The sequence below is a fragment of the Nakamurella aerolata genome, assembly GCF_013002705.1.
Taxonomy (GTDB): Bacteria; Actinomycetota; Actinomycetes; order Mycobacteriales; family Nakamurellaceae; genus Nakamurella; species Nakamurella aerolata.
The window spans coordinates 286,887-343,711 of sequence record NZ_JABEND010000002.1 but is presented as its reverse complement, the minus strand read 5'-3'; the positions used below and the strand labels follow the sequence as shown (position 1 = coordinate 343,711).

The following is a 56,825-nucleotide window of genomic DNA, read 5'->3' as shown; positions in this document are numbered from 1 at the left end:
CGGCTCGCCGGCGTCAGCTTTCTGCTGGTCCGCGACCGCAGCGGCATCGCCCAGGTGGTGGTCGCCGACCCGGCCACCCGCGACGAGCTCGACCGGCTGGCAGAGGAAACCTCCGTCGTGGTCGAAGGAATCGCCACCGCCAACCCCCAGGCACCCGGCGGGGTCGAGGTCACCCAGCCGCGGCTCACCGCACTCACCGACCCGGCCGAAACGCCACCGGTCGAACTGTGGCGACCCGAGCTCTCGGCCGGCCTGCCGGCGCTGCTGGACAACGCCGCTGTGACGCTCCGGCATCCGCGGCGGCGGGCGGTGTGGCAGTTGGCCGCGGCGTCGCTGCGCGGGTTCCGTGACACCCTCGACGCCGCTGGCTTCACCGAGATCCGCACCCCGAAAATCGTCACCGGCTCCACCGAATCCGGCGCCAACGTCTTCGGCGTGGATTACCTGGGGCGCAAGGCCTTTCTGGCGCAGTCGCCGCAGTTCTACAAGCAGATGATGGTCGGGGTGGCCGAGCGGGTCTACGAGGTCGGCCCGGTGTTCCGTGCCGAGCCGCACGACACCGTCCGGCATCTGTCCGAATACACCTCGCTCGACGTCGAACTCGGCTTCGTCGCCGACCACCGCGATGTGCTGCAGGTATTGCGTTCGGTACTGGCCGGGATGACGGATGCCGCCGCGGCCAGCCCGGCCGCGGCCTTGCTGCGGCCGAGAATGCCGGTCGTGCCCGAACAGATCCCGGTACTGCACTTCACCGAGGCGCTGCGATTGGTAGGCGCCGACCCGGACGAGCCCGACCTCGCCCCGGAACACGAACGCCGCCTCGGCGCCTGGGCACACCGCGAGCACGGCTCCGATTTTGTTGCGGTGGAAGGGTTTCCCGCTGCGAAGCGCCCGTTCTACACCCACCCGCAACCGGACGATGCCCGCTACACCAACTCGTTCGACCTGCTGTTCCGCGGGCTCGAGCTGGTGACCGGTGGCCAGCGGCTGCACCGCTACCCCGACTACCTTGCGGCGCTCAAGGCGCGGGGCGAAGACCCCGCGCAGTACCAGGGTTATCTGCAAGCGTTCCGACACGGCATGCCGCCCCACGGGGGCTTTGCCATCGGCCTGGAACGCTGGGTCGCCCGGCTGCTGGAGCTCGACAACATCCGGCTCGCCGCGCTGTTCCCCAGGGACGTGCACCGGCTCACCCCATAGGCCCGGCGCCGTGGTCACCGGCGCCGTCTTCACCGTCGCCGCGGTCACCGGCGCCGAGGTGGGCGTCGGTGCGGTGGGCGTCGGTGCGGTGGCGCGGTCGCCGGTCGGCTGCGACGGTTGGTTGGAAAGACCGTTGGTTGGATAAGTTGTTGGCCATGCCAGACCGCTCCGCGCCCTCCGCCGCGCAGTCAACACAGCAACAGCCGGATGCCGCCGATATCGCCCAGTTCGTCGCGACACCGCGCATCACCTCGGTCGCCGTCGACCCGACCGGCGAACGCCTGGTCGCGGCGGTTCAGCAGCCCGACGCCGACGGCGGCCGGTACTCGAGCGCGCTGTGGGAACTGGACCCGAAGGCCAAGGCCGAACCCCGGCGGCTGACGTTCTCGGCCCGCGGCGAGTCGGCGCCGCGGTTCACCGCCGACGGCCGGCTGCTGTTCAGCTCGGCACGCCCGGATCCCGCCGATCCCAAGGGTTCCGAGCAGGTTCCGGCGCTGTGGGAACTTCCGGAGTTCGGCGAGGCGAGCATCGTGGCCGAGGCTCCCGGTGGGGTGAACCTGGTGGCAACCGCCGCCGACGGCACCATGCTGCTGTCCTCCAGTGTGCTGGCCGGCGGTTCGCTTACCGACGACGAACAGCGCCGCAAGAACCGCAAAGACCGCAAGGTGACGGCGATCTGGCATACCGGGATGCCGATTCGGTACTGGGATCACGAGCTTGACGACGTCTCGCCGCGGCTGCTGCTGCGCCGTGCGGACGCACCGGTCTCCGACCCCGGCGCCGCCGTCGACCTGACGCCGGACGCGGACACCGTCAACCTGCTGAATGCCTCGGCGGACCTCTCGCCGGACGGGCGTTGGGTCGCCACCAGCTGGTCGCAACGCGGCCGCGGCGGTGAACTGAGCACCTCGATCGCGCTGATCGACACCAGGGCCGGACGGGGCGGCCGTGGAGCGCGACGGAAGCTGTTGCTGCGAGCCGGTTCCGGCTTCAACTACTCGGGTCCGCGGTTCGCCCCGGACGGACGTTCGCTGGCGGTGACCCGCTCGACGGTATCGACGCCGACGGACACCAGCTATTCGACCCTGGAGATTCACCCCGTTGCCGTTGGCGACACCGCCGGGGGCGACCCTGCCCGCGGCGGCACCGCCGACGGCGACCCGGTACAGGTGCAGCTCGGCGACCTGCACGCCAGCGAGTACCGCTGGGCCGCCGACGGCAAAACCCTTTACGTCACCGGCGATCTGCACTCGCGCGGGGCCGTCGTCGCCGTCGACCCGCGCACCGGCCGCATCCGCAAGACAGTTGCCGGCGACGCGGTGTACTCGTCGCTGAGCCTGACCGCTGACGGCACCTACCTGTTCGCCCTGCGATCGACGGTCGACAGCCCACCGACTCCGGTGCGCCTCACTCTGCGGCGCGGTCAACCTCCGGTCACGATTCCGACTCCGGGCCGCATCGCCCCGCTGCCCGGCAGCCTTGAGTGGGTGCAGGCCGAGGTTCCCGACGGCTCCGGCGGCCGGGTTCTGGTCGGCGGCTGGCTCTGCACCCCGCGCGGTGCCAGCGCGAAAAAGCCTGCGCCGCTGATGGTCTGGATCCACGGTGGCCCGCACGCGTCATACAACTCGTGGAGTTGGCGCTGGAACCCGTGGATCTTCGTCGCGCGTGGATACGCGGTGCTGATGCCCGACCCGGCCATGTCCACCGGCTACGGCGACGCGACGCTGAACCGGGCCTGGCCACGCCGGCCCGACCTGGTCTGGGCCGAGGTGGAAGGACTTGCCGACCACGTACTGCACCGAAAGACGTTGGACGGCAAGCGGACCGCCCTGCTCGGAGCGTCGTTCGGCGGCTTCATGACGAACTGGATCGCCGGGCACACCAAGCGTTTCAAGGCCATTGTCACGCACGCCGGGCTGTACGCCCTTGACCAGCAGCATCCGACCACCGATGCCGCAGCGTCCAAAGTGCGTGTACATCTGACGCCGGACGAGCTGCCCGAGTGGTACGCCGCCTACTCCCCGCACCACCACGTCGGCAACGCCACCACGCCAATGCTGGTGACGCACGGCAACAAGGACTACCGGGTACCGGTCAGCGAGGCGCTACGGCTGTGGTGGGACCTGGTGTCCCGGTGGCCGGGCAAGCCGGCCGACATGCCACACCGGTTCTTGCAGTTCACCTCGGAGAACCACTGGATCCTGTCCCCCGGCAACGCCTACGTGTGGAACACCGCCGTCGCCGACTTCGTCGATCGGCACGTGCTCGGTCGCAAAACTCCGGACGAGCTGCCGGAGCAGCCCGCCGACTGATCGCGAACGCGGTCAACCACCGGCCCGCAGCGCCGCCAGTCCCTGCGGGTAGCTGGTGGTGACGAATTCTCCGAAACGGTCCTTGAACTTGTCGGAGACGAAGATGTTGTCGACCGCGTACCGCGGCAACAGTTCCCAGATCTCCCGAACCTGTTCGCTGAACAGGCGCGCGATGCCGAAGTCCGCTTTGCTGACCACCCGGTACCGGATCGGCCGCTGCCACAGTCCGGCAGCCACCTCGATCAGCTGGGCGTAGGTGCGCCGGTCGTCGTCGCAGGGTAGGTGCCAGGTCTGCCCGTAGGCGTCGGGAGTGTTGCCGACCAGCGCCATCGCCCGGCTGGCATCGGGCGTCCAGATCAGCGTGCGCAGGGTGCGATCGCTGATCGGCACCCGCGGCTTGGCGTCGGCCGCGATCGGGTCGAGGACCAGCGAGTTGGTCACCCCCTGCGTCTTGTCGGGGCCGTAGAACTCCGGTGCCCGGCAGATCACCGCCTCCACCTGCCCGGAAGCCATCGCATCCAACAACATCGTGGCGATCAGGGCCCGGGTGACGGCCTTCGGCCCGACCGGTTCGAACGGCGTCTGTTCGGTCTGCGGCGCACTGGTCTTCGGGTACATGTAGGTGTTGTCGAAGAACACCAGCTTGGTTCCGTACTTGGCGCAGGCGTCGATGGTGTTCTGCATCATCACCGGCAGTTGCTCCGCCCACAGCGCGGCTTTCGGCGGCAAACCCACGGTCAGATAAGCGATCTCGCTACCGGCGACGGCATCCGCGGTCTGCTGGGCACTCATCAGGTCGGCGGCAACCAGTTGGTCGCTGTCGTGCAACCTGACCGGTTTCCGGCTGACCAGCCGCAGGTCGGTGGTGTAACTGGCGTGCAACTCCTTGGCCAGCTCCGTCCCGATCTGACCGCTGGCACCGAGAATCGCCTGCACGCCCAACCACCCTTTCCTACGACGCCACCCAGCCTAAGGACGAATGTAAGCGACGTCAACATTGCCCGCGGTCAGTCCGGGCCGAGCAGCCGCTCCGCACGCTCGGTGCGGCGGGCTCGAACGGGTCGATGTCGTAAATCCGGGTCCAGTGCAGTTCTCGATGGCATTTACCCGGTCGAACTGCGAACCAGCCACCGATCGGCGACATCTCCTCGCGCGCACTCAGCGATTTCGCCGACCGTGGCAACCAATCGGAGCGGCCATGCGTCTGTACCTACGAGCGGCCACCACAGCGGCCGGAACGGCGCGGCGGCACCGCTCAACGCAGCAAGCAGCACCAACAAGCAACGCGGCAAGAGCAGCACCAGCACGGGCCCGGGGGCACTGGCCCAAGCACGATCGTCCTTGCGCCGCGGCGGTTTCCATCAAGGTTCCGCTCGGGCTCGCACAACGGGAGGGAATACCCATGCGTTATCCAAAGCTCGTCAGCACCGTCGTCGCGGTGGCGGCGGCCGCCGGTATCGGCGCCGGCTCCATCGGGATCGCCGTTGCTGCTTCCGGTCCGGAAGCGCCTGCGGCACAAACGGTCTCCAGCACTGTGCCAGCAGCGAGCGGCAGTGACACCGCCCTGTTCGCGATGGCCGGGGGCCCGGCAGCGACGGCGCTGCGCGAGGGTTCGTCCGGGCCGGCCGTCAAGAAACTGCAGCAGCAGCTGCTCGATCTCGGGTACTGGAACACCGGGGCCGACGGCCAGTACGGGCAGACCACGGCGCAGGCGGTGATGGCCTACCAGAGCGCCGCCGGCATCGACGTCGACGGCGTCGCCGGCCCGCAGACCCAGGCCGCGCTGGCCAAGAAGGTGCGACCGGCCGTCCGGACCACCAGTGGCAACGCCGTCGAGATCGATCTGGGCAAGCAGCTGATCAAGATCGTGGAGAACGGCAAGCTGCGCTACACCTTCCACACCTCGACCGGCAGTGGGCAGCCGTACGGCCAGGACGGCAACACCTACACCGCCACCACGCCCACCGGCACGTTCACCATCGAGCGCGGCATCGACGGCATGCGGGTGTCCAAGCTCGGCGAGCTGTGGCGGCCGCGGTACTTCTACGCCGGCTACGCCATTCACGGCTCCAACTCGATCCCGAACTACCCGGCCAGCCACGGCTGCGCCCGGCTGTCCAATGCGGCGATCGACTTCATCTGGTCGGCGGATCTGGCGCCGATCGGCCGCACCGTGCTGGTCTACTGACCGCATCCACCGCACAACCGCAGCCCCCGACCCGACGCCAACCGCGCCGGGTCCGGGGCCCTGCGGTCTCTGGGGCACTGCGGTGTCCGGAACGTCGGCGTGACCCACCGGCGAAACGGCCTGCCGCGCGAGCGAGCTTGGCTCAGCCGCGCCAGCGTCCGGTGGTCAGGAACTCGTCGACGATGGCGGTGGCCGGCGCCAGGTCCCAGCCCTGCTGGGCCACCCAGTCGTCGTCGTAATAGGTGCGGCCGTACCGCTCGCCGGCGTCGCACAGCAGCGCAACGATCGAGCCCTCGGTGCCCTGCGCGCTCATCTCGGCGGCCAACGTGAACGCGGCCCACAGATTGGTGCCGGTGGACGGGCCAACCCGCTTGCCGAGCACCGCTTCCACCGCGCGCATGGCGGCGACCGAGCTGGCGTCCGGAATGCGGATCATCCGGTCGATCACCTGCCCGACGAAGCTCGGCTCCACCCGCGGCCGGCCGATGCCCTCGATCTTCGAACCACCGCCGCGCACGCTCGGCTCGGCTGCCCGCCACGCCGGGAAGAACGCCGAGTTCTCCGGGTCTGGGACGCAGAGCCGGGTCGGGAAGCCGCGATAGCGCACATACCGGCCGATGGTGGCCGAGGTGCCGCCGGTGCCCGCCGCGATGACGATCCATTCCGGAACCGGATGCCGCTCCAGTTCCATCTGCGCGAAGATCGACTCGGCGATGTTGTTGTTGCCGCGCCAGTCGGTGGCCCGCTCGGCGTGGGTGAACTGATCCATGTAGTGCCCGCCGCACTCGGCGGCCAACCGTCTTGACTCGTCGTAGATGGCGGCGGCGTCGTCCACCAGGTGGCAACGACCGCCCTGCGCCTGGATCAGCGCGATCTTCTGCGGCGAGGTCCATGCCGGCATCACCGCGACGAACGGCAGGCCGATCAGCCTGGCGAAATACGCCTCGGACACCGCCGTCGAACCGGACGACGCCTCGATCACCGTCGTGCCCTCGGTCAGCCAGCCGTTGCAGAGGGCATACAAGAACAGCGACCGAGCCAGCCGGTGCTTGAGCGAGCCGGTGATGTGCGTCGACTCGTCCTTGAGGTACAGCTCCACACCCACCGCCTCCGGCAGCGGGAAGCGCAGCAGATGGGTGTCGGCGCTGCGCTGGGCGTCGGCCTCGATGCGCTGGACGGCCCGCGCGGTCCAGGCCCGCGCGGCCGGATCCGAGCGGTCGAGGCTGCGGCCGCCGCAGCCGGCGGGCTCGCGACCGTCGCCGGCCGCCGAGGGGTGAAGGACGGCATCGGTGCTGGTCATCGCGGGGTCCCGCGGTCGCGCTCGTCATCGTGGCGCTCGTCATTGTCGCGCTCGTCGCCGGGCTCACCGGCGGGGGGTGTCGCGCGCGGCACGCCCTGGGTGCCTTCCAGCGCCTGCTGCAACTCGGCGCGGGTGCGGCGCCGCTCGCCGGATCGCTGCTCCAGCGCCTCGGTGGCGGCCAGCCGTTGCCGACTGAAGATCAGCCAGCTCAACGGCAGCCCGGTGATGATGGCCAGCATCGCCGCCACCAGCACCGGCATCTCCAGTCCGACCAGCGCAGCGACGCCCCAGATCACCGTCGCCAACACCACCAGCAGGCCGAGCCGCAGCGCCACGTACCCGACGATCGTCGCGATGCCGGCTCCGGCTCGAGCCGGTCCGGCCGGCTCTGCTGCCGATTGCCCAGATGCCGAAGAACTCACCAGTTCAGGGTATCCGCCCGGATCAATCGGTCGGCGCGGCCGCCGGCTCGGACCCGGTGCCGGACTCGGGGCCGGCGGCAGGCTCGACGGCGGGCCCGGCGGCGGGCTCGATGCTGGGCCCGGGGCTGGTCGCGCCATCGGTGCTCTTCGCACCGTCGGCGCCATCGGCGCGGTGGTCGCCGGCGGCACCGTTGGCACTGTCGCCGATGTGGTCGAGCGCCGGCTCGGCAATCGACAGCTGGTGCGGGCGCATCTCGAACCTGGTGTCGAGCACCACCGTCGTGCGGGTCCGCGCGACGCCCTCGATACCGCGCAACCGGCCGAGGCACAGGTGCAACGCGTCAACGCTGGCGACCCTGACCTTGACGATGAACGCCTCGTCGCCGGCGACCGCGTAGCAGCTCTCCACCTCAGGCATCCGGTCGAGTGCATCGGCGATATCGGCGTCGTTGCCGTACTCGCCGGGTTCGATGCCGACCAGCGCGGTCACGCCGAGGCCGATCTCGCTCGGGCTGACCACCGCTCGGTATCCGACGATGACCCCCGCCGCTTCCAGTTTGGCCACCCGCTCGTGCACCGCCGACGACGACAGGCCGACCGTGCGCGCCAACTCGGCATAGCTTGCCCTGCCGTCGGCCCGCAGCCTGTCGATCAACCGCCGATCCACCGCGTCCACGACAGTCAACCTACTGCAGCCGGCCCGCCCGGCCCCGACGGCTGATCGGACAACTACGGCAGGAACTGGTCTCGGCGTCAGCACCGGGCCGGTCGGTGCGGCCGGTTCGGCAGGCACCGAACGGGCCCGGTCAGATATTCGCCTGCGCCATGTTTGAGAACACGACGAACCGGGCACTGTAGCTGGACAGCCGAATCGATTCACTCTCCCGGCAAGGAGCCGATATGCAGCCGATCAACCCGACAAACGGCAGCGCAGTTCCCACCGGTCCAGGCCGCCCGGTCAGCGCGAACCACGCTGGCCCGCAGCATCAGGGCCAACACTCCGGCGTGCTCACCAGCCCGCCGCCGTCCGGCAACGACCAGCCGGAGAAGCTGCTCACCCCAGGTGAGGTGGCATTGATGTTCCGGGTCGACCCCAAGACGGTGACCCGCTGGGCGTCGGCGGGCCGGATCGGCTCGATCCGCACCCCCGGCGGCCACCGCCGGTTCCGCGAGTCCGAGGTGACGGCGCTGCTCGCTCAGCTCACCGTCGAGGCCGCGCCCGAGCGCTGAGCAGTCCCTGCAGTCAAAACAGCAGTCCACAGCACACAAACACAAGACCGGCCCCGCACGCTGCGGGGCCGGTCTTGTGTGTTCAGGTCTGTGGTGTTCAGATCGTGTACTGCCGACGTGCCGTTGCCGTCAGGCGGAGGCGCCGGCGCCACCGGATCCGTTGATGTCTTCGCCACCGCGGATCTTGCGGTCGATCTCGCGGAGGAACTCGGGATCGTCGTCCGGCGCGACGGTACGGGGCTTGGGTCGCGGCGGCGTCGGAGGCTGCGGGTTGCGGGCTTCCGAGCCGGACGACTCGCCGGGGCGGGCCCCGTCAAGGCCCCGCCAGGCCAGAGCGATCACGACAACCGTCACGGCCAGCGCGATGAGCAGATACATCTCAACCTCCCTTGGCCGATCGGTGCCCGGTCTCCGGTGCAACTATCGGCACGGCACCTAGCTTTCAGAGTACGCACTTCTGCGGGCATCTGGTGAATCGTCGTGGTATTGCACGGTGCCGGGGGTCAGCTGGCGTAGCTGTGCAGGCCGGTCACCACGTAGTTGATGAAGAACAGGTTGAAGATGATCGCGGCGAAACCGACGATGTTGACCCATGCGGCCCGGACGCCACGCCAGCCGCTGGTGTGCCTGGCATGCAGGTATCCCGCGTAGAACACCCAGCTGATGAACGCCACCGTCTCCTTCGGGTCCCAGCTCCAGTAGCGCCCCCAGGCCACCTCGGCCCACAGCGCGCCGGCGATGATCGCGAAGGTGTACAGCGGGAAGGCGACGATCGCGGTGCGGTAGGCGATCTTGTCCAGCAGCTGCAGCGACGGCAGCTTGCCAGGCAGCGAGTTGGCCAGGTCGACATCGTCGGGATGCTCGGTGACCTTGCGGTCGTAGCGATGCCGCAGCAGGTACATCACCGACGCGGCGCCGGAGACCAGCAGCACCGAGCCGGAGATCGACACGGTGGTGACGTGGATCCATTTCCAGTACGAGTTCAGCGACGCGACCACCGGACCGGCCTTCTGCCACAACACCGTCCCAGCCAGGAAGGCCAGCAGCGTCACCGGCGTCAGCACGAACAGGCCGAGACCGCGGGCCTTGGTCTTGGCGGCCAGCACCACCCAGCACAACACCGCGACGAAGCAGAATGCCGCCGAGAACTCGTAGACGTTGGCCAGCGGCAACCGGCCGGCCGCGATGCCGCGGGTGACGATGCTGATCAGGTTCGCCACCAGACCGACGACGGTGACCACCATCGCGGCCCGCCCGAACCGCTCGCTCCAGCTCGGAGGCTGCGCGGGCCCTTGGGTCTGGGCCGCGGTGGGCGGCTGCTGGCCGGACGTCACTGTGACGTCGGCGCTGCCCGAGGGGGTGGAGCCGGCGGTGGCTGCGGTGCCGGCGATACCGGCGGTGTTCGCGGCGCCGGCGCCGCTGCCCACCAGCAGACCGGACTTGGCGGCGACCCTGCGGGCCGCGCTGACCGCCTCCAGCTCGGTGGGGGCACGGCGCTTGGCCGCGAGCTCGATACCGAGGCACACCAGCGCCACCAGATAGGCGGCCATGGTGGCCTGGAACGCGAGGTCGCTCACCTGCGCAATCGATGAGTTCGGATTCATTGCTCCGCCCTGTCTTTGCCTTGATCTCTGCCGGTGACGCTGCAGTTTCCGGTGACGCTGGTCCGCTGCCGACTACTCATCGGATTCCCGCTCCGGCTGGGCCGGATCGCCCAGACCGGCCCGCTGTCGCCGGCGCCGCTCGGTGCCGGGCACGGCCGGTGCTGCAGCGGACTCCGCCTGTTGTGAGTGCTCGGGGCTGGTGGCGGTTGAGGCAGCGGCTTCGGTAGCGGGATCGGGGACGGCCGGTCCGGCCAGCCGGGCGACGGTGTCGAACTCCGCGCCGTAGCCGGCCTGGTCGGTGCGTGCCAGCCCACCCACGCTGACGAGACTACGACCGGCGCCCCCGGCACCGGCGTCCGGCCCGTTGTCGGCACCGATCGGGGTGATCCGGAACCAGACCCGGCGGCGCTTGATGATCAGCGAGATCATCAGGCCGCCCAGCAGCAGCACTGCGAAGACCAGGGCCCAGAACTGGCCGGGGTCGTAACTGGTCTGCAGCGCCGCCCAGTTGCGGTAGCCGGTGAATTCGATGGTGGTGCCGTCGTCGAGGGTGGTCCGCTGCCCCACCATCAGGTTGACCTCTTTGATCTCCTTCAGCTTGCCGGCGTCCACCTGGCCCTGGTCGATCGCGTAAACCGACTGCGGCACACCGCTGTTCACGCCGAGGTCACCCCGGTAGATCTTCACCGCGAGGCCGGGTGCGGTGGCCTGCGGGAAGACGCTGGTCATGATGCCGCCCTGGACAACGGCGGTGGGCGCGAACAACCCGGCGATGGCCAGCTGCTTGGTGCTGTTCTGGTCGGCCGGGACGCCGGGCGGGTCCGGGATCTTGACGGCTCCGGTGGACAACAGCGACGCGTCGTTGGAGATGAAGTTGGAGGTGACGTCGCGGGTCTGCCCGTTCGGCCAGGTGACCTTCAGCTCGGGGGCGTATCCGTGGCCCATCAGGTACAGCCGCTGGCCGTTGAGCCGCAGTGGCTCGTTGACCTCGATGGTGGTGCGCTGCCAGGCGTCTCCTGGTTGCTGGGGGTTGGCCTGGTACTGCACGTCTGCCTGGAATCCGGTGGCCATGCCCTCGGGGGAGAACTGCGCGGTGAGCTTGTCGAGCTGCACGCAGAACGGCGTCAGATCGGTGCCGTCAACGGTGATGCCGGCACGGAAGGTGTCGTACGAGGCAACACTGGAGCAGTACGACTCGCCGGTGCCGATCAGCCGGCTGCCCGAGTAACCGAACAGCGCGCCGGTGGCGACGGCGCCGAGCAGCCCGATCAGCGAGAAGTGGAACACCAGGTTGCCGAACTCGCGCAGGTAGCCCTTCTCGGCCGAGACGGTGTAGCCGCCGGCCGTCGCCGGTTCCGCACTGCGCAGCACCCGCCAATGCCGTTGCCGCAGCTGCTGTTCCACCCTGTCGGCGGTGGCCTCCGGGTCGGTGTCGACCCGGTACTCGGTGGACAGCGGCATCCTGGCAAGGTTCCGCGGGGTGCGCACCGGTTTGGCCCGCAGCTGCCGCGCGAAGTCCACCGACCGCGGCAGCACACAACCGATCAGCGAGATGAACAGCAGCAGGTAGATCGCCGAGTACCAGGGCGAGGCGAACACGTCGAAGAAGCCGAGCTTGTTCAGCAACGGTCCCCAGGTGGTGTGCTCGTCCAGGTACGCCTGGGTCTTCTCGCGACCGTTGTCCCACTGCGGCAGCAACGCCCCGGGAAGCGAAGCCAGCGCCAACAGGAACAGCAGAATCAGCGCGGTGCGCATGCTGGTGAGGCCGCGCCACACGTTGCGCAGGAACTGCAGGGTGGCCCTGACCTTCCCCGGCTTGGCCGGGGGTCGCGGGGTGGCACCGGTGGTGCGGCCGGGGGCGTCGGTGATGGTCATCTAGAGCACCGTTTCCGTGCTGGCGAACCGGTTCTGCAACCAGCGGATGAAGCTCTCCCAGGTTCCGGAGACCATCAGCAGGCCGATGACGATCAGCGCCACCGCCCCGATGATCTGGATGGTGCGGGAGTGCCGCCGCAGGAAGCCGACGGCGGCGGTGGCCCAGCCGAACCCGAAGGCCAGCAACAGGAATGGCACACCGAGACCGAGGCAGTAGAGCAGGGTGAGCAGCAGCCCCCGCCAGAGCGCGCCGTTCCATTCCATCGAGATGGCCAGCGACTGCACCCCGAGGTAGGTGGGGCCGATGCACACCACCCAGCCCAGCGCGAAGAATCCGCCGAGTAGCAGCGCGCCGAGGTAACGGCCGGTCGGGCGGGAGTGGATGCGCGCCTCCCGCTGCAACGGCCGGACCCAGCCCAACATCGCCATGCCCATGATGACGGTGATCACCCCGCCGATGCGCAGCAGCAGAGACTGGTTGTCCAGCACCAGGTTTCGCAGCCCAAGGATCAGCACCGAGATGGCCATGAAGACCACCGTGAAGCCGGCGACGAACAACGCCGCGCCACGGACAGCGGCAGACCTTGTGGTCTTGGTTGCGGTGTCGGTCCTGGTGCCGGTGCCGCTGGGCCGCGAACCGCCCGCGGTCTGCTCGGAGCCGACCAATCCCACCAGGTACGAAAGGTAACCGGGCACCAGCGGCAACACGCACGGCGAGGCGAACGACACCGCGCCGGCGGCCAGCGCCAGGGCGCCGGCAATCAGCAGCGGACCGTCGACGACGGTTTGGGTGATGCCGCCGGCGGCGAGCATCGACGTCGCACTCACCTGGTCGGCACCGCCTGACTCGGCGCCGGGTTGGCAGGCACCGCCTCACCGGCGGGCGGCTGCTCGGCGGCGATCTTCTTGAGCGTTTCCACCAGCGGAGCCGGATTGTCGAAGGCGCCCAGCTTGACGTACGCCACCCGGTGCTGCCGGTCCAGCACGATGGTGGACGGGATGGCGGTGGCGGGGAACCCGCGGATGGACAGCAGCGTGCGGGCCTGCTGGTCGAAGATCGAGGGATACGGGACGCCGAAGGACTTCTCGAAGTCGGCGGCGGCCTGCTTGCTGGCCTCCCGCACGTTGATCCCGATGAACTGCACCCCGTCGTTGGCGGTGAGCTTTGCGGCCGTCGCCAGATCGTCGGCCTCACCGCGGCACGGGCTGCACCAGGCTCCCCAGAAGTTCAGCACCACCACCTTGCCGGGGTAGTCGGCCACCGAGATGCGCTTGTCGGAATCGACGGCGGGGCCGGCGATCTCACCCAGCGGCTTGCGCTCGCCCTGCGGATAGCTGAACTCGCTCTTGCCACCGGGCGAGACCAGCGCGAAGGTGCCGTCGGCCGAGACCGAGTTGCCGGAACAGCCGGCCAGCAGCAACCCGAGCACCGCCAGCAGCGCTGCGGCGATCCGTGGCGTCCTGGCGGCTTTGCGGTGGCTCATGCGCCGGTCCCCCGTCCCTGTGCCGACAACCTGGCCATCGGCTCCTGATAGCCGATGCTGCCGAGCACTCCGTCGGTGAAGGTGAAGCTGGTCAGCGAAGCCAGCGCGCACTCCCGGCGCGCGGGGTTGTGCCAGAGCCGTTGCCCGGCAAGGAATCTGCGCAACGTCCAGATCGGCAATTGGTGGCTGACCAGGACGGCGGTGCCGCCCACCGCAGCTGCGCTGCCGTTGGAGGTGCCGGCTCCGGCGGGCCCGGCGTCGGTGCTGGAGCTGCCCACGTCGCCGGCCGCGGCGTTGGTGACTGCGGCACTCGGGTCTGCGGCGTTGCTGCCTGCGGGGTCGGCATTGCTCAGCGCGGTGACGGTGTCGACGGCCTCGTAGAGCGCGGCCAGCATCCGCCTGGCGATGTCAAGGTACGGCTCGCCCCAGCTGGGCAGGGTGGGCTTGACCAGTCGCGGCCAGTTGGCCGGCTTGCGAAGTTGCGCAGGGGTGAACCGGCTGCCCTCGAAGACGTTGTCGGCTTCGATCAGCCGCTCGTCCAACACCAGCGGCAGCCCGGTGGCCTGTGCGATCGGCTCGGCGGTCTGCACCGCCCGCTGCAGGGGTGAGGCCACCAGATAGCGGATCGGCGGCGTGGTGACCGCCTGTGCCGAACCGGCGTCGGTGAGCGCGGCGGCGACACCGGCGGCCATCCGGCGCCCGAGGTCGGACAGCGGGTAGCCGGGCAGCCGGCCGTACAGAATCCCGCGCGGGTTGTTCACCTCGCCGTGCCGCAGCAGCAGCACCGCGACCGGCGCCGTGGCCGGCTGCCGCGCGCCGGAGCGCTGACCGGTGCCGTCCGGACGGGCGGCACGATCGCTGCCGCGCTGCACGGCGGCGGGCGGGTCCAGCGATGTCACGGCGACAGTGTGGCAGCCGAAGATGTGGACCCCGCCGCCCAGCCATCGGCACCCGGGGTTTGCCGGGACGTTGGTCCCGGGCGGGTGGCCCGGCGCAACCGGGAACGACGCACCGCGTCGGCCACGGCGGCAGTCAGCGACAGCCCGCCGACCAGCAGCGCCCCGGCGGCGCCCACCAAGAATCCGGTCGAGTACCTGACGATCTCGATCTGCTTGCCGTCCGGCAGATAGGGGCCCCACAGCGAGGTGCTCATGGACTGGAAATACAGCCAGACCGCCACCGCGCAAGCCAGCACCGCGCCGGCCGCGGCCAGCCACATCCGCACCGCCAGCACCGACGCGACGCCGGTACTGGCCAGCCGGACTCGGCCGCGCCGGCGCGCGCCGTGCTGGCGCAGGTCGTTCTGACCCGGGTCGTTCAGACTCGGGCCGAACTGAGTCGGGCCGGGCTGAGCGCCCGGCTGCGGCGGCGTCGCCGGTTCGGGCCGGGCCGGCGATGTCATCGAGTGCCGAACCGGCAGCCGCTGGTGCTCATGCCAACCATCATCGCCCCATCAGGAGGCGGCGCGGCGCCTGGCCATCGCCCTGGCGAAGAACACCCCGCCCTTGCCCAGGTAGGTCAGCAGCACCGCGACCACCAGCGCAACGGTGGCCAGCAGCGTCAGCAGGTTCGAGACGCCGAGGAACATCGTGGCGAGCATGGTGACCGCGACCACGCCGACCAGCAGTCGGCGGGCCCAGGCCGCGCCCTGGCGCAGGAACCAGCCGGCCGCCATCGCCGCGATGCCGAGGATGATGAACGCCACCGAGATGATGGTGGTGCGGCTCTTGGCGTTGTCCCGCATGTCCTGGGTGACGGTCGCGCTGGTGTATTTGTTGCAGTTCGCCGCGCGATCCTTGACATCCTGCGCCGCGTTCTCGGCGGGCTTGGCCTCACCGTTGATGCCGCTGCCGCCGGTCTGGCCGAACTCCTGCCGGCACTTGGCGGTGTCCTGCTGGTAGGAGGCAACCGCCTTGTCCAGGTCGCTGTTCAGGTTCGCCACCGACATCACGCCCATGTACGTGAACAGCAGCCCGGCCAGGATGCTGAGCACCGTCGAGACGATGATCCCGCGCGGCGCCACCAGCGGCTTGCTGGGATCGTCGTCCTCAATGACGGGCGGGGTCAGCGCGGCGGAGAGATTGTTGAGAAATCCGCCGCGGCGGGGCCGCTCGGCCGGTGTCGTCATGGCAGGCAACCTATCTGGCTACAGGGGCCCGGCGCCGTACCGCGGTGGCGGAGCGGCCCCGTCGGGCACTGGTCGGGTCAAGCTGGTCGGGTCGAACTGATCGGCGCCGGGCAGCGCCTCGGTCGGGTCGGCGCCATCGGTGCCGGATCCCGGGGTGCGCGCACCGGCGCATGCACAGTGCCCTGAGGGCACCGCCCCCGGGCACAACGCGCCGGGCGCGACCGTGGTTCCGGCGCGCTCCGGTGGGCCAGTCCGAATGCGCAGGGTCAGCGCCGCCGCGGGGACTTCCGCGGCGGCGGCAGCGCACCTTCATCCCGCAGCTGCTGGGCGTGCGCGGCCAGCGCCTCCACCAGCACCGGAATCTGCGGGGTCTCCGGCTGTACGTCCACCCGCAGCCCGAACTCGCGGGCGGTCTCTGCGGTCTTCGGGCCGAGGCACGCGACGATGGTGCGGGCGTGCGGCTTGCCGGCAATGCCGACCAGGTTCCGCACCGTCGAGCTGGTGGTGAAGCACACCGCCTCGAACCCACCGGTTTTGATGGCCTCCCTGATGTCCGCCGCCGGCGGCGCGGCCCTGACGGTGCGGTAGGCGGTGACGTCGTCGATCTCCCAGCCGCGGTCGCGCAGGCCGGCAGCCAGGGTCTCGGTGGCGATGTCGGCGCGCGGCACCAGGATCCGGTTGACCGGATCGAGCAGGTCGTCGTACTCGCCGAACTCGTCAAGCAGCGCGACCGAGCCGGTGGGCGCGCCCGGCTCGCCGGGGGCTGCCACCAGATCGGGGGCGATGCCAAGGGCCCGCACCGCGGCGGCGGTGCCGGCGTCGACGCAGGCGATGCGGACGCCGGAGAACGCCCTGGCATCGAGGCCGAATGCCTCGAACTTCTCCCACACCGCCCGCACCGAGTTCTCGCTGGTGAACACCAGCCACTGGTAACGGCCGTCGACAAGGCCCTTGACCGCCCGCTCCATCTGCGCCGGGGTGCGGGGCGGCTCGACGGCGATGGTCGGGACCCGCTGGGTGGTGGCGCCGTGCTCGGACAGCAGCTCGACCATCTCGTCCGCGGTGTCCTTGGTGTGCGGGATGAGCACCCGCCAGCCGTACAGCGACCGGGATTCCCACCAGGAGAGTTTGCCGCGCTGGCTGGTCTGGCCACCGATGGTGACCACCAGCGTCCCCGGCAGGTCGTGGGCGACGTTGTCCAGGGTGGCAAGGGTGGCGTCGACGGTGCGCTGACTCGGCAGGGTCGCACCCGACGTCACCGAGATCGGGGTGCCGGCGTCCAAGCCACCCTCGGCCAGCGCCGCGGCGGCATCGGCCAGGTGCCCGGCGGCGGCCTGCAGCACCAGCGTTCCGGGAGCCGCGGCCACCGTGCGCCAATCCTTGATCGCCCGCACGTCGGCGACGGTGTGCACGGCACCGACCGGAACCCCGGCATAGCTGGCCGCGGTGGTGGCGGCGGCCAGGCCGGGCACCACCTCGAACGGGACGACGGTGCGGGCCACCGCCTGGATCTCCTTGACGACGGCGTCGGCGGTGAGGACGTCACCGGCCACCAGCCGGACCACCAGCGCACCGCCGCGGGCAGCGGCGCCGAGCGCCTTGGCCACCTCGCTGGGCTCGCCGACCGCTGGTTGCCGGTCGGCGTGCGCTGCCAACTCGGCAACGCTGGCCGGCACGTCGGGATCGCTGACCACCAGATCGGCAGCCAGCAGCACCTGGTGGGCCCGGACGGTCAGCAGGTTCCTGTCGCCAGGACCTGACCCGACGAAAACGATCCGGCCGGCCACCTTGCGCGCCCTGGTCATCAACCGCTCCTTCTTTGCTGTTGCTGTGGTGTCGGTTCCGCCGGATCGGCAGGGGTCAGCAGGTGCGCCTGGTGGAAGGCGAGCATCTGCATCTCCAGGCCGACGTCGATCTGACGTACGTGCACGTCTGCCGGCACGTCCAGCCGTCCCGAGGTGAAGCTGAGCACCGACTTGATCCCAGCCGAGATCAATAGGTCGGCAATTGATTGGGCATCGCCGTCGGGCGCGGCGATCATCCCGATGGTGACCCGCTCGGCGGCGATAACCGTTGCCGCGTCACGGGTATGGTGCACCTGCAGTGGGCCGGCAGCGGTCGGCAGCGCCGCACCGATCACGGTCGGATCGACGTCGAACAGGGCGACCAGCGCGAAGCCCCTTCCAGCAAAACCGGCGTACCCGGCGAGCGCCCTGCCGAGGTTGCCGAGGCCGAACAGCGCCACCCTGTGGTCGAGTTCGGCGCCGAGCGCCCTTGAGATCTCCGCGCTGAGCACCGCGGTGTCGTACCCGACCCCGCGGATGCCGTAACTCCCCAGCCGGGACAGGTCGCGGCGCAGCGTCGCGGCGTCGACACCGGCGGCGGTGGCCAGATCTTGCGAGTTGACGGTCGCGCCGAAATCGCTGAGGGCGCGCAGATAATGCGGCAGCCGGGCCGCGGTGGCGGCCGGCACCGCGGCGGGCGGTTGCGCGGGGGACGACGGATCCGCGGCCAGCGACATGCTGACCGGCGACACGGGATCAGTACGCCCGGCCGGATCGGCCGGGGCCTGGCCCGCATGCGTGGACAATTCTGCTGCCGCCTGTTGTCGAAGGTGGCGACCCGGGATCGGAGCGACCCCGGCGCCGAGGGGGCGGCCAGCGTGTGCTAGGTCGCCGCTGCGGGACACACTATCCACACCGACTGCCGCAAACAAAACCGAGAATGGGACGGTCGTCTCACTCCGCAGGACGCCGCAGGTCGCCGCGGACGGCAGCGCCCCGCTACCGGGGACGAACGTCCCGCTCAATCCCGGTCGTCCGGTTTCCAGACCGCGGAGTCCCCGGCGATCACCTCACCGGATCAGCCGGCGCGATCGGCCGACTCAGCCGATGTGCAGCGCGGCCCGCAGCTCGTCGGCGTCCACCGTGAAGTGGCTGATCTCACGCCCGTCGACCAACAGCACCGGCACCAGATCGCCGTACTCGGCGCGCAGTTCCGGGTCGGCGTCGACATCGGTCTGCTGCCAGCTGGCGCCCTGCTCCAGCGCCACCTGCTGCACCACCTCGATTGCTTGTTCGCACAAGTGGCAGTCCTGGCGGACCAGCAGGGTGATGGGCGCGGCGGTCTCGGCAATGTCGGACGGCACATCGGTGCCGGACTCTGGGCCGGCAGCTGCGGCGGCATGTGCGGCGGAGTCTGAAGCGGAGCGGAAAGGGTCGGTCACCGGCCGATTGTGTCAGCCCAGCGGTGCCGGATCGACCGGGCACCGGTCAGCACCGAATCGACCAGGCACCGGTCAGCACCGAATCGACCGGGCACCGGTCAGCACCGAATCGACCGGGCACCGGTCAGCACCGAATCGACCGGGCACCGGTCAGCACCGAATCGACCGGGCACCGGTCAGTGCGCCGCCAGTTGCTTGGTCAGCGCCCGGCTGATCACCAATCGCTGGATCTGGTTCGCGCCCTCGACGATCTGCAGCACCTTGGCCTCGCGCATGTACCGCTCCACCGGATAGTCCTGCACATAGCCGGCGCCGCCGAGCACCTGCACCATGTCCGTCGTCACCTTCATCGCCATGTCGGTGGCAACCAGCTTGGCCATCGCCGCCTCGGTCGAGTACGAAAGGCCGCGGTCCTTGCGGGACGCCGCGTGCAGGTACAGCTGCCGGGCCGCGGCAATGTTCGCCGCCGCGTCGGCCAGCAGAAAACCGACGCCCTGAAAGTCGACAATGTGCCGGCCGAACGCCTCCCGCTCGGCCGCGTAGGCCAGCGCCGTGTCCAGCGCGGCCTGCGCGACCCCGACAGCGCAGGCCGCCATGCCGAGCCGTCCGCCATCCAACGCGGAGAAGGCAACCTTGAGCCCGTCACCGCGCTCCCCCAGCAAGTTCTCTTCGGGCACCGCCACCGAGGTGAAGTGCAGCTGGCTGGTCACCGAACTGCGCAGGCCCATCTTCCGCTCCGGAGTGCCGGCCTCGATGCCGGGCAGACCGGCCGGCACATGGAAGGCACCGATGTGCCGGCGCGCTCCGGTCGGGCGCACGGTGGCGTCGGACGTGGCGGAACCGCCCTCGGTCCGCGCCATCACCAGATAGAAGTCGGCCACCGGACCGTGAGTGATCCAGGCCTTGTCGCCGGAGATCTGGTAGCCGCCGGCGGTGGGCCTTGCAGTGGTGCGCATGGCGCCGACGTCGGACCCGGCGTGCGCCTCGGACAGGCAGAAGGCACCGAGCTGGTCGCCACCGATCAGATCCGGCAGCCACTTCTCGCGCTGCGCATCGGTGCCGAAGTTGGCGACGCCGTGGCAGGCCAACACGTGCACGCTGGTGCCCAGCCCGATGGCCAGCCAGCCGCGGGCCAGCTCCTCGACCACCTGCAGATAGACGGTGTTGGGCTGTCCGCCCCCGCCGTACTGCTCCGGGTACGGCAGGCCGAGCAGGCCGGCCCGGCCGAGCAGACTGAACACATCCCGCGGGAAATCGCCTGTCTCCTCGGCCTTGTCGACCCGTGGCAGCAATTCTTTGCGGACCAGGTCGTCGGTGAGGGCAAGCAGATCGCGGGCCTCGTCGGTGGGTAGCTCGCGCTCGACGGGAGCGCGGTAGCCGGTGCTGATCATCACGATTCCTCGGTGCGACGGTTCGGAGCACGGCCGCCGGGCGACGTCGGCCACGCAGGCGGTGCGCCCCGACGCCCTCACCACCGGCCGCAATCACGGCTATTGCGGAACAGTAGGGACAAACAACGCACTCGTGATGGTAGGGCGTCCAACCATCGGATCTCCACCGGCGCTCCGGCCGGCAGTGCGGCCGGCCGTTGCGCCGAGGTCGTTGCGCCGAGGCCGTTGCGCCGAGGCCGTTGCGCCGAGGCCGTTGCGCCGAGGTCGTTGCGCCGATGCCGGCGGAGCCCGGCGGAAGCCTGCATCGACGATCCCCGGTGGGAAGATGACGCCATGGACCAGCAGGCAGCGGCACCGGGAACCTCGCACCCGGCCCGGCTGCGAGTGGCTGTGGCCACCCCGCTGCCCGAAGAGCTCGCCGACCGGATCACCACAGCCGAACCGCGCGTCGAGCTGCTGTATCGACCGGAACTGCTGTCGCCGCAACGCTTTCCCGCCGACTTCGGCGGCGATCCGGCGTTTCGCCGCACGCCGGAGCAACAACGCCAGTTCGAGCGGCTATTGGATTCCGCCGAAGCGCTGTACGGCATCCCCGACGTGTCGCCGGATGCGCTGCGCCGCACCGCTACCGCCAACCCGAGCTTGCGCTGGGTCCACACCATGGCGGCCGGCGGCGGCGCCGCGATCAAGGCCGCACAGCTGCCAGCAGAACTGTTGCAGCGCATCGTTTTCACCACCTCTGCCGGGGTGCACGGCGCCTCGCTCGCCGAGTTCGCGGTTCTCGGCCTGCTCGCCGGGGCGAAGGGACTGCCCCGCCTGCAGGCCGATCAGCGTGCGCATCGCTGGCCCGAGCGCTACCTGATGCGCCAGCTCAGCGACCTCACCGTGCTGGTGGCCGGGCTCGGCGGCATCGGCACCGCTGTGGTCGAGCGGCTGCGGCCGTTCGGCTGCCGGATCGTTGGGACCTCGCGCAGCGGACACGGTCTTGACGGCGTCGATCGGGTGGTCGCTCCGGACGAACTGGCCGATGTGGTCGGCGAGGTCGATGCGGTGGTCAGCACCCTGCCCGGTACCGATGCCACCCGGAACCTGATCAGCGCCAACGTTTTCGCCGCCATGAAGGCCGGCACCATCCTGGTCAACGTAGGGCGCGGCAGCGTCGTGGACGAAGCAGCCCTGCTCGCCGCCCTCGACGACGGCACCGTCGGCTTCGCCGCCCTCGACGTGTTCGCCACCGAGCCGCTACCAGTAGGCAACCCGCTGTGGGAGCACCCGCGGGTGCTGGTCAGCCCGCACACCGCCGCGCTCACCGCGACGGAGGAACAACGCATCGCAGCGGTGTTCGCCCGCAATGCCAGCGCGCTGCTGGACGGGCAGCCGCTGCGCAACCGGGTGAACACCGTCGACTTCTATTAGCGGGTTCTATTAGCGGATTTCTATTAGCGGATTTCTATTAGCGGGCCGCTGCCAGCCCGTGGCTCGCCGGTCCGGCACCACCACCGGGCCGGGGCAGCGGCGTCCCAGCTGTTGCGCGACACCGGCACCCGTGGTTGATCACGACAGCAATCCGCGCCGCAGGGCGCGCAATACCGCGTTCGTCCGGTCGGACGAATCCAGTTTCACCAGGATCTGCGAGACGTGGTTCTTCACCGTTCCCTCGGCAAGAAAGAGGGTCTGCGCGATCTGCCGGTTGGTCAGGCCGGCCGCCATCAATCGCAGCACGTCCCGCTCCCTCGAGGTCAGTGGCTCCGGTAGCGGACGCACCGGCGCGTCGCGCTCGGGGAACTCGCGCAAGGCACCGACCAGACCCTCGGTCGCCGACGGGTGCAGGTAGAGGCCGCCGGCGGCCAACACCCGAATCGCTTCGGTGACCGTCTCCAGCGAGACGTCCTTGAGCAGATACCCACGTGCGTCGGCCCGCACCGCCGCCAGTACCTGCTCGTCGTCGTCGAAGGTGGTCAGCACCAGACACGGCACCGCGATACCCCGTTCGGCCAACCGATCGAGAAACCAAACACCGTCGAACTTCGGCATGCGCAGGTCGAGCAGCACGACGTCCGGCCGGTCCGCCAGCACCATGGCGAGTGCCTCGGCACCGTCGGAGGCTTCGCCGATCACGTCGATGGTTGAACTCAGGCCGAGCAGGCTGGTGATGCCTTCGCGAACCAGGCGCTGATCATCAACGGCGAGGACTGTGACCAGCGCTGTCATGCCGGGACCATCGCCGTGATCCGGAAACCGCCGGCGACGCTGAAATGAACGGAACCGCCGAGACTTTCGAAGCGCTCCCGCATTCCGGTCAGCCCGTTACCGGCCAGGATCGGATCGCGAGCGATGCCGTCGTCGCTGGCGTCGATGACGATCATGGAGCCGCTCTCGGTGCGAACGTCTACCCGCAGAGTTCTGGCCTGGGCATGCCGGATGGCGTTGGTGACGATCTCCTGCACCCCAAGCACCACAGCGGTTCTCACTTCTGGTGAGCGGATCGAGCTCGCATCGACGGTCAGGTCGATCTGCGGCGCTGTCACCCCATTCGTGATGCACAGCAAGGCTTCTTGCACGCTCTCCCCGCGGTCCCGCAGCGCACCAACGGTGGCCCGCACTTCGGTCAACATGGATTTTGCGGTGCGCAGCGCCCGCTTGATGTGCTGAGCGGTGCCGGGATCGGCGGTATGCGCTGCCACCTCCAGCTCAAGCGCCAGCGCGGTGAGTTGATGGCCGAGGACATCGTGCAGATCCCTTGCGATGCGGGTACGTTCGCCCGACCGGGTCGACGCCGCGAGCAGCTCTCGCGTCGCGTGCAGGGAGATGTTCGCGACCTCGAGGGAGGTCCTGAGCTCGATCTGACGCTGGTACAGCCAGACGAACATCACGGCGCTGACCTGAAGCAGCACATAGATCGAGGCGCTCACCACCGAGATCCAGAGATCCCGCGGGAACGTCGCCGCATTCAGCGCAACGCCGCCGGCGATGGCCGCGGTGTTCAGGGCGATCACCGCGATGCTCCACCCGGTGGAGAGCAGGTAGCCGCTGACCAGAGCGGTGTAGATGACGATCGTCGCCATCCAGCCGGCGGACGGGGCCGTGAGGACCAACGCCATTCCGCTGAGCCAACTGCCGACGAACACCCCGTGCGCAGCGCGCTCATCAAGGTGTTCCACCCAGATGGTCACCAGCGCAAGCGACACCACGAAGAACGCCAACAGCCCGACCCATGCCCCGAGCGGAACGATGGTCAGCTGCTGTCCCGACAATCCGCGTCCAACGGTCAGCGCACCGACCGCGACCGAGAGCACGACAGGGATCACGTCGACGAGTCGTTCCACACGCCGCCCTCCCACGACCCAAGAATAGGCAGTACCGGCGGCGCGCGAGAGTGCCAGAAGTCATGGGCCGCCAGCGACGAACCCGATGACCGCGGGTACCTGCGCGGCCTCGATCGGCTGCCTACGGTCGGTCGCATGAGTTCATCCGCACCGCCGGCGATCTCCGCCAGGGCCGTCACCAAGAGCTTCGGTCGATTGTCGGTGCTGCGTGGCATGGACCTCGAGGTACGGCGCGGCGAAGTCGTCGGACTGCTCGGTCCGAACGGCGCCGGGAAGTCCACTTTGGTCGGCGCCATCGCGGGCGTCGTCCCCGGCACCGGCGGGACCATCCTGGTCGAGAACCTCGATCCGAGCCGACAGCGCGACGGCGTCTCGCGGGTCCTCGGCGTGCAGTTGCAGCATCCGGTCTTCCATGAGGCCCTCACCGTCCGCGAGATCCTCAGCATCTACAGCCGCTTCTACCCGCGGCCCTGGCCGGTGGCCGATCTCCTCGCCACCGTCGGGCTCACCGAGCAGGCCGGAACCCGCAGCGGCCGGCTCTCCGGAGGGCAACACCAACGATTGGCGCTGGCGACGGCGCTGATCGGTCGGACTCCGGTGCTGGTGCTCGACGAGTTCACCGCTGGACTCGACCCGTACGCGAGGGAGCGCATGTGGCGGTGCATTGAACACCTACGGGCACAAGGGACCTCGATTCTGATCGTGAGCCATTCGATGGACGAGGTGGAGCGGCTGTGCGATCGCATCGTGGTGATGCGCTCCGGACGGGTGGTGGCCGACGCAAGCGCGCCCGAACTCATCGCCAAGGCACGGACCAACGACGCTCGGGTCGCCACCCTGACCGAGGCGTACCTCTCGTTGACCGGAGCCGGCTCGTCCGACGGCACCGGCGGGGAGCAGCGGTGACCAGCGCGCAAGAAGCCGCCGGCCGGGCCAGCTCGCCGCGCCGTCGCGGCTTCACCGCCCTGCTCCGGGGAGAGGCGCTGGCCACCGCGAGGGACACCGCTGGCCTGCTGATACCTGTCGCGCTGCCGCTGTTGCTCCTGATCTCGAACTCGTTTGCCGACGGGATCCGCGACCCACTGCGTCCCGGCGGGCCCAGAGTCTTCGACGTCTACGTCGTTCCACCAATTCTCTCGATCGTGGTGGCGATCATCGCGCTGGTCAACATGCCGAGCTTCATCGCGACCTATCGGCGCACCGGGGTGCTGAAAACGCTCGCGGTGTCGCCGATCCGCCCGGCGTCGGTGGTGCTGGCACAGATTGTTGTCAGCGCAATTCAGTTGGTCGCCGGCACCGGCCTGATGATCGCCGTCGCCGTCGCCGCCTTCGATCTGCACCGCCCCGTCGAGATCGTGCCGACCGTCGCGGCGTTCGCCGTCGGGGTCACCGCGATGTACGCGCTCGGCATGCTTGTCGCTGTCATCGCACCGTCGCCCAACGCGGCGATCGCCATCGGAATGGTCATCTTTCTGGCGACGGGTGCGATCGGCGGCATGTTCGGCAGCACCGAAAATTATCCAGAAGCGTTGGCAACCATCGGATCCATGCTCCCGTTCGGAGCCATGGTGCGGCTGCTGCAGGCCGGCTGGCTGGGCGAACCGTTGCCGCTGGGGTCGCTGGCCGCGGCGGGCGCGACCATTTCTCGTCTGCGGTGCGCTCAGTACGCTGCTGTTACGCCGACGGCCACGGTAGTAGCCGGGTCGACGGCAACTGCGGACGGAGTGAAACGCCTTGACCGACACTCAGCGGTCTCCCGGACCGTTCGACCTGGCCGGGCGCACCGCGCTCGTCACCGGATCCAGCCGCGGCATCGGCGCCGCGCTGGCGCTGGCGCTCGCCGACGCCGGCGCCACCGTTGTGGTCCACGGCCGCGACGCCGAGCGCGCCGCTGCCGCCGCCGCGCGGATCGCCGACGGCGCCGGCCGGCAGACGTTCACCGAGACCTTCGACGTCACCGACGCCGAGCAGGTGGACGCCGGCATCGGCAGGATTGTCGAAACCGTTGGGCCGCTGGACATTCTGGTCAACAACGCCGGGCTGCAGCGCCGCGCACCCATCACCGAGTTCACCGACGACGACTGGAACGACCTGCTGGCCACCAATGTCACCAGCGCCTTCCTGTTGTCGCGCCGGGTGGCGCGGGACTGGATCGCCGACACCTGGAGACAGCCGCAACGCAAGATCATCAACATCGGGTCGGTGCAGAGCCGGCTGGGCCGGGCCGGCATCGCCCCGTACAGCGCCACCAAGGGCGCGATCGCCATGCTCACCCGCGGGCTCGCCGCCGACCTGGCACCCCACAACATCGGGGTGAATGCGTTGGCGCCGGGCTATTTCGCCACCGAACTGACCAGCGCCCTTGTGGCCGACGCGGAGTTCTCCGCCTGGGTGGCGAAGCGGACCCCGGCCGGGCGCTGGGGCGAGCTGTCCGACCTGGCCGGCCCTGTGGTGTTCCTGGCGGCCCCGGCATCGGACTTCGTCCAGGGCCAGGTGCTGTTCGTCGACGGCGGCATGACGGCGGTGGTCTGAATGTCGCACTCGCGCAACGATTCTGCCGCATCCACCTCCGGCGCCGCCGCACCAGCGGTGCCGGGCAACCGCGGAGTGGTGGTGCGCGCCAAGGACGATCTGCGGCTCGCGGAGTTGCCGGCCGCGACGCCCGGCGCCGGCGAGGCGGTGGTGGCGATCGCCTACGGCGGCATCTGCGGCTCGGACCTGCACTACTGGCGCGACGGCGCCGCCGGGCAGTCCGTGCTGCGGGAGCCGATGGTGCTTGGTCATGAGGTGGTCGGGACGGTGCTGTTCCCGGGCGCCGACGGGTCGGGCCCGCCGGCGGGTACTCCGGTCGCGGTGCACCCGGCGACACCGGCCCCGTCCGGCGAGCTGCGTTGGCCGGCGGACCGACCCAACCTGTCCCCCGGCGGTACCTATCTGGGCAGCGCGGCCCATCTGCCGCACACCCAAGGCGCCTTCGCCCAGCAGGTCGCCCTGCCGACCCGGATGCTGCGGCCGTTGCCGGCATCGCTGCCGCTGCGTACCGCGGCGCTCATCGAGCCCGCCGCGGTGGCCTGGCACGCGGTTGCCAGAGCCGGCGACGTGCGCGGCCGGTCGGTCCTGGTGGTCGGGTCCGGCCCGATCGGGCTGCTCGCCGTCGCGGTGCTACGCCGAGCCGGCGCCAGGGTGACCGCCGTCGACCTCATCGACCGAGCGCTGCAGCTGGCCACCGACCTCGGGGCGGAGCGCACCATCAATGCCCGCGACGAGCAGGCCATCGCCGCCGTCCAGGCCGACGTGAGCATCGAGGCCAGCGGGCATCCCGCCGGGCTGGCCGGCGCCATCGCCGGCACCGCCCGCGGGGGTCGGGTGGTGCTGGTGGGCCTGCTGCCGCCCGGACCGCAACCGGTGCCGATCGCCGCCGCGATCGGCAAAGAACTCGATCTTCTCGGCTCGTTCCGGTTCAACGAGGAGATCGATGAGGTGATCGCCGCGCTCGCCGACGGGTCACTCGTGGTCGACCCGGTCATCACTCATGAGTACGACCTGGCCGATACGCTCGAGGCTTTCGACGTTGCCGCGAATCCGGCAGCATCGTCAAAGGTGTTGCTGCGCTTCGGCTAGCGACTTCTTGACCCCTGTCGACCCTTGGCGGGTCAGCAGGCCCGAGATGAGAATGTCTGCCGCCTGCTGAAGGTCGGCCCGCGGGTGCCCGAAGTTCGATTGCGCGGAGAGGCCGTGCCAGACCGCCTGCAGTGACAAGGCCAGCGCGGCCGGCTCGATGGACACGGGCAGCTGCCCGTCGCGCTGGGCGCGTTCGATGCGAGTGCGCAGCAGCCGCTTGTTATCCGAGTAAAGGTCTTCCAGGTACGCGCGGATGTCGATGGTGTCCGGCTTGTCGGTCAGCGCGGCGCTGCTCACCAGACACCCGGGGTGCCCCGAGCTTGGTTGGGTGAACTCCTCGACGGACCGGCGGAACAACTCGGCCAGCGCGACGGCGAAGTCGGGTTCGGCGAGGGCCTGGCGATAGATGGTTCGGTAGCGCTCGGCGTAGGTGCGAACAGCCAGCTCGAAGAGCCCCGCCTTGCTGCCGAAGGCGGCGTAAATGCTTGAGGTCGACATGCCCAGCGAGCCGCTCAGCGCTCGGGTCGATGTGCCGGCGTAGCCATGCCGCCAGAACAACCGCGCCGCCTCGAGTATCGCCGTGTCGCGATCGAACTTCGGAGGCCGGCCAGGACGCATCGTTGAATTGTAGAGCGAGTGGCCCATAATTGGGTTATGGAGCAAACGATACAGAACAGACTGCTACGGCCCGACGGAAGCTGGGTCTGCCTCGACGGCTACGGCGACACGTCCGGGCCCGGGTTGGTGATCGTGCCGGGTGTGATGAGCGATGCCAGCGGCTGGCGGCAGGTCGCCAGCAGCGTCACGGCGTGGCCGTCGGTGTGGGTGGTGAACCGACGGGGACGCACGCCGTCCGGTCCGCTCGGGCGCGACTACTCGATGGCGACCGAGGTTGGCGATCTGAGTGCCGTGCTGGAGGCGATCGGCGAGCAGCGGTCGGTGTTCGGTTGGAGCTACGGCGGCCTGATCACCCTGCTGCTCGCCCGGAACCGCGCGCTGCGGCAGGTGATCGCCTACGAGCCGGTCGATCCAACATTCGGCAACGCCGCACTACCGTCGCTGCGCGCCGCGGATGCCGCGCAGGATTGGGACGCGGCGGTCAGGATCGTGAACGAGGACGTGTCGGGGTTCTCCGCCGAGTACGTGCGCTCGCTGCGCACGGACGAGCCCGCATGGGCGACGCTGCGCCGACTGAGCGTGCCGCTCTACCGCGAGCTGAGCGCCCTGTCGCGCGCCGACCTCGACGCCGAGCTGGGCTCGCGGGCAACACGCATCGACCTCATCATCGGCAGCCGGAATGTCGACTCCGACCCGTACGGCGCCGCGTTCCGGCAGATCGAGAACCAGCTGGGCCGCCACACCGTCACCCAGCTGCCCGAGCAGGGCCACCTGGCCCATCTCGAAGCACCTGTTGCCCTCGGCCGGCTGCTCGACCAGCTCGCGATCTGATCCGCACCCGGCTCTGCCGGGAGTCGGCTCTACTGGGATTCCGCTCTGCTGGGATTCCGCTCTGCTGGGATTCCGCTCTGCTGGGATTCGGGCTGAGCCGCGGTTGGGGCTCAGTCCAGCTCGCCGAACAGATCGTCCTCGTCGTCGCCGGAGGTACGGCCACGGCGGGTGCCGGCGCCGGGAAGGCGCCGACCCAGCTGTGAGAGGTTGGCAGCACGCTCCGGAGTTGTTGTGCGGCTGAGGTTTTCCACCGTGCCGCCGCCGTCATCATCGCGGCCGCCGGATGCGCCTTCACGGTCGGTGGCCGGTGTACCCGCGGCGGCGTCGGTAGCAGCGGCAGTGGCGGTAGTCGCGCCGGCGGCGGCGGACCGGTCGCCGCGACTCGGCGAACCGGACGGGCCGGCCTTGTCGGTCGAGTCGTCCTTGTGCGCCATGTCGGCAGAGTTGTCCCTGTCGGCAGAGTCGTTGTCGGCAGAGTCGGCCTGCTGCTTGCCGTCGCGAGTGCGGGCGCGTTCGGCCAGCCGCTCGGGCACCAACTCGGCGGCGAACTCGGCCGCTCGCCCGGCCGCTCTGGACGCGGCCCTGGCGACCGCCTGCCCAGCCCGCGCGGAACGGTGGGCGACGCCGGACGGATCGCCCGACATTCCCTTATCCGCAACGGTTTCCGGCGCCTGGTCGGTGTCGGCGCCGTCGCCACGTTCGGAGTCGCTGGAACGGTCGGAGGCGGCCGGCTCGGTTCCGGTGCCGCCACTCCGGGCGGCGCTCTCACCAGCAGCGGCGGCGTCGTTGCCGGCCTGCTCCGGTTGTTTTGACTGCTGCGACTGTTCTGGCTGCTCTGGCTGCTCTGAATGCTCTGCCGCAGCGGCCTCCGCTGCCTGGGCGGCCCGCGATGCCGCGGTGTTCGCGGCCAGCACGGCCAGCAGCTCGTCGCGGTACTGCGCGGCGGCCGCCGGCCGATCCACCCGGCCCAGCTCGGTGCGCGGCACCCGATCGACCAGCACCAGTGCTCGCGGCCGTTTGAACGCCGGCAGCAGCTCGGCCAGTCGCCGCGTCAGTTCTTCGGCGTCGGCCTGGTCGGAGCCGCGGGTGCCGACGACGGCGGCCAGCGCCGTCACGGCGTCCTCCGGCGAAGTGTCTCCGTCGGCGACGACCCGGCCGTCGTGGTCCGCCGCCAGACCCACCACGATGGCCTCGGCGACGCCGGGCTGGGCGATCAGCACCGCCTCGATGTCCCTGGGGTACACGGTGAATCCGGCGATCCGCACCGCGTCCTCGGCGCGATCGGCCAGGTGCAGTTCGCCGACGTCGTCGGTGAATCCGATGTCGGTGGTGACGAACCAACCATCGGGACCCGGCCCGTCGCTGCCGTCGGGCCAGTAACCGGAGAACAGCGTCCGACCCCGAATCGCAATCCGCCCAACGCTTCCGATGCCCTCTGCACCTTCGAAATCCAGCTCAAAGTCCGCAGCATCGCCGGCATCGGCACCACCGGCGCCCGGGCCGGCATAAGCATCGCTACCAGTGTCAGCGGGATCGGTGTCGTCAGCGTCACCGTCATCAGCGTCGGCGTGAGCGTCACCGGCGGCGGCCGGGCTGTCGGCGCTGCCGGCGGGGTTGCCGGCGGGGTTGCCGGCGCTACCGGCCCGGGCGGCGCTGTCGGCCGGGTTGACGACCGCACCGGCCGCGGCGGCGTCAACTCGTTCCTGGTCAGCACCGCCGGATGCCGAATCCGGGGAATCTCCTTGCCGCGGAACAGCTTCGACGGAAGCGCCGGGCCCCCCGTCGGACTCGATGCGCACCTCGACACCGGGCAACGGCAACCCGACCGATCGGGGCCTTGGGCGCGGCGTCATCAGGGTACTGGCGACCACCGAGGCGGATTCGGCGATGCCGTACCCCTCCCAGACGCGTTGCCCGGTGCGCTCCCTGACCGTGCCCCAGTCTTCCGGGCGCAGCGGCGCCGCCCCACTGGTCATCAGCCGCACCGAGGCCAGCTGCCGCTCGGCGTCGGGTAGCGCCATCAAGGCCCTGAAGGTGGCCGGCGAGCCAGGGACCACCGTCGCGCGGTGCCGGCGGATCGCCTGCGGCACAGCGTCTTCCCACCAGTCACCGGTGGTGACGTCCGGCACGACGATGGCGGTGCCGACCGCGACCGCCGGCAACAGCGAGGTGACCAGTCCGGCGACGTGGTGCATGGGCAGTGCCTGCACCACCCGATCAGCCGGGTCCAGCCGCAACTCGGCAGCGCCGGTGGTCTCGGTGATCGCGGCGACCGCCGCCAACACCGCCCGGTGCGACAACATCACCGGACGGCGCCGGCCACCGACCCGGCCCAGCAGGGCCAGATCCTCCGCGGCGCCGGTCGGCGGGACGGCCGCCCGGGATCCGTCCCACCAGCCGCTGACGTCGGCGGCGGCCAGCCGGCGCACCCCGGCGGCGTCGGCGCCCGGCGCGCCGACAGCGACATCCGACCCGGAACCGGGTGCACCGTCGTCCCGCCCGATGATCATGCTCGCGGTGACTTGCTCGGCGGCAGTCAGCGGGTCGGACCGGGCCGGGTCGATCGGCGCTGCCACCGCACCGGCCCGCCAGACCGCAAGCACCGCAACGGCCAGTTCCACCGACGTCGGCAGCGCCAGCACCACCCGATCCCCCGGTCGCAGGCCGGACTCGAGCAGTTCGGCGGCACCGGTGTTCACCGCCTGATCCCACTGGGCCCAACTGAAAGACCCAGCGGCAGTGGCCGTGCCTGCGGTGGCGAGCAACGCGGGCCGATCGCCGAGCCGCTCGGCGGTCGCCGAGATCAGCTCGGCGATGTTGCCGGAGGCGACGTTGCCGGAGGAAGGCGGAACCGGGCGCGACGGCGCAGGCATCATTCCTCCATCCGGACGGGTCGGCTCAGTGGTTGGCTCAACGGTTGGGTCACTGGTCGGCTCGGTGGGGTGTCGCGAGGCTCGGGCAGCCACCGGGCGAACCACTGTTGATTGTGCCCGGCTCCCGGGCTCCCCCGCAGCGGGGCCACGCCGGGCCGCCGTGGCCGGGCAATGGATACCCTGGGTGGCACCGGAACCCGTCACAACGGACGGACCACCAATCCGGCGCGACCGCCGCGGCCGACGTCACCGGCGCACGAAAGGTGACGGCACTGCCGCGAGCGCGGGCAGTCGGGACGAGCGCTGACGGGAGGTGATCGACGTGCGGTTCGGTCGAGCGGGCGGGCGTGAACGGGCGCTGCGCGCTCGGATCGCCGGGCAGGCCTCGGCCGAGGTGGCCGCCGCGGCCGCCCACGCCGACACCGAGCCGCTCGCCCCGGGCACCGACCTGACCGCTGCCGCCTTCTTCGACGTCGACAACACCCTGATGTCGGGTGCGTCGGTGTTCCACTTCTTCCGCGGGCTCGCGGCTCGCAAGCTGTTCACCTCGTCGGACATCGTCAAGTTCGCGATACGACAGCTCAGGTTCCGGCTGGGCGGCGAGAACATGGACGACGTGCACGCCTCCCGGGCCGAGGCGCTGTCGTTCGTCGCCGGCCGCACCGTCGACGAGATCGTGGATTTCGGCGAACAGATCTACGACGAGTCGATGGCCGACAAGATCTATCCGGGCACCCTGCGGCTGGCGCGCCAGCATCTGGACGCCGGGCAGCGGGTCTGGCTGGTGACGGCGACCCCGGTGGAGCTGGCCCAGTTGATCGCCCGCCGGTTGGGACTGACCGGCGCGCTCGGCACCGTGGCCGAGACCGAGAACGGCGTGTACACCGGCCGGCTGGTCGGCGACCTGTTGCACGGGCCGGCCAAGGCGGCAGCGGTGCGGGCACTGGCCGCGACCGAGGGGCTCGACCTGCGCCGCTGCACCGCCTATTCCGACTCGGCCAACGACATCCCGATGCTCAGCGTCGTGGGGACCGCCGTCGCGGTGAACCCCGACTCGGCGCTGCGCGACACCGCCCGCCGCAACGGCTGGCAGTCGATCGACTTCCGCACCGGCCGCAAGGCGGCACAGATCGGTGCCGGCTCACTGTTGGGGATCGGCGCGGTCAGCGGCGCGGTCGCCGGTGGGCTCGCGGTGCGCCGCAAGCTCCGCTGAGCGACTCGGGCCGGTCGCCAAGCGGCTATGAGCGCGGGCTGAGCGGGGTCAGGGAGACAGTTCCCGGAAGAAGGCGCTGGCCGCGCCGGGCCGTCCTGGCGGCCCGAAGACCGAGCAGCCGAGCGCTGCCGCCAGCTCGTCGGCCTGGTCGAGCGCGGCCAAGGCGCGCAACCCGGCGCGCGGGGCGTCGTCACCGTAACTGGCCCGCCAGTACAGGCCGCGGCGGCGCAGCAGCGCAACGGCGGTCCCGTCCCTGCTCAGCTCCGTCCGCCGGCGGCCGCGGTGCCGCAGCCGGTAGCTGCGCCCGGCGATCACGAACGACGCGTCTTTGCGACGACGCAGCCACGCGCCGGGACGGCCATTGGTGACCGGTTGCGGCGGCTCACCGATGATTTCCAGCTGGGCACTCTGCCCCTCCGCCAGCCGACCCCGGCGTTGCACGAGCGAGTCGGCGTCAAAGGTGGTGGTGAACCAGCGCCGGACCTTCGAAACCGCTTCTGGCGCATCGGATCTGCTTTGGGCATCGGCAGCGGGTCCGGCCCGGCGGCGCAACCGGGCACGTGCGGTCCCGGCCGGGTCGTGCACGGTGAGCGTCTCCGCCGTCGAGTCGAAAACGGCCCGCCACGGCGGCAGATCGGTCCACGACGAAAACGCGAGCGCCATTCGGCAGAGCGTAGAACCGCGGCGCTGAGTTGGTGGGCAGTTGCCGAGAAGTCGATTGGGCCGTTGCCAGGCATCCATCGTCATCGACACGCTGTCTCGCGCTGTCGTCGGCGAAGAGAGAACAGCAACCGGGGCACGGTATGCCCCCCGCGTGCCCCACACCGTAGGTGGGCACGGCACCCACCAAGGACCGCGTCAGCATCCGTAGCGTTTCACCGCGGCCTGGCGAGAGATGCCCAGCGCGGCGCCGATGGCCGCCCAGGGCAGCCCTGCGTCACGGGCGGCGGTCACCGCCGCGGACACCTCTCGCTGAGCGGCTTCCCGAGCCTGGGCGGCGGCAGCAATGCGTCGCAGCGGCGCCCCATCGATAGCGGGACCTGTCGACTGGTCCTGATCGGCGTCGATCATTGCCAGCAGCTCGCTGTCACTGCGGATGGTTTCGGTAGTCATGGTTGTCACCCCTCGTCAGAGGAATTTCCGTCGGGCCGTCATGGCATGGAAGATGTCGCTGTCGCGGTTGATGCCGACCTCGATCAGCGACCCGTCGCGGGCCGGACCGACGATCATGTCGAAACCGTCCATCGGCCACACCCGGATCGCGTTGGCGACCGCGTGGCGGATATCGCTGTCGGCGATTCCGTGGCGACGGGCGCTGCCCTTGATCACGTTGTCAACTATGGTTGCCCTCCCGTCATCTTGTCAACTTTGGTTGCTGGGAGAGAGGGCATGGTGCGCGGCAGCAGCACCGCCCGCGGATATCGGTCGGGCCCCTGCCGACCTGGGGCTTTTGGACCGCGTCCCACCGCCCGGGCGTAGTTGGATCGGCCTCGGGCACCATAGAGTCGGAGGTGGCCGCTGTGCGTGCGGTCGCGGCGAAAGGAGCTGAGCGTGTCGGTCGTGCTGGTCACCGGCGCCACCCGGTTCCTCGGGTCCGAGCTTGCCGGTCGGTTGGCCGGCGAGCCCGGCGTCGATCAGGTGATCGCGGTCGACGCCGCGAACCCGGATCCGGCAACCGTCAGCCGGCTCGGCGATGCCAGGTTTGTGCGCGCCGACATCCGAAACCCGTTGATTGCCAAGGTGATCGAGACATCAGGTGCCGACACCGTTGTGCACGCGAGCGCCTCGGCACCTGCCGGGTCGGCGTCGGCGCGGGTGCTGGCCAAAGAGATGAACGTCCTCGGCACCATGCAGTTGCTCGCCGCCTGCCAGGTCGCGCCCACGGTGAAAAACCTGGTGGTGCGGTCAACCGCTGCCGTCTACGGCGGCTCCCCGCGCGACCCTGCGGTGTTCACCGAAGAGACCGAGCCGCACGCGCTGCCGTCGTCGGGACCGGCTCGCGATGCCGCCGACATCGAGGGTTACCTGCGCGGCTTCTCGCGGCGGCGCCCGGACGTACGGGTCGCGGTGGCCAGGTTCGCCGAGATCATCGGCCCGAGCGTGCGGACGCCGTTGACCCGCTATTTCTCGCTGACGCCAACGGTTCCGATGTTGTTCGGGCGGGACGCACGGGTGCAGTTCGTCCACGAGCAGGACGCGGTCGAGGTGATGTACCGGCTCACCGTCGGCGACTGGGCCGGCGTGGTGAACGTCGCCGGGGCCGGCACCATGACGGTCGCCCAGGCCATCCGCCGGGCCGGACGGGTGCCGGTGCCGCTACCGGGTCCGGTAATCGGAACCGTAGGACGGGCGCTCCGCGCGGTCAGCATCGGCGAGCTGCGGCTCGGCGGCTTCTCCCCCGAGCAGGTGCAGCTGCTCGCCAACGGCCGCAGCCTTGACACCAGCAGACTGCGCGACGAGCTGGGCATCCAGCTGCGTTACAGCACCGAAGAGGCGTTCGCCGATTTCGCCGCAACGCTGCCTCCGGTGCCGGGGACCGACCGGGTGCGCGCCGCCGAGCACTGGCTGTTGAACGCCGTCGGCGCCGGCGGCACCGAGCGGAGTGGTCAGCAATGAACAGCCGTCCTTCGACCACCCGACCGGGTGGCAGCAGCGGTGCTGGCAGCAGCGGTGCTGGAAGCAGTGGCGTTGGCAGCAGCGGTGCTGGCAGCAGCGGCGCTGGAAGCAGTGGCGTTGGCGGCAGCAAAGCCGGAAACAGCGGAGCCGAAGCGAAGCGCCGCCGCGCCACGAAGCGCCCGGCTAGGAGCCCGGATCTCCCGGAGGCCTCCGACGCCGCTGCCGACGGCGCTACTCAGCGCGTGGACGACACGGGTGCGGCCGACGGCGCTACTCAGGGCGCGGGCAACGTGAGTGCGGCTGCGGTTGCGGCCGACGGCACCGCTGGTGGCATGGAAGGCGCCGCTCCCGCGGAGTTGACCGGCTGGCAACGCAACGCGGCGAAGGCGCTGGAGTTTCTGCGGCGTCGGCTGACCGGCGACTACCAGATCGACGAGTTCGGGTACGACCCCGACTTCACCGACCAGCTGCTGATGCCGGCGCTGCGGGTGCTGTACGAACGCTGGTTCCGCGTCGAGGTGCTCGGCGGCAGCCGGTTGCCCAGCACCGGCGGCGCGCTGCTGGTCGCCAACCACTCCGGCACCATCCCGCTCGACGCCGCCATGCTGATGGTGGCGACCCGCGATCACCACCCGGCGCACCGCCCGCTGCGGGTGCTGGCCGCCAACCTGATGTTCGACACCCCGGTGCTCGGCCCACTCGGCCGGCGGGCCGGTGCCACCCTCGCCAGCAATCCGGACGCCGAGCGGCTGCTGGAGTCGAGTGAACTTGTCGCGGTATTCCCCGAAGGCTTCAAGGGCATCGGCAAGCCGTTCCGGCAGCGCTACCGGCTGCAGCGGTTCGGCCGCGGCGGCTTCGTGTCGGCGGCGCTGCGCATTGGGGTGCCCATCATCCCGTGCTCCATCGTCGGGGCCGAAGAGACCTACCCGAAAATCGCCGAGATCCCGCAGCTGGCAAGGATTCTCGGGCTGCCGTACTTTCCGGTGACGCCGACCTTCCCGCTACTCGGGCCGCTGGGCGCGATCCCGTTGCCGGCCAAGTGGATCATCGAGTTCGGCGAGCCGATCGACACCAGCGGCTACCCGCCAGACGCCGCCGACGACCCGATGGTGGTGTTCAACCTGACCGACCGGGTGCGCGAGACCATCCAGCAATCGCTGTACGACCTGCTGCTGCGGCGCGGACACCCGTTCTTCGGCTGAGCCCGATCGAACGGAAAAATCGGCGCCTCGATCGGCATCTGCCCAGGTCGCTTTCTCTGGCTGAGCCTTGAGCCGCCGATATTTCCCCTGTCCCGGCCGGCCGTCCCGCAGCCTCTGGTAACAGCACCGCACCCCGCTCGCGGTGGGCGAACGGGGTGCGGGACGAGCGTGGCGGCCGGCGCCGCGGTACTGCCGGAGCGAATCGCGCCGGCAGCGGAAGGGTCAGCGATCCGTCACTTACCGGCGCGGCGGCGAGCCACCCGGGTCTTGCGGAGCAGCTTGCGGTGCTTCTTCTTGGCCATCCGCTTGCGACGCTTCTTGATCACTGAACCCATGTGCTGCCAACTTTCCAGGTACGAGCAGCGCTTATCGCCGCCCGGGGTGTCGATGGTCGGGTGCGCTGGGACGTGCGCGCTGCCCCACTGCCGGGGCCGGCGGACGCACCTCGAGCGCGACGCACCAGCGGTGGCCGCGCTGTACCAGCGCTGAAACAGTCTACCGGCGCCGGACTGTCGGTCCGCACCAGCCGTATCGCCGGCGTCCTAACTCGATCAGCACGATCGGCGGCGGTGAGCCGGCAGGCACCGTCGAGTCGGCCAACGCCGTCGGGCCGCGCGGCGGTGGTGAGCCGGCAGGCATCGGCGGACAGGGTCGGCTCAGCCATCGAAGGTCACGGCGAACTCAGCCGACGTCGTTGAACGCGGTTTGCAGGTAGTCGTGGACGGCTCGTTCCGGCACCCGGAACGAGCGGCCGACGCGTACCGCGGGAAGCTCTCCGGAGTGCACCAGCCGGTACACCGTCATCCGCGACACCCGCATCAGGGTGGCTACTTCGGCGACGGTCAGGAAGCGCATCTCCGACAGGGCACCGTCCGGCGCAGCGCCGGGCGTCTGTTCAGGCTGTGGTGGCATGTTGTGTGCACCATCTTTCGGCACGTTCACGGCCGCCGGCTTCCCCTCCGGCGGACACGGTCGCGCTCGTGCTTTGTGCACTCTAGCGGTACTCATGGTGCTGATGCGACACCTGGACATATCTCATTCGGACGCATTTTCGGCGGAGCTGCCTTCGGCGTGTCGTCTTTTTCCAGATTTCCGCTCCCTGGCCGCCGCCACCGAGCTTTTCGCAGGTCAGCACGCAGGTCGGCGCGCCGCACCTTGACCGGGTTACGGGGTGTGGCAGGCAGCGCCGGAGTCCGCACCGCCGCGGCCGCCGATTCGGTGCCGAGGCAGCGGGAAACACCCGCTCAGTGATGGGCCCTGCCGAGCTCGGTGGAGCGCCGCGCCGCTGCCTCGATGGCGGCCAGCAGCGCCGCGCGGACGCCGTGGTTCTCCAGCTCCCTGATCGCCGAGATGGTGGTGCCGCCCGGAGAGGTGACAGCTTCCCGGAGGGCAACGGGATGCTCACCGGAGTCGCGCAGCATCAGCGCCGCTCCCACCGCCGACTGAATGATCAGGTCGGTGGAGACGTTGCGCGGCAGGCCGAGCAGGATCCCGGCGTCGATCATCGCCTCCACCAGGTAGAAGAAGTAGGCGGGACCGGATCCGGACAGCGCGGTGACGGCGTCCTGCTGCGATTCCGGTACCCGCGCCACCTTGCCGATGGCCGCCAGCAGTTGCTCGACCAGATCCAGGTGCTCGGGCGCGGCATGCGCGCCGGCCGAGATCACGCTCATGGATTCGCCGAGCAGCAACGCGGTGTTGGGCATCACCCGCACCACCGGGGTGCCCTCCGGCAGGTGCCGCTCGAACAGCACCGTCGGCAACCCTGCGGCCACCGACACCACCAGGGTGCCGGAGCTGATGGCCGGGGCGACCTCGGCGAGCAACGGTTCGATGTCTTGCGGTTTCACCGCGACGACAAGCACGTCGGCGTCGGCGGCCGCGTCGGCATTGCTGGTGACAGCGACGCCGTACTGCTGCTGCAGCTGCTCCGCGCGGGCCGGGCGCCTGGCACTGACGCTCAGCGTCGCCGGTTCGCGGCCGGCGGCGAGCAGCCCGGCCAGCAGCGCCTCGCCGATCTTGCCAGCGCCCAGAATCGCCACCGTCGGGACCGTCCCGCCGCTCTGCGCTGCCTTGTCGGCGCTGCCCGCGTTGTCGGCACCGCCTGCGTTGTGGTCTGCGATGTCGGCTGCGCCGGTCCGCTCGCTCATGCCGCCAGCATGACATCCCGACGTCTGGAGGCTGAAGGACGCCTCGTACCGCTTCTTCGGGCAGGCTGTCGATACCGGGCATGCTCGTTCGTCAGGAGAGTGCGGCCGCACCCGTGGCCTGACGCGAAACCCCAATCCGAACCAGAAGGAGCACAGCATGACCGAGTACGTCGTTCTCATCACCGGAAACCCCGACCGCTGGTGGACCACCATGTCCGAGGAACAGCGCAGGGCCGGATACGCCGAGTACAACCGGTTCGGCGAGGAGCTCGGCAAGCGCGGCCACCGGATCACCGGCGGCGCGGAGCTGCACGGGTCGTCCGACCTCAAGCTGATCCCGCCGGGCGGTGGGCCGGCCACCGACGGGCCGTTCGCCGAGACCACCGAGCAGGTCGGCGGCTTTTACCAGGTCGAGACCGACGACCTTGACGACCTGGTGGAGTGCTGCCAGATCATCGCGGCCCTGGGCGATGGCATTCAGGTGCGTCGCACGGTCACGCCACAGGAGCGGCCGGACGCGCCCGGCGGTGGCGAACCGTCGTGAGGTACGTGGTGCTGATCGCGGAGCGGCCCTGGGACTGGCAGCACGCCGACGAGGCGCAGCGCAAGGAGTACTTCGACGCCCACCACGCGTTCGAGCGCTACGTCGACCGGCACGGCCGGTGCCACAGCAGTGCTGCCCTGTCCGACGCCGACGTCGCAACGACTGTGCGACACCAGGGCGATCGCGCCGTGGTGACCGACGGGCCGTTCGCCGAGCTGTCCGAACAACTCAGCGGCTACTACGACGTCGAGCTGCCCGACCTGGACACGGCCATCGCCGCCGCCACGCTGCTGCCGGCGGCCTACACCCTGGAGATCCGCACCGTCGTCGGCGTCGAGGGCTACGAGTCGGCGTGACGGCGGTCGCGGTGCTGGCGGCGGTGGTGCGCCAGGAGTGGGGGCGGCTGACGTCTTTGCTGCTCGCGCACTTCCGCCGCCTCGACCTGGTCGAGGACGCGCTCGCCGACGCGGTCGAGACCGCGACGACGCGGTGGCCGCGCGACGGCGTCCCGGACAACCCGGCCGGCTGGCTGCACACGGCGGCGCGGCGGCGGGTACTCGACCGGTTGCGAGCCGAGATGATGGCCCAACGCAAGATGCCCTTGCTGCTGATCGACGCCGAACATCGTTCTACCGCAACGACTTTCGCCGACCCTGATGATCAGGTGGAGGACGATCTGCTGCGCCTGGTGCTGATGTGCACGCACCCTGCGCTCGACCCGGCAGCGGCGAGCGCACTGACGCTGCGCCTGGTGTTGGGGGTGAGTACCGCCGACATCGCGCGGCTGTTCCTGGTGCCGGAGCCGACGATGGCCGCGCGCCTCACCCGCGCCAAGAAGAAGATCGTCACGGCGGGCATCCCGTTCGCGGTGCCGTCGGCGGACGCGCTGCCCGAGCGGTTGCAGGTGCTCGCGCAGACGGCCTACCTCGCGTTCACCGCCGGTTACGCGCCGGGCAGCGGACCTGACGTGGTCCGAACAGCGCTGGCAGCGGAGGCGATTCGGCTGGTGCGCGTGGTGCTGGAGCTGCGCAGGGGTGAACCGGTGCTGGTCGCGTTGCTCGCGCTGATGCTGCTGCAGCATTCACGGCGGGACGCGCGGGTCGATGATGCGGGTGCCGTGGTGTTGTTGCCGGACCAGGATCGTTCCCGCTGGCGCCAGGACGAGGTCGCCGAGGGCGTCGCGCTGCTGTCGTCGCCGGCGCTGACCGGGCCGATCCCGGTGCTCGCGGCGGGGTACGCGGTGCAGGCCCGCATCGCGGCCGAGCACGCGACGGCCGCCTCGGCTGAGGCCACCGACTGGTCCCGCGTCGTCCGCCATTACGACGACCTGCTGGTGCTCGCGCCGACACCGAGCGCGCGGCTGGCTCGGGCGGTCGCGGTTGCCGAGGCCGACGGGCCGCTGGCCGGGCTGGATGCGATGGCCGGTCTCGACGACGCGCTGCCGCGCAGCCACCGCCTGCCTGCCGTCCGGGCCGCACTGCTCGAACGGGCCGGCGAGCGCGACGCGGCGCGGGCGGCGTACGGGCTGGCACTCCAGCGGTGCGGCAACGACGCGGAGGCCGCCGATCTGCGTCGGCGCCGCGACGCTCTCGGTTGACGCTGCCCGTCAGCGTCCGGCGATCAGTGCCGTGGCGAGCGCGGCCCGACCCTCGCCCCGGCCGGTCAGCCCGAGCCCGTCGGTGGTGGTTCCGGCGACGGACACCGGCGCACCCAGCACCGTGCTCAGCGTCTGTTCGGCCTCTGCCCGCCGGGGGGCGAGCCGGGGCCGGTTCGCGATCACCTGCACGGTGGCGTTGAGAACCCGGTACCCGGCCAGCTCGACCCGGCGGCCGACCTCGGCCAGCAGCGTGCTGCCCGAGGCTCCCCGCCACGCCGGGTCGTCGGTGCCGAACACCGCACCGAGATCGCCGAGCCCGGCCGCGGACAGCACAGCATCACAGAGCGCGTGAGCGGCGACGTCGCCGTCGGAGTGGCCGGCACAGCCGTCGGCGTCGGGGAACAGTAGCCCGGCCAGCCAGCACTCCCGGCCAACCTCGATCGGGTGCACGTCCAGCCCTGAGCCGACACGCAGGCCGGCGGCAGCTGGGACCGAGCCGAGCCCGGTTGTGTCGGCCCGCGCGGCGCGCACCGCCGCCAGATCGGCGGGAGTGGTCACCTTGGCGGCGGCCGGGTCACCTGGGATCAACGTGACCGGCTCCGCCAGCCGTTCGACCAACGCCGCATCGTCGGTGGCCGACCCGCCGGCGCCGTGGTCGGTCGCGGCCGCGTGCGCCCGGCGGAGCAGACCGGCGGTGAATCCTTGTGGGGTCTGCATCGCGCGCAGCCGCTCTCGGTCAACCACGCCGGTGCTGTGTCCTTCGTCGTCGACGCCGCGGATGGTGTCAGCCACCGCGAGAACCGGGACCACCGCGTCGGCACCACGGCGCACGGCGGCGATCACGTCGGCCACCAGGCGCGGCGGAGCGAACGATCTGGCCGCGTCGTGCACCAGCACGATCGCCGCATCCGGCCACTGGGCGTCCGCCGCCTGCAGCGCGAGCCGCACCGATTCGGTTCGGTCGGCGCCGCCGGCCACCAGCAGCACCTCTGCCGGAAGAGCGGCCCTGGCCGCGTCGAGCTGATCGGCGGGCGTCGCGACGACGACGTGGTCGACACCACCGGCCAGCAGGGCGTCGACGGCGTGCGCCACCAGGGCCCGGCCGCCGACCTCGACGAATGCCTTGGGCATGCCCGCCCCGAGCCGCTGGCCACTGCCGGCAGCCGGAACGAGAGCAACCACCGATCCGGACAGGTGCGCTGCCATGGGTTGGCGGTGACGCTCGACGTGACGGGTCAGGCGCTCAGGAGGCGAGAACCTCGTCGAGCAGCACCTCGGCCTTGTCCTCGTCGGTGTGCTCGGCGAGCGCCAGCTCGGAGACCAGGATCTGCCGAGCCTTGGCGAGCATCCGCTTCTCGCCCGCGGACAGCCCGCGCTCCTTGTCGCGGCGCCACAGATCGCGCACAACCTCTGCGACCTTGTTGACGTCGCCGGAGGCGAGCTTTTCCAGATTGGCCTTGTAGCGGCGCGACCAGTTGGTCGGCTCCTCGGTGTGCGGTGCGCGGAGCACCTCGAAGACCCGATCAAGACCGGTCTGATCAACCACGTCGCGAACGCCGACAACCTCGGCGTTCTCGGCGGGAACCTTGACGGTCAGGTCGCCTTGGGCGACCTTCAGGACGAGGTAGAGCTTCTCTTCACCCTTGATGACGCGAGTCTCTGTTGCCTGGATCAGAGCGGCCCCGTGATGGGGATAGACAACGGTCTCGCCGACCTTGAAAACCATAGGTGAGGTTCCCCTTTCGTTCACGTCACTTTACCACGTCCAGCGCCGCCGATCCACCCGTTGTCGCAGGTCAGGGCATATCGCGAGGCTGCGGCGGGGCTTGACAAAACCCGCAGCGGCGTGCATTCGGCACCGGCCGGAGGCGGCTCGATACCGCCGGAAACCCGTTGCAGATGCCGCTCGAATATTCACTATCGATCTTTATCCATCCCCTCTGATCGGCCCCGACCCGGCCGATCGGACGGCCCGGGAATCCGATCGGCGCCGGCACCGGGCGAGCCAATGACGAAACCGCGACGGCCAGGTGCCGGTGATGCTGCCGCACCCCACCGACCGTGCCGTTGCCGATGCCGGCCATGAGCTGTTCGGCCAGGGCAGGCGACGAGCTGTTCGGCCCGCTCCGGCGGGTCAGCACGCCCCTCGCACCGGCGGTTGGTGGCGACCGCTAATCTTTGTGCAGCCTCGCGCGCCCGCGGCCGGCAATCGCACTTGGCTCTTCGCAGGGCCGGCCAGCGGGCAACACCGACTCCGGCCGCAGCTCGCAGAGCGTCGGGCCGGTGGTCGGGAGCAGGATTGAGCAGGATAGGGAGAAGGGAAACGCCGTGCCGCGCAGCGCTCGTCAGATGAGAACGCCGTTAGTGGCGATCGCTGCAGCCGGCGCGCTGCTGCTGTCCGGATGTGCCGCTGGGCAGATCTCGCAGACCGCGCAACAGGTCGCCGCGATCAACGGCGGCAACGCCAACGTCGGCAACATCGGCGTCCGGAACGCCATGCTGCAGACCCCGGACGGCGCCGCCTACCCGCGCGGCTCGTCCGCCCAGCTGATCACCTGGTTGTCCAATGCCGGCAACACCGCAGACCAGCTGGTCTCGGTGAGTTCGCCGATCGCCTCGAACATCACCATCGAACCGCAGAATGTGCCGCTGCCGCCGCGCTCGTTGGTCGAGGTCGGGCCCGCCCCCGGCGTCCCGGCCGGCTCCGCGGCGCCCAGCAGTGGAGCGGCGCAGTCCGGTGCCGCGGGCAGCGGGGGCACGGTACGGGTGACCTTCGACGGCCTGGCCGACCCCGGCTGCTACGGCAAGTCGATTCCCGTGATGTTCGCCTTCCGCGACGCCGGTCAGGTCACCCTGAACATCCCGGTGGAGGACCCGGTCGAGCGCACCGGCAGCCGGCCGACCATCAACATTCAGCCCGAAGAAGAGGTGCCGCTGTGGAACACCGGCGCCGAGGGCGAGGGACACGGCGCCGAGGCGGCCCCCTCAGCGCAGACCCCGTCGCCGTGCGCCACGGAGGACATTCCCGCCGCCTCAACGGCCGCCACCGGAGGCTGAGCGGGACCTGAGCGCCGACTCAGCGGCTCGCGGCTGAGCGTCGGCTCCGTCGTCAACAACCGCCACCAACTGGCGTGCAGAAATGCCGTGGAGAAGTGGCGTGAAGTAGTGCCGTGAAGTAGTGACGATAATTGCCGTCGATACCGACGGCCTTCGCGCGCCGACGGCGCATTGTCGGTGCCGTTGTCTAGCGTGAGCCCATGAGCACAACCCGAGGTCTGAGCCAGCGTTCCTCCGCAGGTAGCGCCGGCGGAGCCAAACCCGCGTTCGCCTGCGCCGAGTGCGGCTACCAGACCGCAAAGTGGGTGGGGCGCTGCCCCGAGTGCCACACCTGGGGCTCGGTGGCGGAAAGCGGCGCAGGGCCGGCACGGTTCCGCAAGGTCAGCGCCGGTCCGGTCAGCGCGCCGGCGCTGCCCATGTCGCAGATCGACCCGGCCAGCGCGGTCGCCCAACCCAGCGGCATCGCCGAACTCGACAGGGTGCTCGGCGGCGGCCTGGTGCCCGGCGGTGTTGTACTGCTGGCCGGCGAGCCGGGCGTCGGCAAGTCGACGCTGCTGCTGTCCGCCGCTCAGACCTGGGCGAACACCGGCAACGGCCGGGCATTGATCGTCACCGGAGAGGAGTCGGCCGGCCAGGTGCGGATGCGCGCCGAGCGGATGGGCACCACCCATCAGGAGATCTTCCTTGCCGCCGAGACGGAGCTGTCCGCGGTGCTCGGCCACGTCGAGCAGGTCGCGCCGACGCTGCTGGTGGTCGACTCGGTGCAGACCATCTCCGCCGGCGAACTCGACGGCGGCGTCGGCGGGGTCAGCCAGGTGCGGGCGGTCGCGGCCGCCGTCACCGCGGTGGCGAAGGAGCGCGGCATGGCCTGCGTCATCGTCGGGCACGTCACCAAAGACGGCGCGGTGGCCGGCCCGCGTACCCTCGAGCACCTGGTCGATGTTGTGCTGCATTTCGAGGGCGACCGGCACTCGGCCATCCGGCTGGTCCGCGGGGTCAAGAACCGGTTCGGCCCGTCCGACGAGGTCGGCTGTTTCCGGATGACCAACAACGGTATCGAGGGCCTCGCCGACCCGACGGAGGTTTTTCTCTCCGGCGACAGGCGCACCATGCCCGGCACCGCCGTCACCGTCGCCATGCAGGGCCGCCGGCCATTGCCGGTCGAGGTGCAGGCGTTGGTCGGCCCGGCGTCCGAGAACGGCGCCCGCCGCACGGTTTCCGGGCTCGACGGTTCCCGGGTCGCCATCGTTCTTGCTGTGCTGCAACGCTTCGGCGGTGTCGCGCTCGCCGGGCGCGAGGTCATCGCCGCCACCACGGGCGGCGCCAAGCTGACCGAACCGGCAGCCGATCTGGCGCTTGCCATGGCGGTGTGGTCCGGCGTCCGCGACATCCCGTTGCATCGCAGTTCGATCTTTCTCGGCGAGATCGGGTTGTCGGCCGACATCCGCCCGGTGCCGGCGCTGTCGCGGCGGCTGGCCGAGGCGCGGCGGCTGGGGTTCGGTCGCGCCGTTGTGCCGTCCAGCGGAGAGCTGTCCGCTCCGGACGGACTGCAGGTGGTGCGGGTGGCCGATCTCGGCGAAGCCTTCCGCGCCCTCGGCGACGACAGCGGGGTGGTGCGCTGGCTGCGCGGCTGACGGGCCCGCCGGTTGCAACGGGTTCAACGAAAGTCGTTGCACGTCAACGTCAATGCCAGCAAACCGGGCAGCAAGCTGGTGGTTGAAGCGCTGGACGCGCAGGGCCAACACATACCGGGCTGCACCGCCCCTAACGACTGCACCGCCCCATGACGGCTGCACCGCGGCGGACAGCGACGCGGTGCGCGGCGATCGGCTCGACGCCACCGTGCACTTCGGCAGAGCCGCGACCGGGTACTTCGGCAGCGGCGCGACCGGGGTGCGTCGACGGGGCCGCGACCAGCATGGCGATGACAGCCGTTGATCACGCTCGCCGTCGGCATCCCACAGCAAGATCACTAGGATGAGCACGGCGGTCGGTGGATCGGCTGCGACGTGTTCCCGGGTATGGACGGAAGGCCCCTGCGTTGGACGATCGATCAGCTGTCGCGGCCCTGCGGTCGGTGCTGGCGCGGCTGGCGCCCGGCACCGCCCTCCGCGAAGGGCTTGAGCGGATCCTGCGCGGACGCACCGGGGCGCTGATCGTGCTCGGCGACGGCGAAGCGGTGAACGCCCTGTCCGACGGCGGATTCGAGCTCGATGTCGAGTTCTCCCCCACCCGGCTGCGCGAGCTGTGCAAGATGGACGGCGCTGTAGTGCTGTCCGAAGACGCCTCACGGTTGGTGCGGGCCAACGTCCAGCTGATGCCGGACGCCTCCATCCCGACGGTGGAGTCCGGCACCCGGCATCGCACCGCCGAGCGGGTGGCGGTGCAGACGTCGATACCGGTGATCTCGGTCAGCCACTCGATGTCCACCATCAGCCTCTACTTCGGTGGCCGCCGGCACGAGGTCAACAACACCGCAACCATCCTGGCCAGAGCCAACCAGGCGCTGGCCACCCTTGAGCGTTACCGCAAGCGGCTGGACGAGGTGGCACACACCTTGTCGTCATTGGAGATCGAAGACTTCACCACGCTCCGGGACGCCATGACGGTGGTGCAGCGCCTGCTGATGGTTCGCCGCATCGCCGACGAGCTGGCCGGGCACCTGATCGAGCTGGGCACCGACGGCCGGTTGCTCGGGCTGCAGGTCGACGAGCTGCTGGCCGGCATTCCCGCGATGTCCGAGCTGCTGATTCGCGACTACCTGCCAGCGGACGACCCGCAGCAGGCGACGGCGGTGTTGGCCGAGCTCGACCGGTTGACAGGGCCTGCGCTGCTTGACCTTTCGTCGATTGCCCGCACCATGGGACACAACGGCTCGTCGCCGGACAGCCAGGTGTCCAGCCGCGGATACCGGTTGCTGGCCGGCTTGCAGCGGCTGCCGGCCGCGGTGCTGGAAAGAATGATCGCCCACTTCGGCAGCCTGCAGACCCTGCTGGCGGCCACCGCCGCCGACCTGCAAGAGGTGGAGGGCATCGGCGAGGCCAGGGCAAGAGTCGTCCGCGAGGGCATGTCGCGGCTGGCCGAGTCGGCCATCAACGAACGCGCGCTCGGCGCCCCTGGCCCGTTCTGACCGGCGGAGTCATCCGCTTCCGCTGGAGCCGCTCGGGTTGAGATGCTCGGGTTGAGATGCTCGGATGGGGATGGCACCGCCTCGGTCCGGCCGATCGGGTCAGCTCAAGTGGATGGGCTGATTCCCGCGGGATGGCTGGACGGGCCAAACCCGTGCGGCGCAGGCGTTTCCGGGCAACGCTCGTTGGTGTACGCGGTCAGCCGTTGAAGGTGCTGAGCCGTTGAAGACGGTCAGCTGTTGAAGGTGACCGTGACGGGCTCGGCGTTCCGGCCGGCCAGTTGCGCGGTGACCACATACTTGCCGGGCTTCACCTCGACCCGCTCCCCTGCGCAGCCCGGCTGCGAGGTGGTGCCGGCCCATTTGATGTTGAACGGCACCGACTCCCCCGGCTGCAGCATCCTGGTCTCGGTCCCGGTGCCGGGGAAGCAATCGTTGGTCGACCAGACCCGCTGGCCGCCCTTGGTGCTGGCGGTGAAGACCTGCTTGGCCCCGGAAGTGTCTTGCGCACAAGCGGTGTCGGAGGTGTTGGTCACCACCAGACCGAGAATGGGCTTGTCACCGACCTGGTAGCTGGGCGCGCCGGAGGTGGTGGTCAGTTTCACCGCGGACGGCTGGCAGATCAGCCGGCCCTGGGCGTCGGTGGTCGGCGCGGCCTTGGCCGCTGCAGCCTTTTCAGCCGCGGCCTTCTTCTCGGCCGCGGCCTTCGCCGCTGCGGCCTTGTCTGCGGCCTTCTTCTCGGCCTCGGCCTTCTTCGCGGCCTCTTGCTTCGCGGCCTCTTGCTTCGCAGCCTCTTGCTTCGCGGCCTGCTCCGCCTTGTCCTTGGCCGCTTGCTGCTTGGCTGCCTTGTCCTTGGCTGCCTTGTCCTTGGCTGCCTGCTCCGCAGCGGTCTTTGCCGCCGCGGCCTGCTCGGCCTTGGTGTCGACGGTGGCCGGCGGCGGGGTGGCGGTGCGTTCCGGCGCCGGCGCCGAACCGGCCGGCTTGACCCCGCCCGAAGTGGGCTTGGGGGTCGTGGCCGCTCCGGTCGACCCAGGGGTGGACGCCGCGGAATCCTTGGCCGGCTTCGAGTTCGCTGAACTCGGCGCGCTGCTCTGAGCACCGCTGGTGGCCCCGGAGGCGCCGGCCGACGAGACAGCACCCGAACCGCCGGCCGCCGAACTATCGGCGGCCGAGCTGGCTGCCGGAGCGGAGGCAAGCACACCGGTGAGCGGTCCGGACGACGACTGCGCCACCGCCGGCGTTTGCGCGCCAGTGTTGGTCGGCTCGCCACCGGTCGCCTTGCTCACCACGAACCAGGCGAGCAGCACCAGCACGATCACGGCGGCGCCAATGGCGATCGCCCGACGGATCCAGTACACCCTCGATGGAAGAGGGCCGACAGGGTGCATCACGAACTCGACGGTAACGTCGGCGTTATCCTCCGCTGCGGCGAAACGCCGCGCAGACCCCCGATCGGATGGAATGACCAGCGATTTCGCCGCCGTGGCAGCACACCCGGTGCCGCCGGACACCGGGCCGCCAAACCCGGTGCCGCCGGACACCGGGCCGCAGCTGAACCTGCCCGCGATCACGCGTTGGTTTCGCAGGCACGGCCGCGAGTTGCCCTGGCGGCATCCGGACGCCGGCGCCTGGGCGGTATTGGTGAGCGAGGTGATGCTGCAGCAAACCCCGGTCGCCAGGGTGCTCGAACCGTATAGCAGTTGGATGCAGCGCTGGCCGACTCCGGACGCGCTGGCAGCCGAACCGGCCGGCGCGGCCGTGCAGGCGTGGGGCCGGCTCGGCTATCCGCGCCGCGCACTGCGGTTACATGCCGCCGCCGCCGCGATCACCGAGCGGCATGCCGGCGTCGTCCCGGCGACCCTTGACGAACTGCTGGCGCTGCCGGGCGTCGGCGAGTACACCGCGCGGGCGGTGCTGGCCTTCGCCTACCGCCGGCGCGCCGCCGTGGTGGACACCAACGTGCGCCGGGTGCTGCAACGCCGGCTGCACGGGAACGACGACGGCCGTCCGGCCACCGCGGCCGACCGCGCCGAGTTGCTGGCGTTGCTGCCGGCCCAGCACGAGCGCGCGGCCACCGCGTCGGCCGCGATCATGGAGTTCGGCGCGCTGGTGTGCACGGCCCGGCAACCCGACTGTGGGCACTGCCCGCTCCCGGCCGGATGCCTTTGGCTGGCAACGGGACGACCGACCGCCACCACTCCGCGCCGGACCCAGGCCTGGGCCGGGACCGATCGTCAGGTGCGCGGCCGGTTGCTCGCCATCGTGCGCGACGCCGCCGACCGGGGCGTCGGGCAGGTGCTGCTGCCTGAGCTGGAAAGTGCCTGGGGCGAACCGGTTCAGCGGGAACGCTGCCTGCAATCGCTGCTGGCGGACGGCCTGCTGGTGCGGTCGGGGCCCGCGGTGCGGCTACCAGGGCACTGAGCGAGCCCGATCCTTCGGCAACCGCCAGGACAACCAGAACAACCCGAATCGCGCCGCCGTCCCGGCCGCCCTGACCCATCGCCAACGACGCCGCCGCCGCGCGGCGTCCGCCCGCCGGCCGCCGGCGGGTTGACCGCGTCGCAGACCGCAATTAGGGTTTTCTCCTTGTGCCCTCAGCCATCCGACCCTGGTTCCGGCTGCTCAGGGCAAGCTTCGCCGCCCAGACCAGGTACCTTCCCGCGGCCCTCGGCGGGCTGATCGCCAACCTAACTTTCGGGTTCCTGAAGGCCGCTGTGCTGTTCGCGACGGTGCGCGCCGCCGGTGGCGAGGTCGGCGGGTACGACCTCGCCACCATGTCCAGCTACGTGTGGCTGTCGCAGGCACTGCTCGGCACGGTGAACCTCGGCGCCGACAGTGACCTGGCCGACCGGGTGCGCACCGGCGACATCGCCATCGACTTCGCTCGCCCGCTGGACGTGCAAACCTCTTACCTCGCAGTGGATCTGGGACGCTCCTTCTTCGCCCTCGGCCCGCGCGCGATTCCGCTCATCCTGCTCGGCGCCCTCACCACCGGTATCGCGTTCGCCCCGCCGGCCGGGGTGCTGCTGGGGCTGGTCGCGGTGGCGTTGGCAGCTGTGCTGTCCTTCTTGGGCCGGTACGCGGTGAACATCCTGGGACTGTGGCTGGTGGAGACCCGCGGCGTGCGGACGCTGTACATGCTGGTGAGCAGCTTTCTGGCCGGCCTGTTCGTGCCGGTGCCACTGTTCCCCGATTGGCTGAAGATGCTGGCCAACGCCACCCCGTTCCCTTCGCTGTTGCAGACTCCGATCGACGTGCTCTCCGGCAAGGTTTCCGGCGCCGCCGCACTGCTGGCCGTGCTGTGGCAGGTGTTCTGGATCGTCGTCGTCGGCGCGGCCGGGCAACTGCTGACCCGGCGCGGGCGGCTGAAACTGGAGGTGCAGGGTGGCTGATCCCTCGACCTTCGCTGCTACCACCGCCGGTGAACCTGCCAAGACCGACAACCGCTGGCGTCCCTACCGGGCGGTGCTGGCCTCGCGCCTGCGCTCGCAACGCAGCTACCGCACCTCGTTCCGGTTCGACATGGTCGGCGCGATGCTTGCGGGCCTGGTGCAACTCGGCGAGATCTGGGTGGTGTTCCACAATGCGAAAGTCTTGGGCGGCCTCGACTTCAACGCCATCCTGCTGGTGTTCGGGCTGGCCAACGCGGCCTGGGCGATCGCCGAAGTGGCGGTCGGGCACGTCGACAGCCTGCCGGCGCTGATCCGCGCCGGCACCGTCGACGTGTACTACCTGCGGCCGCAGCCGCTGCTGGCGCAGCTCATCACCGGCGACATCCAACTGCGCCGGCTGGCCAGGGTGGCGGTCGGCCTGATCTGCGTGGTCGCCGCGCTGATCGTCAACCCGATCCAGTGGACCGTCGCCACCGTGGTGATGCTGGCGTTCTCACTGCTGTTCGGCACGGTGATCTTCGCCTGCCTGTTCGTGACGGCGGCCGGCCTGCAGTTCTTCCTGATCAACGGCTCCGAGGCCACCAATGCCTTCGTCTACGGCGGCAGCTACGCGTCGCAGCAGCCGGCCGCGATCTGGCCGGGACCGATGAAGATCATCTTCGGATTCCTTTTCCCGATGGCATTCTGCGCCTACTTGCCTGCCCTGCAGATTCTCGGGTTGCCGGGATCGCCGCTGCTGCCGGCGTGGCTGGCCTGGCTGCTTCCGGTGGCAGCGGCTTGGGCGGTGCTCGCGGCCGGCGCGGTCTGGCGGATCGGGGTCCGGCACTACCAAGGAGGCGGCGGATGAGCGAGCAGGTACCGGCCATCGAGGTTGACGGACTTACTCGGACCTTCAAGGTGCGGCGCCGCGGTTCGCTGCTGCGCGACGTGGTGACCGCGGTCGACGACATGAGCTTCACCGTGCAGCGGGGCGAGAGTGTCGGCTACATCGGCGCGAACGGCGCCGGCAAGTCCACCACCATCAAGATGCTGATCGGCATCCTGGTGCCCAGCAACGGATCTGCCCGCACCTGCGGGCTGGACCCGCTGCAGCAGCGGCGCCGGCTGGCGCGCCGCATCGGCGTGGTTTTCGGGCAGCGCTCCCAACTGTGGTGGGACCTGCCGGTGCGGGAGTCGTTCGCGATTCTCGGCGAGATTCACCGGCTGCCGAAAGCCGTTGCGCGGCAACGCACCGAGCAACTGAGCGAGCAGTTGGACATGGGCGAGTACTGGAACACGCCGGTGCGCCAGCTCTCGCTCGGTCAGCGGATGCGCGCCGAGATCGGCGCCGCGCTGCTGCACTCCCCCGAGCTGCTGATCCTTGATGAGCCCACCATCGGCCTCGATGTGCTGAGCAAGCAACGCCTTCGCGAGTTCCTGATCGCCGAGCGGGCCGAACACGGCACCACGCTGTTGCTCACCACGCACGACATGGGCGACATCGAGCGGCTGTGCCAGCGGGTGCTGGTGGTGGACCACGGCCGGCTCGCCTACGACGGCAGCCTGCCGGGGCTGGCCGCCACCGTCGACACCCGGCGCATCCTGCAGATCGATCTGGCGGAGCCGACCGCCGACCTCACCGGCCTCGGCACCGCGACGCATCTGGACAGCAAGGGCGACGGGCTGCGGCAGCGGCTGGCGTTCGACCCGAAACGAGTCACCGTCCCGCAGGTGCTCGCCGAGGTGTCGGCCCGCGCCGAGGTGCGCGACCTGTCGATCGAAGAACCCGGCATCGAAGAGGTGGTCCGCAAGCTGTACGCCCGCAGGGTGCCGTAACGCGAACCCGCCGCCGGCCGCTGCCCGACGCCGCCGCCCGGGCGTGCGACCGCCCGCCGCACGGACTACTCGTCGATGATCGAGTCCAGCAGTTCCAGCGCCACCGCGCTGCCCGCGGCACGCCGCTCGGCGGCTGTTCCCGCTGCCACCCGGGCACCGGGGCCGGCGCCACTGAGCGCCAACGCCCCGAACGCCAGCGTGGCCTTGATCGACTGCTCGGCGGTCGGCTGCTCTCCGGCCAACCGCGTGATCAGCGCGGCGACCTGGTCGGACTGTTGCTGGCCGAGTTTTTCGGACGTCATGGTGGTGGGGTTGGCCTGGCCGAATCGCATCGCCAAGCCGGCGTCACCGCCGATCAACGTCGCGAGTCGCTCGACCAGTTCCTTGTTGCGGCGGCGTGACGGTGGCGCCTCGGACAGCCACTGACGGATCTCCTCGACCTGTTCCGCGCTCCCCTGGAACGCGGCCTCGACAATGTCCCGCTTGGTACGGAAGTGGTAGTACAGCGCGGCTTTCGTCACACCGAGCTCGTCCGCGATTTCCCGCAGCGAGGTCTTCTCGTAGCCCTGGTCGATGAACAAGCCCATGGCCACCGCGACGATCTCCTGGCGGGTGTCACGATGCCGGCTGCTTCGGGAATGTGCACGGTCACCTGGCATCGGGGCATTCTACTTGACGGCCGGCTAGTACCGTGCTTACCTGTCGGCAGGCTAGCAACTAGCCGGCCGACAAGTAAGCGAGGTATCTGATGATTGTGAGTTCTGCTCGTTCCCGTCATTCCGCTCGGTCGGGGCCGCCCGGCGGCACCGGCACAGCGGTGTCGGAACCTGGTCCCATCCGACCATGCTCGGCTGCCGGCGGGCCCCTTTGGCCGATCATGACCAGCCTGGTGCTGGCTCTTGTGCCGGTGCAGCTGGACAGCTTGGTTGCCGCCACCGCGGTGCCCACGATCGCCGGCGACTTGGGCGGATTCGATCGAATCTCCTGGGTGGCAACGAGTTTCCTACTCACCATGGCGATTGGCATGGTGGTCTCCGGGCGCCTCGGCGACATGTTCGGCCGCCGGAAGATGCTGCTGACAGCGCAGGCGGTGTTCTTTGTCGGGTCGCTGTGGTCGGGGGTGTCCACTTCGATGACGGAGCTGATCCTGGCCAGGGCGGTGCAAGGTTTGGGCGCCGGCATGACGGCCACCTCGCTGCTGGCCACCGTCGCCGAAGTGGCCCCGCCCGAAAAGCGCAGCCGTTACCAGGGCATCTTCGGTGCGGTCGCACCCCTCTCGATGATCGTCGGGCCGTGGGTGGGCGGGCTGATCACCGATCACCTTGGCTGGCGGTGGATCTTCCTGCTGAACCTGCCGCTGGTCGCGATCGCCATGGTCGGCATCGGCGCACTGCTTCGGCTGCCCAAGCGGCAGACCAATGGACGGGTCGACATTGCCGGCCTCGCCACCGTGTCGGTGGCAGCGGCGGGCACCGTGCTGGCGGTCAGCTGGGGCGGCAATCAGTTTGCCTGGCTGTCCTGGCAGGTGATCGGAGCCGCTGTGATCGGGCTGCTGGCGATTGTCGCGACCGTGATGGTCGAACGGCGGGCGGACAATGCGGTGCTGCCGCTCGACCTGTTCCGCAACCGCTCTGCTCTGCTGTCCATGCTGGTGCTGGCGCTCGGTCCCGGCGCGGTGATGATGGCGGCGATGAACTATCTTCCGGTTTTCTCCCAGGTGGTGCAGGGACATTCGGCCAGCAACAGCGGGTTGCTGCTGCTGCCGATGCTGCTGCCCACCGTTGCGGTGGCGATGCTGATCGGCGCCTGGACCAGCAGTGGCGACAGGTTCCGCCCGGTTCTGATCGCCGGGACCGCGGCACTGACCGTTGCCTGCGTGCTGCTCGCGACGATGGGAGTAGGCACGTCGGGTCTGCTGACCGCGCTGCTGATGCTGGGGATCGGTGTCGGCATCGGCCTGCTGTTCCAGACGCCGCTGGTCTTGGTGCAGAACTCGGCGCCGGCCGGCGAGGTCGGTGCCGCCACCGGCGCCGCCTCGTTTCTGCGGATGGTGTTCGGCGCGATTGGCGTGGGCGGGCTCGGTGCCGTGTTCAGCGGCCGGTTCCAGAGTTACCTTGCCGATCACCCGGCACCAGGCACCGCCGGCCTCACCGTCGCCAGCGTCGACCCCAACCGGTTGACCGCGCTCCCCGCCCCTGCCAAGGACGCGGTGGTGCACGCCGCGGCGTCAGCGAACTCGACCCTGTTCTGGATCGCCGGAGTCGTCGCGGTGCTGGCACTGCTGGCGGCGCTCGCGCTGCCCGGTGGCCGCCGAGCGAACTCCTCCGGGCAAGCCGCGCGCTGACCAGCGGACATATCGGCGCCTCGAATCCCGTTTCCGCAGGTCGGGTTCTGCACAGTCGCGTCGAGACACCGATATTTCCGCTGGGCGCTGGTGCGGCCCGGCCGGGCTCCGGCAATGCTCCGTCTCGCGGAGCAAAGTCAGAGTTGCTTCGCTGGTGCCAAACCTTCGCTGGTGCCAAACCGCAGAAGCCCCGCACCGAATCTCGGTGCGGGGCTCCTGCGTGCTACTGGCCGGTCTCAGCCGATGGCTGGAACGGGTGCTGGTCGGTATCAACCGGCGGCTGGGCCGTCTGACGGCTGGACCGTCAGACGGCGACCGGGCCGTCGCCGCCCTCATGGGCGTGCTTGCCGCCGGGGTTGTCCCCCGGGTTGTCCGGCAACGCATGCGCACCACCGGGCGTCGGGTCGGCATCCGGTCCCGGCGTCACCGCGTCCGGACCCATCGCGCTGCCGCTGCCGCCGCCGGCGATGGCGCCGACGGCCACCGGCTCACGATCGCCGTCGTCGTCCTTGGTCAGCTTCGGCGGCTTCGGCGCGCCGGTGAAGGTGAACTTCACCGCCGAGTTGTCCGATCCGTCGGTCACCGCGCCGTCCACATCGACCGTGACGATCTGGCCCGGCTTGATCTCGTCGAACAGGATCTTCTCGCTCAGCGCGTCCTCGATCTCCCGCTGGATGGTGCGACGCAGCGGCCGCGCTCCCAGCACCGGATCGAACCCGCGCTCGCCGAGCAGCGCCTTGGCCGAGTCGGTGACGGCCAGGTCCATGTCCTTGTTCTTCAGGGCGGTGGTCACCCTGCCCAACTGCAGGTCGACCATTTCGCGGATCTCCGGTGGGGTCAGCTGGTGGAAGACCACGGTGTCGTCGATGCGGTTGAGGAACTCGGGACGGAAGTGCCGCTTCAGCTCGTCGTTCACCTTGGTCTTCATCCGGTCGTAGTTCGACTCGGCGTCGTTACCTGAGGTGAAGCCCAACCCGACAGCCTTGGAGATGTCGGAGGTGCCCAGGTTCGAGGTGAACACGATGACGGTGTTCTTGAAGTCGACCGTGCGGCCCTGGCCGTCGGTGAGACGGCCGTCCTCCAACACCTGCAGCAGCGTGTTGTAGATCTCCGGGTGCGCCTTTTCGATCTCGTCGAACAGCACCACCGAGAACGGCTTGCGGCGCACCTTCTCGGTGAGCTGGCCGCCCTCTTCGTAGCCGACGTAGCCGGGAGGGGCACCGAACAGCCTGGACGCGGTGTACCGGTCGTGGAACTCGCCCATGTCGACCTGGATCAGCGCGTCCTCGTCGCCGAACAGGAACTCGGCGAGCGCCTTGGTCAGCTCCGTCTTACCGACACCGGACGGGCCGGCGAAGATGAACGAGCCGGACGGCCGCTTCGGGTCTTTCAGCCCGGCGCGGGTGCGGCGGATGGCCTGCGAGACAGCCTTGACCGCCTCGTTCTGGCCGATGATCCGCTTGTGCAGCTCGGTCTCCATCTTGAGCAGCCGAGTGGTCTCTTCCTCGGTCAGCTTGAAGACCGGGATGCCGGTCCAGTTGGCCAGCACTTCGGCGATCTGCTCGTCGTCGACCTCGCTGACGACGTCGAGATCGCCGTCCTTCCAAGCCTTCTCGCGCTCGGACTTCTTGGTCAGCAGCTGCTTCTCGGAATCGCGGAGCGACGCGGCCTTCTCGAAGTCCTGCGCGTCGATCGCCGATTCCTTCTCCCGGCGCACGTTCGACAGCTTCTCGTCGAACTCACGCAGGTCCGGCGGCGCCGTCATCCGGCGGATGCGCATCCTGGCGCCGGCCTCGTCGATCAGGTCGATGGCCTTGTCCGGCAGGTACCTGTCGTTGATGTACCGGTCGGCCAGGGTGGCGGCAGCCACCAGCGCGTCGTCGGTGATGGTGATCCGGTGGTGCGCCTCGTAGCGATCGCGCAGCCCCTTGAGGATCTCGATGGTGTGCGCGACGTTCGGCTCGCCCACCTGGATGGGCTGGAAGCGACGCTCCAGCGCCGGGTCTTTCTCGACGTACTTGCGGTACTCATCGAGCGTGGTGGCGCCGATGGTCTGCAGCTCACCGCGGGCCAGCATCGGCTTCAGGATGCTGGCGGCGTCGATCGCGCCCTCGGCGGCCCCGGCACCGACAAGGGTGT

53 protein-coding genes and 3 pseudogenes (2 of these 56 cut by a window edge) are annotated in these 56,825 nt (G+C 70.0%); 25 read left to right on the top strand and 31 right to left on the bottom strand.

Annotated features, from left to right (window positions below; genetic code table 11):
- The 3 genes in view from aspS to HKD39_RS04785 are tightly spaced (at most 10 nt apart) and all read left to right on the top strand, a layout consistent with a single transcriptional unit that may run on beyond the window.
- On the top strand, positions 1-1,200 hold the 3' portion of the coding sequence (gene aspS / locus HKD39_RS04790; RefSeq protein WP_171198676.1) for an aspartate--tRNA(Asn) ligase. 117 nt of this gene lie to the left of the window's left edge; the window shows 1,200 of its 1,317 coding nt (coding positions 118-1,317); the start codon falls outside the window, past its left edge; its stop codon occupies positions 1,198-1,200.
- Between the two features lie 10 nt (positions 1,201-1,210).
- Complete coding sequence (locus HKD39_RS19960; RefSeq protein WP_281361785.1) at positions 1,211-1,345, top strand: hypothetical protein; 135 nt, start codon at positions 1,211-1,213, stop codon at positions 1,343-1,345.
- A 10-nt stretch (positions 1,346-1,355) separates the two neighbouring features.
- Positions 1,356-3,512: a S9 family peptidase gene (locus HKD39_RS04785; RefSeq protein ID WP_171198675.1), complete on the top strand. Its 2,157-nt coding sequence runs from the start codon at positions 1,356-1,358 to the stop codon at positions 3,510-3,512.
- Positions 3,513-3,524: 12 nt separating this feature from the next.
- Here the strand turns inward: HKD39_RS04785 and HKD39_RS04780 are convergent, their stop codons facing one another.
- The gene (locus tag HKD39_RS04780) at positions 3,525-4,448 is read right to left on the bottom strand and encodes an NAD-dependent epimerase/dehydratase family protein (protein WP_171198674.1); all 924 of its coding nucleotides are present in this window, start codon (positions 4,446-4,448) and stop codon (positions 3,525-3,527) included.
- A gap of 466 nt (positions 4,449-4,914) precedes the next feature.
- On the opposite strand from HKD39_RS04780, the gene HKD39_RS04775 reads away from it, so the two are divergent.
- Entirely contained in the window at positions 4,915-5,700 is a 786-nt protein-coding gene (locus HKD39_RS04775; protein WP_171198673.1) for a L,D-transpeptidase family protein, read from the top strand.
- A 142-nt stretch (positions 5,701-5,842) separates the two neighbouring features.
- On the opposite strand, the gene cds1 is transcribed toward HKD39_RS04775, so the two are convergent.
- From cds1 to HKD39_RS04760, 3 genes and pseudogenes are all read right to left on the bottom strand, one after another.
- Positions 5,843-7,000, bottom strand: coding sequence for an L-cysteine desulfhydrase Cds1 (cds1, locus tag HKD39_RS04770; RefSeq protein WP_171198672.1), 1,158 nt, complete (start codon positions 6,998-7,000; stop codon positions 5,843-5,845).
- Positions 6,997-7,422, bottom strand: coding sequence for a DUF4229 domain-containing protein (locus tag HKD39_RS04765; protein ID WP_171198671.1), 426 nt, complete (start codon positions 7,420-7,422; stop codon positions 6,997-6,999). Before HKD39_RS04765 ends, cds1 begins: the two co-directional genes overlap by 4 nt.
- Before the next feature lie 223 nt (positions 7,423-7,645).
- A pseudogene (locus tag HKD39_RS04760) lies at positions 7,646-8,098 on the bottom strand (Lrp/AsnC family transcriptional regulator); the annotation flags it as partial.
- A gap of 329 nt (positions 8,099-8,427) precedes the next feature.
- On the opposite strand from HKD39_RS04760, the gene HKD39_RS04755 reads away from it, so the two are divergent.
- Positions 8,428-8,652 (top strand): BldC family transcriptional regulator, encoded by a 225-nt coding sequence (locus tag HKD39_RS04755; RefSeq protein ID WP_171198968.1) that lies wholly within the window; start codon positions 8,428-8,430, stop codon positions 8,650-8,652.
- A 129-nt stretch (positions 8,653-8,781) separates the two neighbouring features.
- Here HKD39_RS04755 and HKD39_RS04750 read toward each other — a convergent pair whose 3' ends face one another.
- The 12 genes from HKD39_RS04750 to HKD39_RS04690 form a co-directional block, all read right to left on the bottom strand.
- On the bottom strand, positions 8,782-9,030 hold the full coding sequence (locus HKD39_RS04750; RefSeq protein ID WP_171198670.1) for a hypothetical protein: 249 nt from the start codon (positions 9,028-9,030) through the stop codon (positions 8,782-8,784).
- A gap of 125 nt (positions 9,031-9,155) precedes the next feature.
- Entirely contained in the window at positions 9,156-10,229 is a 1,074-nt protein-coding gene (ccsB, locus tag HKD39_RS04745; RefSeq protein ID WP_343074598.1) for a c-type cytochrome biogenesis protein CcsB, read from the bottom strand.
- Between the two features lie 99 nt (positions 10,230-10,328).
- Positions 10,329-12,131: a cytochrome c biogenesis protein ResB gene (resB, locus tag HKD39_RS04740; protein WP_171198668.1), complete on the bottom strand. Its 1,803-nt coding sequence runs from the start codon at positions 12,129-12,131 to the stop codon at positions 10,329-10,331.
- Positions 12,132-12,959 carry a cytochrome c biogenesis CcdA family protein gene (locus HKD39_RS04735; RefSeq protein WP_343074597.1) on the bottom strand — a complete coding sequence of 276 codons (828 nt, stop codon included), beginning with the start codon at positions 12,957-12,959 and terminating at the stop codon, positions 12,132-12,134. It lies immediately after the preceding gene.
- Positions 12,956-13,615 carry a TlpA disulfide reductase family protein gene (locus HKD39_RS04730; RefSeq protein WP_171198667.1) on the bottom strand — a complete coding sequence of 220 codons (660 nt, stop codon included), beginning with the start codon at positions 13,613-13,615 and terminating at the stop codon, positions 12,956-12,958. The genes HKD39_RS04735 and HKD39_RS04730 overlap by 4 nt, the downstream gene beginning before the upstream one ends.
- Entirely contained in the window at positions 13,612-14,514 is a 903-nt protein-coding gene (locus HKD39_RS20750) for a histidine phosphatase family protein (protein ID WP_425488414.1), read from the bottom strand. The genes HKD39_RS04730 and HKD39_RS20750 overlap by 4 nt, the downstream gene beginning before the upstream one ends.
- Positions 14,511-15,017: a hypothetical protein gene (locus HKD39_RS04715; RefSeq protein WP_171198666.1), complete on the bottom strand. Its 507-nt coding sequence runs from the start codon at positions 15,015-15,017 to the stop codon at positions 14,511-14,513. The genes HKD39_RS20750 and HKD39_RS04715 overlap by 4 nt, the downstream gene beginning before the upstream one ends.
- A 51-nt stretch (positions 15,018-15,068) precedes the next feature.
- Complete coding sequence (locus HKD39_RS04710) at positions 15,069-15,743, bottom strand: hypothetical protein (RefSeq protein ID WP_171198665.1); 675 nt, start codon at positions 15,741-15,743, stop codon at positions 15,069-15,071.
- 266 nt (positions 15,744-16,009) lie between these two features.
- Complete coding sequence (locus tag HKD39_RS04705; RefSeq protein ID WP_171198664.1) at positions 16,010-17,548, bottom strand: uroporphyrinogen-III synthase; 1,539 nt, start codon at positions 17,546-17,548, stop codon at positions 16,010-16,012.
- The gene (locus HKD39_RS04700) at positions 17,548-18,264 is read right to left on the bottom strand and encodes a redox-sensing transcriptional repressor Rex (RefSeq protein WP_171198966.1); all 717 of its coding nucleotides are present in this window, start codon (positions 18,262-18,264) and stop codon (positions 17,548-17,550) included. The genes HKD39_RS04705 and HKD39_RS04700 overlap by 1 nt, the downstream gene beginning before the upstream one ends.
- 363 nt (positions 18,265-18,627) lie before the next feature.
- Positions 18,628-18,969: a glutaredoxin family protein gene (locus HKD39_RS20300; protein WP_343074596.1), complete on the bottom strand. Its 342-nt coding sequence runs from the start codon at positions 18,967-18,969 to the stop codon at positions 18,628-18,630.
- A 176-nt stretch (positions 18,970-19,145) separates the two neighbouring features.
- On the bottom strand, positions 19,146-20,360 hold the full coding sequence (locus HKD39_RS04690) for an acyl-CoA dehydrogenase family protein (RefSeq protein WP_171198964.1): 1,215 nt from the start codon (positions 20,358-20,360) through the stop codon (positions 19,146-19,148).
- A gap of 333 nt (positions 20,361-20,693) precedes the next feature.
- Here HKD39_RS04690 and HKD39_RS04685 point away from each other — a divergent pair, with 333 nt between their 5' ends.
- On the top strand, positions 20,694-21,776 hold the full coding sequence (locus HKD39_RS04685) for a D-2-hydroxyacid dehydrogenase (RefSeq protein ID WP_171198663.1): 1,083 nt from the start codon (positions 20,694-20,696) through the stop codon (positions 21,774-21,776).
- A 138-nt stretch (positions 21,777-21,914) separates the two neighbouring features.
- Here the strand turns inward: HKD39_RS04685 and HKD39_RS04680 are convergent, their stop codons facing one another.
- Entirely contained in the window at positions 21,915-22,571 is a 657-nt protein-coding gene (locus tag HKD39_RS04680; protein ID WP_171198662.1) for a response regulator, read from the bottom strand.
- On the bottom strand, positions 22,568-23,701 hold the full coding sequence (locus HKD39_RS20295) for a histidine kinase (RefSeq protein WP_171198661.1): 1,134 nt from the start codon (positions 23,699-23,701) through the stop codon (positions 22,568-22,570). The genes HKD39_RS04680 and HKD39_RS20295 overlap by 4 nt, the downstream gene beginning before the upstream one ends.
- 120 nt (positions 23,702-23,821) lie before the next feature.
- On the opposite strand from HKD39_RS20295, the gene HKD39_RS04670 reads away from it, so the two are divergent.
- The 4 genes and pseudogenes from HKD39_RS04670 (at position 23,822) to HKD39_RS04655 (ending at position 27,307) form a co-directional block, all read left to right on the top strand.
- Positions 23,822-24,592 (top strand): ABC transporter ATP-binding protein, encoded by a 771-nt coding sequence (locus tag HKD39_RS04670; protein ID WP_171198660.1) that lies wholly within the window; start codon positions 23,822-23,824, stop codon positions 24,590-24,592.
- Positions 24,589-25,212, top strand: a pseudogene (locus tag HKD39_RS20745) (ABC transporter permease); the annotation flags it as partial. The gene HKD39_RS04670 and the pseudogene HKD39_RS20745, both read left to right, overlap by 4 nt.
- 208 nt (positions 25,213-25,420) lie before the next feature.
- On the top strand, positions 25,421-26,218 hold the full coding sequence (locus HKD39_RS04660) for an SDR family oxidoreductase (protein WP_171198659.1): 798 nt from the start codon (positions 25,421-25,423) through the stop codon (positions 26,216-26,218).
- Positions 26,219-27,307, top strand: coding sequence for an L-idonate 5-dehydrogenase (locus tag HKD39_RS04655; protein ID WP_171198658.1), 1,089 nt, complete (start codon positions 26,219-26,221; stop codon positions 27,305-27,307).
- On the opposite strand, the gene HKD39_RS04650 is transcribed toward HKD39_RS04655, so the two are convergent.
- A complete protein-coding gene (locus HKD39_RS04650) occupies positions 27,281-27,925 on the bottom strand; it encodes a TetR/AcrR family transcriptional regulator (protein WP_171198657.1) in 645 nt (214 codons plus the stop codon). The genes HKD39_RS04655 and HKD39_RS04650 overlap by 27 nt on opposite strands.
- Positions 27,926-27,961: 36 nt before the next feature.
- Between HKD39_RS04650 and HKD39_RS04645 the strand changes: the two genes are divergently transcribed.
- Complete coding sequence (locus HKD39_RS04645; protein WP_171198656.1) at positions 27,962-28,756, top strand: alpha/beta fold hydrolase; 795 nt, start codon at positions 27,962-27,964, stop codon at positions 28,754-28,756.
- 110 nt (positions 28,757-28,866) lie between these two features.
- Here the strand turns inward: HKD39_RS04645 and HKD39_RS04640 are convergent, their stop codons facing one another.
- The gene (locus HKD39_RS04640; protein ID WP_171198655.1) at positions 28,867-31,629 is read right to left on the bottom strand and encodes a class I adenylate-forming enzyme family protein; all 2,763 of its coding nucleotides are present in this window, start codon (positions 31,627-31,629) and stop codon (positions 28,867-28,869) included.
- A 316-nt stretch (positions 31,630-31,945) separates the two neighbouring features.
- Between HKD39_RS04640 and HKD39_RS04635 the strand changes: the two genes are divergently transcribed.
- The gene (locus HKD39_RS04635) at positions 31,946-32,842 is read left to right on the top strand and encodes an HAD family hydrolase (RefSeq protein ID WP_171198963.1); all 897 of its coding nucleotides are present in this window, start codon (positions 31,946-31,948) and stop codon (positions 32,840-32,842) included.
- 48 nt (positions 32,843-32,890) lie between these two features.
- On the opposite strand, the gene HKD39_RS04630 is transcribed toward HKD39_RS04635, so the two are convergent.
- The 3 genes from HKD39_RS04630 to HKD39_RS04620 all read right to left on the bottom strand — a co-directional run bounded on the left by HKD39_RS04630 (position 32,891) and on the right by HKD39_RS04620 (position 34,171).
- Entirely contained in the window at positions 32,891-33,505 is a 615-nt protein-coding gene (locus tag HKD39_RS04630) for a hypothetical protein (protein WP_171198654.1), read from the bottom strand.
- A gap of 195 nt (positions 33,506-33,700) precedes the next feature.
- Entirely contained in the window at positions 33,701-33,913 is a 213-nt protein-coding gene (locus HKD39_RS04625; protein WP_171198962.1) for a hypothetical protein, read from the bottom strand.
- A 57-nt stretch (positions 33,914-33,970) separates the two neighbouring features.
- Positions 33,971-34,171, bottom strand: coding sequence for a hypothetical protein (locus HKD39_RS04620; RefSeq protein WP_212753961.1), 201 nt, complete (start codon positions 34,169-34,171; stop codon positions 33,971-33,973).
- A gap of 222 nt (positions 34,172-34,393) precedes the next feature.
- On the opposite strand from HKD39_RS04620, the gene HKD39_RS04615 reads away from it, so the two are divergent.
- Both HKD39_RS04615 and HKD39_RS04610 read left to right on the top strand, forming a co-directional pair.
- Positions 34,394-35,458 carry an NAD-dependent epimerase/dehydratase family protein gene (locus HKD39_RS04615; RefSeq protein WP_343074594.1) on the top strand — a complete coding sequence of 355 codons (1,065 nt, stop codon included), beginning with the start codon at positions 34,394-34,396 and terminating at the stop codon, positions 35,456-35,458.
- Between the two features lie 290 nt (positions 35,459-35,748).
- Positions 35,749-36,660 (top strand): lysophospholipid acyltransferase family protein, encoded by a 912-nt coding sequence (locus HKD39_RS04610; protein ID WP_425488413.1) that lies wholly within the window; start codon positions 35,749-35,751, stop codon positions 36,658-36,660.
- 233 nt (positions 36,661-36,893) lie between these two features.
- Here the strand turns inward: HKD39_RS04610 and HKD39_RS04605 are convergent, their stop codons facing one another.
- The 3 genes from HKD39_RS04605 to proC form a co-directional block, all read right to left on the bottom strand.
- Positions 36,894-36,995 carry a 30S ribosomal protein bS22 gene (locus HKD39_RS04605; RefSeq protein WP_171198653.1) on the bottom strand — a complete coding sequence of 34 codons (102 nt, stop codon included), beginning with the start codon at positions 36,993-36,995 and terminating at the stop codon, positions 36,894-36,896.
- Positions 36,996-37,341: 346 nt separating this feature from the next.
- A complete protein-coding gene (locus HKD39_RS04600; RefSeq protein WP_171198652.1) occupies positions 37,342-37,572 on the bottom strand; it encodes a helix-turn-helix domain-containing protein in 231 nt (76 codons plus the stop codon).
- 332 nt (positions 37,573-37,904) lie between these two features.
- On the bottom strand, positions 37,905-38,810 hold the full coding sequence (gene proC / locus HKD39_RS04595) for a pyrroline-5-carboxylate reductase (RefSeq protein ID WP_171198651.1): 906 nt from the start codon (positions 38,808-38,810) through the stop codon (positions 37,905-37,907).
- 157 nt (positions 38,811-38,967) lie between these two features.
- On the opposite strand from proC, the gene HKD39_RS04590 reads away from it, so the two are divergent.
- From HKD39_RS04590 to HKD39_RS04580, 3 genes are read left to right on the top strand one after another with little or no spacing between them, the layout of a single operon-like run.
- Complete coding sequence (locus HKD39_RS04590; RefSeq protein WP_171198650.1) at positions 38,968-39,354, top strand: YciI family protein; 387 nt, start codon at positions 38,968-38,970, stop codon at positions 39,352-39,354.
- On the top strand, positions 39,351-39,710 hold the full coding sequence (locus HKD39_RS04585) for a YciI family protein (RefSeq protein ID WP_171198649.1): 360 nt from the start codon (positions 39,351-39,353) through the stop codon (positions 39,708-39,710). The genes HKD39_RS04590 and HKD39_RS04585 overlap by 4 nt, the downstream gene beginning before the upstream one ends.
- Positions 39,707-40,951 carry an RNA polymerase sigma factor gene (locus HKD39_RS04580; protein ID WP_212753959.1) on the top strand — a complete coding sequence of 415 codons (1,245 nt, stop codon included), beginning with the start codon at positions 39,707-39,709 and terminating at the stop codon, positions 40,949-40,951. Before HKD39_RS04585 ends, HKD39_RS04580 begins: the two co-directional genes overlap by 4 nt.
- 9 nt (positions 40,952-40,960) lie before the next feature.
- Here HKD39_RS04580 and ispD read toward each other — a convergent pair whose 3' ends face one another.
- Together ispD and HKD39_RS04570 are read right to left on the bottom strand one after the other, a co-directional pair.
- On the bottom strand, positions 40,961-42,157 hold the full coding sequence (gene ispD, locus HKD39_RS04575; RefSeq protein ID WP_171198648.1) for a 2-C-methyl-D-erythritol 4-phosphate cytidylyltransferase: 1,197 nt from the start codon (positions 42,155-42,157) through the stop codon (positions 40,961-40,963).
- Positions 42,158-42,194: 37 nt separating this feature from the next.
- Positions 42,195-42,677, bottom strand: coding sequence for a CarD family transcriptional regulator (locus tag HKD39_RS04570; protein ID WP_171198647.1), 483 nt, complete (start codon positions 42,675-42,677; stop codon positions 42,195-42,197).
- A 638-nt stretch (positions 42,678-43,315) separates the two neighbouring features.
- Here HKD39_RS04570 and HKD39_RS04565 point away from each other — a divergent pair.
- From HKD39_RS04565 to disA, 3 genes are all read left to right on the top strand, one after another.
- Entirely contained in the window at positions 43,316-44,008 is a 693-nt protein-coding gene (locus HKD39_RS04565; RefSeq protein WP_171198646.1) for a copper chaperone PCu(A)C domain-containing protein, read from the top strand.
- 200 nt (positions 44,009-44,208) lie between these two features.
- The gene (gene radA, locus HKD39_RS04560; RefSeq protein WP_171198645.1) at positions 44,209-45,642 is read left to right on the top strand and encodes a DNA repair protein RadA; all 1,434 of its coding nucleotides are present in this window, start codon (positions 44,209-44,211) and stop codon (positions 45,640-45,642) included.
- A gap of 407 nt (positions 45,643-46,049) precedes the next feature.
- Positions 46,050-47,138 carry a DNA integrity scanning diadenylate cyclase DisA gene (gene disA, locus HKD39_RS04555; protein WP_171198644.1) on the top strand — a complete coding sequence of 363 codons (1,089 nt, stop codon included), beginning with the start codon at positions 46,050-46,052 and terminating at the stop codon, positions 47,136-47,138.
- A 230-nt stretch (positions 47,139-47,368) separates the two neighbouring features.
- On the opposite strand, the gene HKD39_RS04550 is transcribed toward disA, so the two are convergent.
- Positions 47,369-48,526, bottom strand: coding sequence for a hypothetical protein (locus tag HKD39_RS04550; RefSeq protein WP_171198643.1), 1,158 nt, complete (start codon positions 48,524-48,526; stop codon positions 47,369-47,371).
- Between the two features lie 70 nt (positions 48,527-48,596).
- Here HKD39_RS04550 and HKD39_RS04545 point away from each other — a divergent pair, with 70 nt between their 5' ends.
- From HKD39_RS04545 to HKD39_RS04530, 4 genes are all read left to right on the top strand, one after another.
- Positions 48,597-49,556 carry an HhH-GPD family protein gene (locus HKD39_RS04545; protein ID WP_171198642.1) on the top strand — a complete coding sequence of 320 codons (960 nt, stop codon included), beginning with the start codon at positions 48,597-48,599 and terminating at the stop codon, positions 49,554-49,556.
- A 167-nt stretch (positions 49,557-49,723) separates the two neighbouring features.
- On the top strand, positions 49,724-50,527 hold the full coding sequence (locus HKD39_RS04540; protein WP_171198641.1) for an ABC-2 family transporter protein: 804 nt from the start codon (positions 49,724-49,726) through the stop codon (positions 50,525-50,527).
- Positions 50,520-51,374 carry an ABC transporter permease gene (locus HKD39_RS04535; RefSeq protein ID WP_212753957.1) on the top strand — a complete coding sequence of 285 codons (855 nt, stop codon included), beginning with the start codon at positions 50,520-50,522 and terminating at the stop codon, positions 51,372-51,374. Before HKD39_RS04540 ends, HKD39_RS04535 begins: the two co-directional genes overlap by 8 nt.
- Entirely contained in the window at positions 51,371-52,342 is a 972-nt protein-coding gene (locus tag HKD39_RS04530; RefSeq protein WP_171198640.1) for an ABC transporter ATP-binding protein, read from the top strand. Before HKD39_RS04535 ends, HKD39_RS04530 begins: the two co-directional genes overlap by 4 nt.
- Positions 52,343-52,407: 65 nt before the next feature.
- On the opposite strand, the gene HKD39_RS04525 is transcribed toward HKD39_RS04530, so the two are convergent.
- The gene (locus HKD39_RS04525; RefSeq protein WP_171198639.1) at positions 52,408-53,001 is read right to left on the bottom strand and encodes a TetR/AcrR family transcriptional regulator; all 594 of its coding nucleotides are present in this window, start codon (positions 52,999-53,001) and stop codon (positions 52,408-52,410) included.
- Positions 53,002-53,219: 218 nt separating this feature from the next.
- Between HKD39_RS04525 and HKD39_RS04520 the strand changes: the two genes are divergently transcribed.
- Positions 53,220-54,686, top strand: a complete 1,467-nt coding sequence (locus HKD39_RS04520) for an MFS transporter (RefSeq protein ID WP_171198638.1) — start codon at positions 53,220-53,222, stop codon at positions 54,684-54,686.
- Between the two features lie 520 nt (positions 54,687-55,206).
- Here HKD39_RS04520 and HKD39_RS04515 read toward each other — a convergent pair.
- Positions 55,207-56,825 (bottom strand): annotated as a pseudogene (locus HKD39_RS04515) (ATP-dependent Clp protease ATP-binding subunit) (its annotated part continues 859 nt past the right edge of the window); the annotation flags it as partial.

Coding starts and splice junctions, on each gene's coding strand:
- HKD39_RS04600 (WP_171198652.1), bottom strand. CDS start 37,572: ATGCCACCACAGCCTGAACAGACGCCCGGCGCTGCGCCGGACGGTGCC.
- cds1 (WP_171198672.1), bottom strand. CDS start 7,000: ATGACCAGCACCGATGCCGTCCTTCACCCCTCGGCGGCCGGCGACGGT.
- HKD39_RS04715 (WP_171198666.1), bottom strand. CDS start 15,017: ATGACATCGCCGGCCCGGCCCGAACCGGCGACGCCGCCGCAGCCGGGC.
- HKD39_RS04730 (WP_171198667.1), bottom strand. CDS start 13,615: ATGAGCCACCGCAAAGCCGCCAGGACGCCACGGATCGCCGCAGCGCTG.
- radA (WP_171198645.1), top strand. CDS start 44,209: ATGAGCACAACCCGAGGTCTGAGCCAGCGTTCCTCCGCAGGTAGCGCC.
- HKD39_RS04710 (WP_171198665.1), bottom strand. CDS start 15,743: ATGACGACACCGGCCGAGCGGCCCCGCCGCGGCGGATTTCTCAACAAT.
- HKD39_RS04705 (WP_171198664.1), bottom strand. CDS start 17,548: ATGACCAGGGCGCGCAAGGTGGCCGGCCGGATCGTTTTCGTCGGGTCA.
- HKD39_RS04520 (WP_171198638.1), top strand. CDS start 53,220: ATGACCAGCCTGGTGCTGGCTCTTGTGCCGGTGCAGCTGGACAGCTTG.
- resB (WP_171198668.1), bottom strand. CDS start 12,131: ATGACCATCACCGACGCCCCCGGCCGCACCACCGGTGCCACCCCGCGA.
- HKD39_RS04630 (WP_171198654.1), bottom strand. CDS start 33,505: ATGGCGCTCGCGTTTTCGTCGTGGACCGATCTGCCGCCGTGGCGGGCC.
- HKD39_RS04700 (WP_171198966.1), bottom strand. CDS start 18,264: ATGTCGCTGGCCGCGGATCCGTCGTCCCCCGCGCAACCGCCCGCCGCG.
- HKD39_RS04645 (WP_171198656.1), top strand. CDS start 27,962: ATGGAGCAAACGATACAGAACAGACTGCTACGGCCCGACGGAAGCTGG.
- HKD39_RS04650 (WP_171198657.1), bottom strand. CDS start 27,925: ATGCGTCCTGGCCGGCCTCCGAAGTTCGATCGCGACACGGCGATACTC.
- HKD39_RS04785 (WP_171198675.1), top strand. CDS start 1,356: ATGCCAGACCGCTCCGCGCCCTCCGCCGCGCAGTCAACACAGCAACAG.
- HKD39_RS04685 (WP_171198663.1), top strand. CDS start 20,694: ATGGACCAGCAGGCAGCGGCACCGGGAACCTCGCACCCGGCCCGGCTG.
- HKD39_RS04545 (WP_171198642.1), top strand. CDS start 48,597: ATGACCAGCGATTTCGCCGCCGTGGCAGCACACCCGGTGCCGCCGGAC.
- HKD39_RS04605 (WP_171198653.1), bottom strand. CDS start 36,995: ATGGGTTCAGTGATCAAGAAGCGTCGCAAGCGGATGGCCAAGAAGAAG.
- HKD39_RS04640 (WP_171198655.1), bottom strand. CDS start 31,629: ATGCCTGCGCCGTCGCGCCCGGTTCCGCCTTCCTCCGGCAACGTCGCC.
- HKD39_RS04690 (WP_171198964.1), bottom strand. CDS start 20,360: ATGATCAGCACCGGCTACCGCGCTCCCGTCGAGCGCGAGCTACCCACC.
- proC (WP_171198651.1), bottom strand. CDS start 38,810: ATGAGCGAGCGGACCGGCGCAGCCGACATCGCAGACCACAACGCAGGC.
- HKD39_RS04775 (WP_171198673.1), top strand. CDS start 4,915: ATGCGTTATCCAAAGCTCGTCAGCACCGTCGTCGCGGTGGCGGCGGCC.
- HKD39_RS04530 (WP_171198640.1), top strand. CDS start 51,371: ATGAGCGAGCAGGTACCGGCCATCGAGGTTGACGGACTTACTCGGACC.
- HKD39_RS04750 (WP_171198670.1), bottom strand. CDS start 9,030: ATGTATCTGCTCATCGCGCTGGCCGTGACGGTTGTCGTGATCGCTCTG.
- HKD39_RS04525 (WP_171198639.1), bottom strand. CDS start 53,001: ATGCCAGGTGACCGTGCACATTCCCGAAGCAGCCGGCATCGTGACACC.
- HKD39_RS04670 (WP_171198660.1), top strand. CDS start 23,822: ATGAGTTCATCCGCACCGCCGGCGATCTCCGCCAGGGCCGTCACCAAG.
- HKD39_RS04570 (WP_171198647.1), bottom strand. CDS start 42,677: ATGGTTTTCAAGGTCGGCGAGACCGTTGTCTATCCCCATCACGGGGCC.
- ispD (WP_171198648.1), bottom strand. CDS start 42,157: ATGGCAGCGCACCTGTCCGGATCGGTGGTTGCTCTCGTTCCGGCTGCC.
- HKD39_RS04680 (WP_171198662.1), bottom strand. CDS start 22,571: ATGACAGCGCTGGTCACAGTCCTCGCCGTTGATGATCAGCGCCTGGTT.
- HKD39_RS04625 (WP_171198962.1), bottom strand. CDS start 33,913: ATGATCGACGCCGATCAGGACCAGTCGACAGGTCCCGCTATCGATGGG.
- HKD39_RS04655 (WP_171198658.1), top strand. CDS start 26,219: ATGTCGCACTCGCGCAACGATTCTGCCGCATCCACCTCCGGCGCCGCC.
- HKD39_RS04590 (WP_171198650.1), top strand. CDS start 38,968: ATGACCGAGTACGTCGTTCTCATCACCGGAAACCCCGACCGCTGGTGG.